The following is a 51333-nucleotide window of genomic DNA, read 5'->3' as shown; positions in this document are numbered from 1 at the left end:
GCGGGGGCTCACGTCTCGTCGGGGCCCTGGAACACCATCGCCGGCTCGACCGAGAGCACGACCTCGAACTCCAGCAGGCTGGCGCCGGGGGCCACCGGCTGCGCCCGCGCGCCGGCGGGGGGGGGGCGGGGGGCGGCGGGGGTCCCCCCCCCCCGCCCCCCCCCCCCCCCCCCCCCCCCGCCCCCCCCCCCCCCCCCCCCCCCCCCCCCCCCCCCCCCCCCCCCCCCCCCCTCGCCCCTGCGGCAGCCACCGCGGCGTGGGCCGCCGAGCCGCTCCTGTTCCCCGTCGCCAACACGTTCGCCGTGCCCCTGTGCGCGCTCGGGCTGGCTCCGCTGGCGGCCACCCGCTGGGCGCGGAGCACCGCCCGCGCGGCGGTGGCCGTGGCCGTCGTCCTGGTGCTGGTGGCGCTGCAGGGCCTCGTCCACGACGCCTACGGGATCGGGGACGGCGTCGCCAACACCGTCTTCGCCGGGGCGGTGGCCGTGCTGGGCCTCGTCTGGCGCCGGCACGCCACCGAGCGGCGGCGGGCCGAGGCCCTGGCCGCCGACCGGGCCGCCGCGGCGCGCGAGGCCCGCGAGCAGGCCCGTGAGCAGGGCCGCCGGGCCGTGGACGCCGAGCGCGCCCGGATCGCCCGCGAGCTGCACGACGTCGTCGGCCACGGCTTGAGCGTCGTCGTCCTGCAGGCCCGGGGCGCCCGCGCGGTCCTGGCCGCAGACCCCGCCCGGGCGCGCGAGGCCCTCGACGAGGTCGAGCGGGCCGCCTCCGGCGCCCTGCGGGAGATGCGGCTGCTCACCGGGCTGCTGCGCACGACCGACGACGCGGCCGGCCCGCCGCCGGGCCCGCCGGACCTGCCCGCGCTCGTCGGCGACGTCCGCCGCGCCGGTGTGCCGGTGACGCTGGACGCGGACGCGCTCGACGACCTGCCGCCGGGGTTCGCCGTCACCAGCTACCGCGTCGTGCAGGAGGCGCTGACCAACGCGGCCCGGCACGCACCGGGCGCCGACGTCGCCGTCGTCGTGCGGCGCAGGGAGCAGGAGGTGGTGGTGGACGTGCGCAACACCGCACCGCCGGGAGCGTCCCCGCCGGACGCCGCCCCGCCGGACGACGCCCCGCCGGAGTCCGCAGTGCCCGGCGTCGACCTCCCGTCCACGGGCGGGCGGGGGCTCGCGGGCGTGCGCGAGCGGGCCACCGTCCTCGGCGGGCACGTCGCGGCCGGTCCGCAGGAGGACGGCGGGTTCCGCGTCCTCGTGCGCCTGCCCGTGCCCCCGCCGGCAGCGGCCGAGGTCTCCGAGCCCGCGCGGGCGGCCGCGGAGGAGGCCCCGGCGTGAGCCTGCGGGTGCTCGTGGTGGACGACGAGCGGCTGGTGCGCGCCGGGTTCCGGATGGTGCTCAGCGCCTTCCCCGACGTCGAGGTCGTCGGGGAGGCGGCGGACGGCGCCGAGGCGGTGTCCGCCGCCCGGGCCCTGGACCCGGACGTCGTCCTCATGGACGTGCGGATGCCGCGCGTGGACGGCATCGAGGCCACCCGCCGCCTGGCCCGCGCCGGGCCGCGGCCGGCGGTGCTGGTGGTCACGACCTTCGACGAGGACGAGCACGTGTACGCGGCGCTGCGGGCGGGCGCCGGGGGCTTCCTGCTCAAGGACGCGCCCGAGGCGCAGCTCGTCGCCGCCCTGCGGACCGTCGCGGAGGGCGTCTCGCTGCTGGCGCCGTCGGTGACCCGCCGGCTGGTCGCCGCCTTCGCCCCGGCGGTCACCGGGCGGCCGGCGGTGCCGCTGGACGTCCTCACCGCCCGCGAGCGGGAGGTGCTGCTGCTGGTGGCGCGCGGGCTGGCCAACGCCGAGATCGCCGGGCGCCTCGGCGTGGGGGAGGCCACGGTCAAGAGCCACGTCTCGCACGTCCTGGCCAAGCTGGGGCTCGTCAGCCGCAGCCAGGCCGTCGTGGCCGCCTACGAGGCGGGGCTGGTCAGGCCGGGCGCCTGAACGACCTCGCCCGGCGCGGACCGGCCCGGTGCCCGGCTCGGCGCTCGGGCCGGCGGTCGCTACCGTGCGCGGGTGCCCAGCGCCGAGCCGTCCGACACCGCCGTGACCACCCCTGGTGCCAGCGCCGCCGAGGTGGTGGTCAGCCTGCCGCGCGCCTCGTGGGCCGAGGCCCTCGGCGAGCTGCCCGGGGTGCGCGCGGTCGTCTGGGACTGCGCGGGCCCGGTGCCCGACCCCGCCCCGCAGGTCGTCGTCCCGCCGTACATGGGCGCCCCGCCGCTGCGGGAGTCCCTGGACCGGCTGCCGGGGCTGCGCACGGTCCAGCTGCTCACCAACGGCTTCGACGGCGTCGTGGAGCAGCTGCCCGACCACGTGACCCTCTGCAACGCCGCCGGGGTGCACGACGCCTCGACGGCCGAGCTGGCCGTCGGGCTGGCCATCGCCGCGCTGCGCGGCGTCGACGACGCCGCCCGGTCGATGGCCTCGGGCGCCTGGAGCGCCGCGCGGCGGACCTCGCTGGCCGACCGCCGCGCCCTCGTCCTCGGCTGGGGCGGGGTCGGGCGCGCCGTCGCCGACCGCCTGGAGCCCTTCGAGGTGCAGGTCACCGCGGTGGCCAGCGCCCCGCGCGTGGAGGAGGGCCCCGCCGGGCGGGTGCGCGTGCACGGCCCGGTCGAGCTGCCGGACCTGCTGCCCGAGCACGACCTGGTCGTCGTCGCCTGCCCGCTGACCGACGCCACCCGCGGCCTCGTGGACGCCGCCTTCCTCGCGGCCCTGCCCGACGGGGCCCTGCTCGTCAACGTGGGCCGCGGGCCCGTCGTGGACACGGACGCCCTCCTCGCGGAGGTCCGCACGGGCCGCCTGCGCGCGGCGCTCGACGTGACCGACCCCGAGCCGCTGCCGCCCGGTCACCCGCTGTGGACGACCCCCGGCGTGCTCGTGACCCCGCACGTGGGCGGCAACACGACCGCCTTCCGTCCCCGCGCCCTCGCCCTGCTGCGCGAGCAGCTGCAGCGCACCGTCTCCGGTGCGCCGCTGCTCAACGTGGTGCGAGCGGGGCGGGACGCGCCGCGGGGCTGAGCGCGGCGTCGTAGCGGCGCAGCACCAGCTCCACCAGCTCCGGGTGCGGGCCCATCGGCTCGGCGACCGCGTCCGCGCCCGCCGCGGCCAGCCGCGCCGAGAACACCCCCGGCGCGAGCAGGTAGCTGGCCACCGCCACCCGGCCGGCGCCCCCCGCGCGGGCGGTCGCCACCGCGTCGGCCACGGCCGGCTCCTGCGCGGACAGGAACCCCGAGCGCACCGGCCGCCCCGTCGCCGTCGCCAGCAGCGACACCGCCCGCTCGACGTCGGCGCGGGCCCGCTCGTCCGAGGACCCGGCCGCGGCCAGCACCAGCGCCAGCGACGGGTCGTCCAGGCCGTCCGGGCCCAGCGCCTCGCGCAGGCGCTCCACGAGCACGCCCGTGACCTCCGCACCGGGCCCCAGCGCCTCCGCGGCCACCGCCGTGCCGCCCGAGGCGGCCACGGCCCGGGCGATGTCGACCCGCACGTGGTAGCCGGTGGACAGCAGCAGCGGCACGACGACGCTCGCCCGGCCCGCCGCGGCCAGGTCGCCGACCACCGCGTCCAGCTCCGGCTCCTGCACGTCCACGTGCGCGGCCAGCACCTCCACGCCGGACCGGCGCTCGCGGACGGCGGCCCGCAGCCGCTCGACGGTCTCGTGCCCGGCGCGCGAGCGCGTGCCGTGGCTGCAGGCGACCAGGACGGGGAGGTCGGGTGCGCCGCTCACGCGCCCACCTCCCGCGCACCGGGCACCGGGGCGTCGGTGGGGGCCGGCACGTCGTCCGGCACGTCGTCGGGCAGCACGTCCAGGCGGTAGCCCCGCTTGACGAGCGTGCGCACGAGGTCCGGGCGGGGCAGCGCCCCGCGCAGGCGCGCGACCGTCACCTCGACGGCGTGCGTGTCCGCGGCCGAGGGCAGCTCCGCCAGCAGCTCCTCGCGGGTGACGACCGCGCCGCCGGCCAGCGCCAGGCGCCGCAGCACCGCCAGCGGGCCGGGCGCCAGCTCCAGCAGCTCCTCGCCGAGCACGGCCGCCTGGGCGCGCAGCTCCAGGACCCCGTGCGGGGTCCGCACCCGCGCCAGGGGGTGCTCGGCCAGGTGGGCGGTCACCGTGCGCAGCAGCGCCCCCAGGCGCCAGCGGTCCGGCACGAGGGGGTCCACACCGGCCGCGCGCAGCGGCTCGGCGGTGACGTCGCCCACCGCGCACGCCACGACGCCCTCCCGGAACCCGGCCAGCAGCTCGCGCTCGCGCCCGGCCTCCGCCGCGGCGTGCAGCAGGGCGGCGGCGCCGGGGGCGCTGGTGAACGTCACCGCGTCCAGGCGCCGGCAGGCGACGGCCTCGACGAGGCGCTGCACGGCCTGCGGGTCCTCCGGCGGCAGCCAGCGGTACACGGCGACGCCCCGCACGCGGGCGCCGGCGTCCACGAGCGGCTGCAGCTGGTGCTCGTCCGCCGCGCCGTGCAGCTGCACGACGACCGAGCGGCCCGCGACGCCCTGCGCGACGAGGTGCTCGACGGCCTCGGCGGTCTGCTCGGAGGACGCCGACCACTCCTCCCGCAGCCCGTTGGCGCGGATGACGCCCGTCGCCTTGGGGCCGCGGGCGAACACCCGCGAGCGGCCGAGGACCTCCAGCAGCGGACCGGCCAGGCCCGCCGCGTCCGCGGCCTCCACCCACCCGCGCAGACCGATCCCCGTGGTGACGAGGACGAGGTCCGGCGGGTCCGCGATGACGTCGCGGGTGTCGGCCAGCAGCTGCGCGTCCTCGCTGAGCGGGACGATGCGCATGGTCGGGGCGTGCAGCACCCGGGCTCCCTTGCGCTCGAAGGTGGCGATCATGTCGTCGGAACGGCGGTCGCTCGTCACGCCGATGGTGACGCCGAGCAGCTGCCGCACGTCGGCGGCGGTCCCGGCGCGGGGCGGTGCGGAGGTGTCGCTCACGACCCGTGACCGTAGGCGACGGGGAGGACTCCCGTCAGGTGGTGCCCCGGGCCGGGCAGCAGCTCGTCGGCCAGGTCCACGACCGGACCCACGACGATGACGGCGGGGGAGCGGACCCCGCGCGCGGCCGCGACGGCGGCGATCTCGGACAGGGGCGCGGTCGTCGTGCGCTGCTGCGGCGTCCAGCCGCGCTCGACGACGGCGACCGGGGTCGCCGGGTCCTTGCCGTGGGCGACGAGGTCCGCGGCGAGCCGCGGCAGGGCCGCGACGCCCATCATCAGCACGAGCGTGCCGTCGAGCCGGGCCAGCCCGGCCACGTCGACCCCGCGGTCGACACCGCGGTCGACCCCGCCGTCGCTCGCGGTCGCCGCGTCGCAGGTGTGGGCGGACACGACGGTGACGGACCGGGCGACGCGGCGGTGGGTGACGGGCACGCCGGCGGCGGCCGGGACGGCGAAGGCGCTCGTCACGCCGGGCACGACCTCGACCTCGACGCCGGCCTCGCGGCAGGCCAGGACCTCCTCGCCGCCACGGCCGAACACGTACGGGTCGCCGCCCTTGAGGCGCACCACGTGCCGGCCGGTGCGCGCGGCCTCCACCAGCAGGCGGTTGATCTCCTCCTGCGGGACGGGGTGGTGGTCGGGGGTCTTGCCGACGTCGACGACCTCCACCTCGGGGTCCAGCTCCGCCAGCACGGCCGTGGGCGCGAGGCGGTCGACGACGACGAGGTCGGCCTCGGCCAGCGCCCGCCGTCCGCGCAGGGTCAGCAGGTCCGGCTCGCCGGGCCCACCGCCGACGAGGGTGACGCGCCCGGCGCCCGGACGCTGCCGGCGCAGGGGGAGCGCCCCGGTGTCCAGCAGCCGGCCCAGCGCCTCGCGCAGCCGGCGCGCCCGGCGGGGGTCGCGCCCGGCGGTGACGGAGACGACCACCTCGCCGCCGACCTCGCTGCCGATCCCGCCGCCGGTGAGCGGACGGCGGACGACCGCGGGGGTCCAGGCGGAGGACGCGGCCGCGTCGTCGGCACGCACGCACCAGGTGCGCCGCGCCTCGGCGGCCGCGGCCAGCGCGGAGTCCGTGGCGGGATCGCCGGTGGCGGTGTGCACCAGCCACGCGCCCTCGACGTCGGCGGGCACGGCCTCGCGCGCCTCCCAGCGCGCGCCGGCGTCCGCGCGCACCAGGTCGGCGAGGTCCTCGCAGACGGCCGGGGCGACCACGACGACGTCGGCGCCGGCGGCCACCAGGTCCGCGGCGCGGCGGGCGGCCACCGGCCCGCCGCCGGCCACCAGGACCCGGCGGCCGGTGACGTCCAGGTGCAGCGGGTACACCTACACCTCCACGCTGACGCGGCCGGCGGTGTCCACCCGGCAGGGGTGCACGCGCAGCGGCGCGCAGTCCCCCGAGGACTCCCCGCTCGCCAGGTCGAAGGCGTTCAGGTGCAGCGGGCACACGACGACGCGCTCGTCGATCTGCCCGTCGGCCAGCGGCCCGCCGGCGTGCGGGCAGGCGGCCTGCACGGCGCTGACGCGGCCGCTGCGGTGGCGGAAGACCGCGACCTGCTGCCCGGCGACGGCGAAGGCGCGGCCCTCGCCGGGCGGGATCTCCTCCAGGGAGCAGACGTCGTGCGCGCTCGTGGTGCTGGTCACCGGGGACCTCCCGTGCTGGTGGTGGGCTCGGCGGAGGAGTTGGAGTGCACGTCGGGGACGAGCCCGCCCGGGGCGCCGGCCGGGCGCCGCGGCACCAGCGGCAGGTCCACGAGCGGCAGCGCGGTGCGGAACTGCCCGGGCGTGACGGGCTGCTCGCCCTCCTGCCACGGGTCGCGGTAGGCGTCGACGGTGGCCTGCAGGCGCTCGTCGAGACCGGCGACCATCCCGTCGGAGTCGTCGACGAGGACCGCCCGCACCCGTTCGAGCCCCATGCGGGGCACGAACTCGTACGTGCGCTCCAGCCAGTTCCCCCACTCGCGGTAGAACTGGATGAACCGGCCGGTGAGGGCGATGACCTCCTCGGGGGAGTCCACCGTGGCGAGCAGGTCCGCCTTGCGCACCGAGGCGCCCGCGGCACCGCCGACGTAGACCTCCCACCGGCCGCCGCCGACGGCCACCACTCCGACGTCCTTGACGTACGCCTCGGCGCAGTTGCGCGGGCAGCCGACGACGCCGAGCTTGAGCTTGGCGGGCGTCTCGATGCCCTGGAACCGCGTCTCGAGGTCGATGCCGAGCTGGGTGGAGTTCCCGAGGCCGAACCGGCAGAAGTCGGTGCCCACGCAGGTCTTCACCGTGCGGAAGCTCTTGCCGTAGGCGTACCCGGACGGCATGCCGAGGTCCTTCCAGACCTTCGGCAGGTCCTCCTTCTTGACGCCCAGCAGGTCGATGCGCTGACCACCCGTCACCTTGATCATCCCGACGTCGTACTTGTCGGCGACGTCGGCGATCTTCCGCAGCTGGTCGGCGGTGGTCACACCGCCCTTCATCTGCGGCACCACGGAGAACGTGCCGTCGCGCTGGATGTTCGCGTGCACGCGGTCGTTGATGTAGCGACCGTCGCGCTCGTCCTCGACGCTGTCCGGCCACATCATCCGCAGCAGCGAGGTGAGACCCATCTTCGACTTCGCGTCCTCCTCCCCGCCCGGGGCCAGCGCGCGGAACACCGCCGACACCGACCGCAGCCGCTGGGCGCGGACCGCCTCCACGAGCTCGGGCTTGGCCATCGGGATCCCCGGCACGTACCACTTCGCGGACTCGTCGACGGTCAGCGCGCCGCCGGCCGCCCACGCGGTGATCTGCTCGACGACCGTCGTGCAGGACCCGCAGCCCTTGCCCGCCCTCGTCCTCGCCATGACGGCCGTGATCGACGTGCAGCCGTCCTCGACGGCGTCGACGATGGTGCCCTTGGTGACCCCGTTGCAGTTGCAGACCTGGGCGGAGTCGGCCAGCTCGGCGACCCCGACGTCCTCCGACGGCGTCCCGAGGTCGAACAGCAGCGCGGTGCGCTCCTCGGGCAGCGGCAGCGCCTGGTCGAACGCCTGCTGCAGGAACGACGTCTTGCGCACGTCGCCCAGCATCGTGGCGCCGACGAGGCGGCCGTCGCGGATCACCACGTTCTGGTAGACGCCGCGGTGCGGTTCGGAGAACACCACGAACTCGTCGTCCTCGGTCTCCGGTCCGGGCAGGCCCATCTGCACGACGTCGACCCCGGCGACCTTGAGCTTCGTGGCGGTGCGCGAGCCGTGGTACTCCGCGTGCGGGTCGGCGCCGGTGAGGTGGTCGGCGAGGACACCGGCCTGCTCCCACAGCGGCGCGACCAGCCCGTAGGTCTGCCCCCGGTGCTGCACGCACTCGCCGATGGCGTAGACGCCGTCGGCGCAGCTCATCCGGTCGTCCACGACGACACCGCGCTCGACGGTGAGCCCCGAGCGCAGCGCCACCTCGGTGGAGGGGCGGATGCCGGCGGCGACGACCACGAGGTCGGCGTCCAGGACGGTGCCGTCGGGCAGATCCACGCCCTCCACCCGCTCCGTGCCCATCAGGCCGCGGGTCCGCACCCCGGTGTGCACGCGGATGCCGAGGGCCTCGACGCTGCGGCGCAGCACCTTCCCGGCCTCGGCGCCCAGCTGCTGGTTCATCAGGTGCGGCGGCGAGTGCACCAGGTCGACCTGGACGCCGTGGGTGGCGAGGCCGTGCGCGGCCTCCAGGCCGAGGAGGCCGCCGCCGATGACGACGGCGCGGCGGTGCGTGCGCGCGGCCGTCAGCAGGGCGCGGGTGTCGTCCAGGGTGCGGAAGGAGAACACGCCCTCCAGCAGGGAGCCGTCGAGGCGGTGGGTGCCCTCCATGCGGGGGATGAACGGGGTCGACCCGGTGGCCAGCACGCAGACGTCGTACGGCGTCTCCGTCCCGCGCGCGTCGACGACGACCCGCGCGTGGGTGTCGATCCGCTCGACGGCCACCCCGGCGCGCAGGTCGATGCCGTTCTCGGTGTACCAGGCCAGGGAGTTGAGGTAGATGCCCTCCTCGTCCTGCTCACCGGCCAGCACGTGCGACAGCATGATCCGGTTGTAGTTGCCGTAGGGCTCGGCGCCGAACATCGTGACGTCGAACTGCTCGGCGCCACCGCGCTCCAGGACCTCCTCGACGGCGCGGGCGCCGGCCATGCCGTTGCCGACGACGACGAGGCGCCGCTTGCGCGTGCGCTGCGCGGGGACCCCGGCGGTGCGGGTGCCGGTGGTGCTGCTGGTGACGCTCACGCTTCAGACCTCCACGAGACCCAGGTCGACGACGAGCGTGCCGCTGACGCCCTCGGGGGCGGCGACGCGCACCTCGACCGTCGAGGGGGCCTCGATGTCCTCGACGATCCTCAAGCTCACGTGGACGGCGCCGAGCGCGCCGATGGGGAACCAGCGCATCGGCACCCCGTCCCGGAACAGGACGGCCGACACCAGCTCCGCGGTGGAGTTCCCGCCGCGGAAGTAGACCGCCTGGGCGCGGGCGCCGTCGGGCACGGTGTAGACGGGCAGTCCCTCCAGCGGGACCGGCTTCTCCAGCCCGGCCCCGGTGAAGGGGTGGGCGCCTTGCAGGAAGCGGGGGGTCGACGTCACGGGGTGCTCCTCCGGGTCGGGGCTGGCGCCCGGTGCGCCGGAGCGCACCGGGCGGTCGGGCCGGTCAGATGGCGGTGCCGGCGAAGCGGCTGCTGCGCCCGCGGACGTAGACCGCCCACGTGATCGCGGCGCACAGGACGTAGAAGCCGATGAACACCACCAGGGCGGGGGCCAGGGACCCGAACTCCGTGATCGAGGTGGCGAAGACGCGCGGGATGATGAAGCCGCCGTAGGCGCCGATGCCCGCCGCGATGCCGATGCAGGCGGCCGCCTGCCGCTTGGCCAGGGTCATCGCCGCGCGGTCCTCCTGGTCCACACCGGCGCGGAAGATCGCGGGGATCATCCGGTAGATGGAGCCGTTGCCGACCCCGCTGGCCACGAACAGCAGCAGGAAGCAGGCGAAGAACGCGGCGAAGCTGCCGAGCGACAGGGACGCGATGACGCCCACCGCACCGACCGCCATGACGAGGTAGGAGGCGATGCTGATGCCGCCACCGGACACCCTGTCGGACAGGCGACCGCCGTAGGGGCGGGCGAGGGAGCCGACGAGCGCGCCGAGGAAGGCCAGCGTCAGCGGCACCTGCGGCAGGCCGACGAACCCCCAGTCGAAGGTCACCTGCGGGAACTGCTGCTGGATGAGGGTGGGGAAGACGCCCGCGTAGCCGATGAACGAGCCGAACGTCCCGATGTACAGGAAGGAGATGACCCAGGTGTGCTTGTTGCGCACCGCCGCCGCGTAGCCGCCGAAGTCCGACTTCGCCGACGACAGGTTGTCCATGAACCGCCAGGCCAGCACGGCGGAGAGGACGGCGAGCGGGATGACCATGAGACCGGCGCGGTCGAGGGCCAGGCCGCCGCCGACGACGACGGCGACCGGGACGACGAGCTGCACGACGGCCACGCCGAGGTTGCCGCCCGCGGCGTTGAGGCCGAGCGCGGCGCCCTTCTCGCGCTCGGGGAAGAAGAACGAGATGTTCGCCATGCTGCTGGCGAAGTTCCCGCCCCCGACACCGGCGGTGGCGGCGACGAGGACCATGACCCAGAAGGGGGTCTGGGGGTTCTGCACGACGATCGCCAGGCCCGCGCAGGGCACGACGAGCAGCAGCGCGGAGATGATCGTCCAGTTGCGGCCGCCGAAGCGCGGCACGGCGAAGGTGTAGGGGAAGCGCAGCGTCGCGCCGACCAGGTTCGGGACGGCGATGAGCCAGAACACCTGGTTCGTCGTCAGGTTGAAGCCGGCGTCGCCGAGGCGGGGTGTGACGATCGTCCACAGCTGCCACACGGAGAAGCCGAGGAACTCCGCGAAGATCGACAGCCAGAGGTTGCGGCGCGCGGCGGGGCGTCCGGTGGAGCGCCACTGCTGGGCGTCCTCGGGGTCGTAGTGGTCGACCCAGCGCCCGGGACGGGGGTTGGTGATCGTTCCGAGCGCGTCGCGCTCCTCGGTGACGGCCATCGCGGTGACTCCCTGGGTCGGTCCGGGGCGGGCGGTGGTGGGGTGGTGCTGCCTGCGGTCGACGCTAGGCGCGTCGTGTTACCGGCCGTGTCCACCGGTGTTTCGCGGGTGGCACGGTGTCCTCACGGGCGGGTCACCGGCGTGTGAGGGCGGGCGCGTCAGTAGACGTCGCGCAGGTAGCGCTTGTCGGCGGCGAGCTGCTTGAGCCGGTCGGCCGCCTCCTGCTCCCCGAGGCCGCCGTGGCGCTCGGCCACCGTGCGCAGCGCGGCGTCCACGTCCGCGGCCATCCGGCGGGCGTCCCCGCACACGTAGAGGTGGGCGCCGTCCTCGACCCACCGCCACAGCTGCTCGCCGTGCTGCAGCACGCGGTGCTGGACGTAGGTCTTCTCCTCGGCGTCGCGGGAGAAGGCCAGCGAGAGCCGGGTGAGGACGCCGTCCTGGCGCAGGCCCTCCAGCTCCTCGCGGTAGAGGAAGTCGGTGGCCGAGCGGCGGTCGCCGAAGAACAGCCAGTTGCGGCCGGGGTGCGCGAGCGCGCGGCGCTCGTGCAGGAAGGCGCGGAAGGGAGCGACGCCGGTGCCGGGGCCGATCATGACGACGGGGGCCGACGGGTCGTCGGGCAGGCGGAAGTGCCCGGCGCGCTGCACGAACACCCCGACGTCCGGTGCGCCGGGCCTCGAGCAGCGGTCGGCCAGGAAGGTGGAGCAGACGCCTCCGCTGGGCCGCCCGCCGCGCTGCCAGCGGGTGACGCCGACGGTGAGCTCGACCCGGCGCGGGTCGACGGCGGGGGAGGAGGAGATGGAGTACTGCCGCGGCTGCAGCCGCTTCAGGGCCCGCTGCAGCGCCTCGGGGTCGACCCCCCGCTGCCGGACGCGGTGGGCCCGCAGCACGTCCGCGACCACCGGGCCGTGCCCGGAGCGGTCCGCGCCGGGGCTGGCGCCGAGCAGGTGCAGCAGGTCGTCGCCGACGCGGCGCAGGTCGAGGTGGCCCGTGGCGGCGTCCCACCAGCTCGTCTCCCCGGCCCCGTCGAGCAGCACGGTGGCGTCGTGCGGCAGGCCGGCGGCGGCGAGGAACTCCGCCACGTCCTCCTCGCTGTTGCGGGGCCACACGCCGAGGGAGTCGCCGGCGCGGTACTCGACGTCCTCGGGCAGCTCGAAGCCGAAGCGGTGCACCTCCTTCGTGGACCCGGGCCCGCTGAGCAGCTCGTCGAGCACGAGCGGTGCGCCCACGGGGGCGGCCCGCGTCCCGCGCCCGGCGCGTCGCCGGCCCGTGTCGAGGCCGTCGGCCGGGCGCTGGGCCGGCACGCGCGGCGCGGTGCGCGCGCCGCCCGCCCCGCCCGCCCCGTCGCTCGCGCCGTCGAACGCGGCCGACAGGCGGTCCACGACGGTGCGGAACCAGCCGTCCGCCTTGGCGTCCTCGCCCGGCTCGCAGTCCACGCGGTCGGCGAGGCGGGCGGCGCCGAGCTCCGCGAGGCGCGCGTCGAGGCGGCGGCCGTGCCCGCAGAAGTCGGCGTAGCTGGAGTCGCCGAGAGCGAGGACGGCGTAGCGGGTGCCGTCCAGGCGGGGGGCGTCGGGCGCGGCGAGCGCGGACCACAGCGACTCGCCGTTGTCGGGGGCGCCGCCGTCGCCGAAGGTGCTGGTGACGACCAGCACGGTGCCCGCCTCGCGCAGCGAGGCCGGGTCCACCGCGTCCATCTCGTGCAGCTCGACGTCGAAGGCGTCCCGTTCGCGCAGCTCCTGCGCGACCGCGTCCGCCCGCTCCTGCGCGGTGCCGGTCTGCGAGGCCCACAGCACGCTGACGCGCGGGCGCGCCGCGCTGCCCGCGCCGCCCGCGTCGTCGCCGGCGCGGGAGAACATCCCGGCCAGCAGACCGTCGACCCAGGCCCGGACGGTGCCCTCGAACGGCGCGGACGACGGCAGCACCGGCACGCCCACCACCCCCTCGCGGCGGCGTCCGGCGACCAGCCCGTCCAGGTAGGCGCGCTGCACCTCGTCCAGGTCCGGTTCGCCGGTGCGGGTCTGGCGCGGGACCGCGACCGCCTGCGCGGCAGGGGTGGCCGGTGGCCGCGGGCGGGGTCCGACGCGGGTCAGGCGCACCGCGGCGACCTTGAACTCCGGCTGGAAGGAGACGGGGTCGACGGCGTCGTTGGTGACGGCGTTGACCGCCAGGTCCTCGCCGAAGGTGTCGTTCCAGTGGAACGGGGCGAAGCAGGACCCGGGCCGCACCCGGTCGCTGGGGCGGGCGGGCAGCACGGCGCGCCCGCGCCGGGAGGCGACCTCGACGAGGTCGCCGGCCTGCACGTCGAGCGCCCGCGCGTCGTCGGGGTGCAGCTCGAGGAACGGCTCCGGGTCCAGCTTGGTGAGCTTGTCGACCTTGCCCGTCTTGGTCATGGTGTGCCACTGGTGCTGCAGGCGGCCCGTGCTCAGGACGAACGGGTGCTCGTCGTCCGGCAGCTCGGCGGGGTCGGCGTGCGGGCGGGGCAGGAACTGCGCCCGGCCGTTCGGGGTCGCGAAGCGGAAGCCGTCGTCCTCGCGGTAGCGGACGGGGTTGCGCCGGCCCGCCCCGGGCGGGCACGGCCACTGGACCGGCCCCTCGCGCAGCGCCTCGTAGGTGACGCCGCGCAGGTCGTAGCCCGTCTGCGGGTTCGCGAAGCGGCGGATCTCGTCGAACACCTCCTCCGAGGACGAGTAGTCGAACGCGTCGCCGTACCCGAGGGCCGTGGCGACGCGGGCGATGAGCAGCCAGTCCGGCAGGGCGTCGCCGGGGGGGTCGGCGGCCTGGGGGAGCAGGGTGAGCGTGCGCTCGGAGTTCACCGTGACGTAGGTGGACTCCGCCCACAGGGCGGCGGGCAGCAGCACGTCGGCGTGCGCGGTGGTCTCGGTGTCGGCGAACGCGTCCTGGCAGACGACCAGCTCCGCCGCGGCCAGCCCGTCGAGCACGGTGCGGCGGTTGGCGACCGACGCGACGGGGTTGGTGCACACGATCCAGCAGGCCTTGACGTCCCCGTCGGCCATGCGCCGGAACATGTCGACGGTGCCCGAGCACACGTCGGTGCGCAGGGTCCCGGGGGCGAGCCCCCAGACGTCCTCGACGAAGGCGCGGTCGGCGTCGACGAGCACGGAGCGCTGCCCCGGCAGCCCGGGCCCCATGTACCCCATCTCCCGCCCGCCCATGGCGTTCGGCTGCCCGGTGAGGGAGAAAGGGCCGCTGCCCCGGCGCCCGACGGCGCCCGTGGCCAGGTGCAGGTTGCACAGCGCGTTGGTGTTCCAGGTGCCGTGGGTGCTCTGGTTCAGCCCCATCGTCCAGCACGACATCCAGTTCCCGGACTCGCCGATCCAGCGGGCGGCGGTGCGCAGGTCCTCCTGCGCCACGCCGGTGATCGCGCTGACGACGTCCGGCGGGTACTCGGCGACCAGCTCCTCGACCGCCTCCCAGCCGTCGGTCCAGCGCTCGACGAACTCCCGGTCCACGTGCCCGGCCTCGACGACGAGGTGCAGCAGGCCGTTGAGCAGCGCGAGGTCGGTGCCGGGGCGGACCTGCAGGAACAGGTCGGCCGCGTCGGCGGTCGCGGTGCGGCGGGGGTCGACGACGATCAGCTTCGCGCCGGCCCTGACGCGGTCCACCATCCGCAGGAAGAGGATCGGGTGGCAGTCGGCCATGTTGGCGCCGGTGACGAGGAACGTGTCGGCGTGGTCGAAGTCGTCGTAGGACCCGGGCGGACCGTCCGCGCCCAGCGACGTCTTGTAGCCGGTCCCGGCGCTGGCCATGCACAGCCGCGAGTTCGACTCCACGTACCGGGTCCGCAGGTAGCCCTTGGCCAGCTTCGTCGCCAGGTACTGCGCCTCCAGCGACATCTGCCCCGACAGGTAGACGGCGACGGCGTCGGGGCCGTGCTCGTCCACGACGGCGCGCAGGCGGTCCGCGACCTGCTGCACCGCGTCGTCGAGAGCCACGGGCACGGCCGGCCCACCGCGCTCGGCGCGCACGTGCGCGCGTTCCAGGCGGCCACCGGCGCGCATCATCTCCGCGTGCGTGGCGCCCTTGGTGCACAGGCGCCCGGCGTTGGCGGGGTGCTGCTTGTCGCCGGACACCTTCGTGACCCGCCGCCGCCCCGTGGCCGGGTCCACCTCGACGTCGACGAGCACCCCGCAGCCCACGCCGCAGTAGGAGCACGACGAGCGCACCGCGGTGCCCGGGCGGCCCAGCACGGGCAGCGCCGTCCGGCCCGCCGGCTCCGCCGCCGCTGACACCGGTCCCGCTGCGCTCACGCCGCCAGTGCAGCGCACCGCTGTTTCGCCGCGGTGTCCCGTCCGTGTCGGCGGTGTCCCGTCCGTCTCACAGGCCCCCGCGTCGTGCGTGAGGCCCCCGGCGCGAGGTCCCGCGGGGGCGCTCAGCGCTCCCGCCGGGACGCCGTCCCCCCCTGCGCGCCGGGGGTCCGGCCGGTGCTGACCAGCTCGCGGGCCACGTCGTGCAGCCGCGTGTTGGTGTCCTGCGACACCCGCGACAGCAGCCGGAAGGCCTGCTGGCCGTCCAGGCCGTAGCGCTCCATGAGGATGCCCTGCGCCTGCCCGATGACGGTGCGGGTGCCCATGCCCTCGCGCAGCTGCTCCTCGCGCTGGGCCGAGGACAGCGCCACGGCCACCTGCGCGGCCAGGACGTGGGCGCGGTGCACGGCGTCGGCGTCGAAGGCGCCCGTGCTCGTGCCGTAGAGGTTGAGGGCGCCCAGCTGGTCGTCGTCGGTGAACAGCTGGAAGGCCAGGGCGCTGCGCGCGGGGGTGGCGGCGACCACGCGGGCGGCCCAGTCGGGGTGCTCGCGGTCGCTCGCCAGGTCGGGCACGTGCACCAGCTCGCGCTCGCGCAGGGCGCGCAGGCACGGGCCCTGCCCGGTCTCGTACTGCAGGGCGTCGGCCCGCTCCACCCAGGACGTGGTGCTGACGGGCGTGCGGGTGCGCCCGCGGCGGTCGTGCAGGGTCACGCTCACGCCCGCCGCGGCCGGCACGTGCTCGGCGACCAGCCCCACGGCGCGCTCCAGGGTCGGCTGCACGCCCTCCTCGGCGAGCAGCGCCCGCGCCGCCCGCGGCACCCAGCGCAGGACCCCGCCCGCGCCGTCCACCGCGCCGTCCACCGCGCCGTCCGCGCCGTCCGCCACGTCGCTCGCCACGTCGCCCCCCTCCGCCGGCCGCCCTGCTGCAGCCCCCGGTCACCCTGCCACAGCGCTCGGGCGCGGGCGGGGCGCTCGCGGCGCCCGGCGCGCTCAGGGCCGCGGCACCGCCGCCAGCTCCGCCCAGACGGTCTTGCCGTCGCCCTCGGCGCTGACGCCCCACGCGTCGGCCACCGCCTCGACGATGCCCAGCCCCCGCCCGCCGAGGGCGTCCTCGTCGGCGTGCCGCTCGCGCGGGTGGCGGGTGGAGCGGTCGCGCACCGACAGCGTCAGCCGGCCCGCGTCGCGGTCCAGGCGCAGGCCGACCACGGCCTCGCCCTCGGTGTGCACCAGGGCGTTCGTCACCACCTCGCTGAGGACCAGCTCCGCCTCGTCCAGGACGTGGCCGACCTCCCAGGCGCTCAGCGCGGTGCGCAGGAAGGCCCGGGCCTGCGCCACCGCGCGCACGTCCCCCGGCAGCGGCAGCGAGGCCTCCTGGACGTCCGCGGTGGCGCCGCGGTACTCCAGCACGAGCATCGCCGCGTCGTCGTCCAGGCGGTGCGGGATGCCCGCCATGATCTTGTCGGCGAGCGCCTCGGACCCCTCCTCGGCGGCACCGGCCAGGCTGGCGCGCAGGGCGTCCACCCCGGCGCCGAGCTGGTCGGCGCGCGACTCCACCACGCCGTCGGTGTAGAGGACCACCGTGCTGCGCCCGCGCAGCCGGTGCACGGCGGTGGCGTAGGTGGCCTCCGGGTCCACCCCCAGCGGGGGGCCGGGGTCGACGGCGGCCTCGCGCAGGCCGTCCTCGTCGGCCACGAGCGGGACGGGGTGCCCGGCCGAGGCCACCGTCAGCGTCCCCGCCTCCAGGTCCAGGCGCGCCAGGCAGCAGGTGGCGAACAGCTCGTCGGCCTGCTCCAGCAGCAGCCGGTTGGTGCGCTCCAGCGCCGCCGCGGGGCCGTGGCCCTCGGACACGTACGCGCGCACCGCCGTCCGCAGCTGGCCCATGAGGCCCGCTGCCGTCGTGCTGTGCCCCTGCACGTCGCCGATGACGAAGACGGCGTCCCCGTCCAGCGCGACGGCGTCGTACCAGTCGCCGCCCACCTCGGCGCCCACGACGGCCGGCTGGTAGCGCACCGCCACGTCGACGCGGTCCAGGACGGGCAGCCGCTGGGGGAGCAGCCCGCGCTGCAGGGCCCGCGCCAGCTCGGTGAGGGCGTCCACCGAGCGGGCGAGGTTCTCGCGCGCCGCGCGCTCGGCGTCCAGCAGCTGCGCCCGCTCCAGCGCGAGCGCCACCTGCGCGGCGACGCTGCGGAACAGCTCGACGTCCTCGCCGCCGGGGTCGGGCCCGGTCGCGCCGGACCCCTCGTCCCAGCCGACCTCCAGCGCGCCCAGGACCCGCCCGCCCCGGTCCACGAGCGGGACGGCGAGCGCCCCGGCGGACCCGCGCCCCGGGTCGGGACCCACGACGACGGGCGCCGCCCCGGCCGCGGCGCGGGCCGCGGCCGTGGGGGCGTCCAGCGGCACGGCCGCCCCGGCGCCCTCGCGCGCCGGAGGGTGCGCGCGGGCCAGCAGCAGGCCGCGACCGGCGTCCAGCAGGTGCAGCGCCGCCCACGCGCACCCGGCGGCCTCGGCGACGGCGCGGGGCACGCGCGCGCCGATGTCGGAGGTGGTCGCGCTGCGCGAGAGCAGCGCGGTGATCGACTGCAGCAGGGCCGTGCGGCGGGCGGCGGCCGCGGCGGCGGCCTCGCGGTCCTCGGCCAGGCGCCGGGCGTTCTGCTGCTCGCCCAGCAGCAGCGCGCCGTCCACCGCGATGCCGGCTCCGCGCGCCGCCGTGACGGCCGCGGCCTCGGCGTCGGCGTCGAAGCGGCCCGGCTCGCGGTGCCCGAACAGCAGCGCGCCGATGACGCGCCCGCCGGAGGACGTGACGGGGACGGCGAGGTAGCTGCGCACACCGAGGTGGTGCGCGGGCAGCCCGCCGGTGGAGCCGTGGCCGAAGCGGGGGTCGGCGGTGACGTCGTCCACCCGCACGGGGTCGGCGCCCGTGAAGGTGGGGGCGAACAGCGGGGTGTGGCGCACGGGCTCGGCCGTGGGGAACTGCGCGGGGTCCGCGCCCGCCAGCGTGAACAGGTCCAGCCGCTCCCCGCGGTCGTCGCGGTCGTGGTAGAAGAACGCGCCGAAGTCGGCGCCGGTCAGCTCCGTGGCCGCCACCGTGGCGGCGTGCAGGAGCGCACGCAGGTCCCGGCCGTGGCGCAGGGACAGCGTCGTCATGTCGAGGAGCGTCTGGTGCTCCGCACGGCGGTCGACCACGCCTAGAGACTACGACGAGTTGCTAGATGAGACTGTGCGTGAGCACCACGCGGTCAGGTCGACTCGCCCACCACCAGCCGGTGCGCCACGGTCCGGCGCAGCGCCCCCGGTGCCCCCGGCTCCGGCGGGGACGCGTGCAGCGCCAGCACGAGGTCCAGCGCCTCCCGGGCGGCCGCGTCCACGTCCAGGGCGATGGTGGTCAGGCGCGGTGCGACGTAGGCGCCGATGCCCAGCCCGTCCACCCCCACCACCCGCACCTCGCCGGGGACGTCGGCGCCGGCCCGGCGCAGCGCGCGCAGCGCCCCCAGCGCCGTCACGTCGTTGAAGGCCACGACGGCGTCCGGGCGCCGGGAGCCCTCCAGCGCCGCCCGGCAGCCCTCCTCCCCGCCGGCCAGGTCCGCGGCCGCCACGCCCTGCCGCGCCAGCGGGACGCCGCGCGCGGCGAACGCGTCCAGGAACAGGCGCCCGCGCCGGCTGGGAGAGCGCCCCAGGTCCAGCAGGACCGGGCGCGCGGCCCCGCGCTCCAGCAGGTGCTCCACGGCGTCGGCGACCGCCGCCCGCATGTCCAGCTCCACCCGCCCGCGCCCGCCGCGCACCTCCTGCGGGTCGATCTCCACCAGCGGCAGCGGCGCGGCGCCGGTGACGTCCTCGGGGAAGGAGGAGCCGGTGAAGGCGATCGCCGCGTCCACGCGCGCGGCGAACGCCTCCAGCGCCCCCGGCGGGCCGCCGCCGTGCTCGGCGAGCACGACGTGCCAGCCGGCCCGCGCGGCCCGCTTGAGCACCGCCGAGGCCAGCTCCGGGTAGTACGGGTTGGCCAGGTCGCCCACCAGCAGGCCCAGCGTGCGGCTGGAGCGGCGCACCAGGTCGCGCCCGTAGCGCGAGGGCCGGTACCCCAGCCGCCGCGCCTGCTCCAGCACCCGCTCGCGGGTCCCGGCGCTGATGCCCGGCATCCGGTTCACCGCGCGGGTGACCGTCTGCCGGCTGACCCCGGCGGCGCGCGCGACGTCGTGGATCGTCACCGGGCGCGCCGCCGGGGACCCCGGCCCGGGCTCCGGGAGCCCCGGGTGGCCCGGGGTTCCCGGAGGCTCGGGGAGCACCCTCAGTCCCGCAGGTCCAGCCACGCCACCTGCTCGGCGGTCAGCTCCACCCGCAGCGCGGACAGCGACCAGCGCAGCTCGGTGACGCTGCGCGGGCCCACCAGCGGGAACGTGGGGAACGGCTGGTGCAGGACGAACGCCAGCGCCACGGCTGTCGCCGGCACCCCCAGCTCGCGCCCCAGCTGCTCCGCGCGCCGCTTCCGCTCGAAGTTGGCGTCGCTGTAGTAGCAGCGCACCAGCTCCGGGTCGGAGCGGTCGGCCTCGTCGGCGCGGGCGAAGAACCCCCGCGCCTGCGAGGACCACGGCAGCAGGGCGAGCTGCCGCTCGGTCAGCCAGCGCTTGGACGCCTCGTCGGTGACGTGCTCGCAGCCGGCCCACGGCACGTCCAGCGCCTCGGCCAGCCCGAAGTGGTTGCTGAGCACGGTGAAACCCCGCTTGCCGTGCGCGGCGGCCCACGCGTTGGCCTCGTCCACGCGCGCCGGGCTCCAGTTGGAACCGCCGAACACGCTGATCCGCCCGGCGTCGGCGTGCTCGTTGAGGACGTCGACGAACTCCCCGACGGGCACGTCCGGGTTGTCGCGGTGCAGCATGTAGACGTCGGCGCGGTCGTGCTGCTGGTTCTCCAGCGACTCCAGCAGCTGCCGGGTCATCCCCTCGGGCGTGCACTCGGGGGTGTGCGCGCCCTTCATCACCGCGACCACCTCGTCGCGGACGCCGCGGTTGGCCATCCACTGCCCGAAGAGCTTCTCGTACCAGCCGTGGCCGTACCACCACGACGTGTCGAAGGTGTTCCCACCGGCCTCGAAGAACGCGTCGAACAGCGCCGAGGCGTGCGCCAGGTCGGGCTGGTTGTCCACGCCCATCACCAGGCGCGACAACGGCTTCCCGACACCCGCGACCTCGCCGTAGCGCATCGCGGAGCGGTCCACCTCCAGCGGCAGGCCCGACACCGTGGGGATCGGCGCGTCGTCGCGCTCGAAGGGGTAGCGCAGGCCCACGGCGGCGCGCCAGCGGTCCAGGACGCGCGCGGTGGCCAGGGAGTCCTCGGGGGTGAACTCGACCCGCTCGCCGGCGGCGGCGCGGGCCAGGGCGTCGGCCTCGCGCGCGTAGGGGCGGGCCGCGGGGTCGTCGCCGGGGAACTCCCACGCGCGGGGCTCCTCGCCGGCCACCCGCAGCTCGACGCGGCCGCCGCCGCGGAACGTCCACGGGTCGGTGACCGTCAGCACGCCGCGCGCGCCGGTGACCACCACGGACTCGGGGTCGGCCAGCCGCACGCCGGTGCGCACCGTCGCGGTGAGCCCGCCCGGGAACTCCAGGCGGGCGGCGGCGAACTCGTCCACGCCCGTCGGCCCGAGGGTCCCGACCGCGCGCAGCCCGGTGGGCTCGGCGCCGGCGATCGCGCACGCGTAGGTGACGGGGTACCCGCCGACGTCGAGGATCCCGCCGCCGGCCACGTCGACGTCGAACAGGCGCCCCTCGCGCCCGCCCGTGTCGAAGGAGAAGCTGGCGTCCACGTGCAGCAGCTCGCCGAGCGCGCCGGAGCGCACCAGGTCCAGGACGGTCCGGGTCTGCTCGTGGAAGCGGTACATGTACGCCTCGACGAGCGCGACCCCGGCCCGGCGGGCGGCGTCCACGACGGCCATCGTGCTGCCGTGGTTGGGCGTCAGCGGCTTCTCCACGAGCAGGTGCTTGCCGGCGCGCGCGGCCGCGACCGCCAGGCGCGCGTGCGCGGTGTGCACCGTGGCGACGTAGACGGCGTCCACGCCCGGGTCGGCCAGGACCTCCTCGTAGCCGCCCGCGCGCACCTCGCCGCCGGTCCCGGGCGCGAACTCCTCGGCGAAGGCGCGGGCGCGGGCCGGGTCCGAGCTGCCGACCGCGACGAGGCGGCCGCTGCGGCTGGCCGGCAGCTGGGAGGCGAACCGGCGCGCGATGGCGCCGGGGCCGAGCACGGCCCAGCGCAGGGCGGGCGGCTCGGGGGAGACGTCGGGGGAGACGTCGGCGGAGGACACGGGGGAGGACACGGCGGCTCCTGTGGCGGGTGACGGCCGTGAACGTTCACGGCCACCGGCGAGGGTAGGGACCGCGCGCACGGGAGCACAAGGGTGCGGGGCGCGTCGGCACGAGGGCGCGGGGAGCGTCGGGACCGCCGCCTACACTCGACCGGCGTGAGCCTCGAGACCCCCTCCCAGCACGCCCAGCACCCGGCCGCCGCTCCCGGGGTGGACATCAAGCCGCGCAGCCGGCAGGTCACCGACGGCCTGGAGGCGACGGCCTCGCGCGGCATGCTGCGCGCCGTCGGCATGGGCGACGAGGACTTCGCCAAGCCGCAGATCGGCGTCGCCTCCAGCTGGAACGAGATCACCCCCTGCAACCTGCCCCTGGACCGGCTCGCGAAGGCCGTCAAGGACGGCGTGCACGCCGCCCACGGCTTCCCGCTGGAGTTCGGCACGATCTCCGTCTCCGACGGCATCTCCATGGGCCACGAGGGCATGCACTTCTCCCTCGTCAGCCGCGAGGTCATCGCCGACTCCGTCGAGACCGTGATGAGCGCCGAGCGCCTGGACGGCTCGGTCCTGCTGGCCGGCTGCGACAAGTCGCTGCCCGGCATGCTGATGGCCGCCGCCCGCCTGGACCTGGCGAGCGTCTTCCTCTACGCCGGGACGATCCTGCCCGGGCGCGCCAAGCTGTCCGACGGCAGCGAGCGCGAGGTCACCCTCATCGACGCCTTCGAGGCCGTCGGCGCCTGCGCGCGCGGGCTGATGAGCCGCGAGGACGTCGACGTCATCGAGCGCGCGATCTGCCCGGGCGAGGGCGCCTGCGGCGGCATGTACACCGCCAACACGATGGCCGCGGCCGCCGAGGCGCTGGGCATGTCGCTGCCCGGCAGCGCCGCGCCGCCGGCCACCGACCGCCGCCGCGACGGCTTCGCCCGCCGCTCGGGCGAGGCCGTCGTCAACCTGCTGGCCAAGGGCATCACGGCCCGGCAGATCCTCACCAAGGAGGCGTTCGAGAACGCCATCGCCGTCGTCATGGCGCTGGGCGGCTCCACCAACGCCGTGCTGCACCTGCTGGCCATCGCCTACGAGGCCGAGGTGGACCTGACGCTGGACGACTTCGACCGGGTCGCGAGCCGCGTGCCGCACCTGGGCGACCTCAAGCCCTTCGGCCGCCACGTCATGGTGGACGTGGACCGCATCGGCGGCATCCCCGTCGTCATGCGCGCCCTGCTGGACGCCGGGCTGCTGCACGGCGACTGCCTGACGGTGACCGGGCGCACACTGGCGGAGAACCTCGCCGAGATCGCCCCGCCGGACGTCGACGGCGTCGTGCTGCGCGCGCTGGACGACCCGATCCACGCCACCGGCGGCATCACGGTCCTGCGCGGCAACCTCGCCCCGGGCGGGGCCGTCGTCAAGAGCGCCGGCTTCGACACCGACGTCTTCGAGGGCACCGCGCGCGTGTTCGAGCGCGAGCGCGCCGCGCTGGACGCGCTGGAGGACGGCACCATCGGCGCCGGCGACGTGGTGGTCATCCGCTACGAGGGCCCCAAGGGCGGGCCGGGCATGCGCGAGATGCTCGCCATCACCGGCGCCATCAAGGGCGCGGGGCTGGGCAAGGACGTGCTGCTGATGACCGACGGCCGCTTCTCGGGCGGCACCACGGGCCTGTGCGTGGGGCACGTGGCGCCCGAGGCCGTCGACGGCGGCCCCATCGCCTTCGTGCGCGACGGCGACCGCATCCGCCTGGACGTGGCCGGCAAGACGCTGGAGGTCCTCGTGGACGAGGAGGAGCTGGCCGCCCGCCGCGAGGGCTGGGCGCCGCTGCCGCCGGTGTACACGCGCGGCGTCCTGGCCAAGTACGCCAAGCAGGTCCAGTCCGCCTCGGTGGGCGCGGTGTGCGTCTGAGCGCGGTGCCCGTCTGACGGGGTGAGACGCGCGTCTCAGCATGTGGGACGCGACGCCCGCCCGGCTGACAGCCGGGCGGGCGGGGGTCTACGGTCGGTCCATGCGGTTCCTCGTAGCCATCGGACAGCGCGCCGGCTGACAGCCCGGCCGAGCGCGCGACCCCTCGTCATGCCTGCGGGCGGAGGGGTCTTTTCGCGTCCGGCGCAGGGACGACCGGACGCCGGGGTCCGCACGGGCCCCCGCAGGTCGACGAAGCACGAACCGCCCGAGGAGGAACGGACCATGCCGGACGTCACGCCGGTCAGCACCACCGACACCGCGCTGCCGCTCGACCCGACGCTGCCCGTCGCGTCGCTGACGGGGGCCCAGAGCCTCGTGCGCTCGCTCGAGGCCGTGGGTGCGGAGGTCGTCTTCGGGATCCCCGGGGGCACCATCCTGCCCACCTACGACCCGCTGATGGACTCCCCGCACGTGCGCCACGTCCTCGTGCGCCACGAGCAGGGCGCCGGGCACGCCGCCGAGGGCTACGCCGTGGCCACCGGGAAGGTCGGGGTGTGCATGGCGACCTCCGGCCCGGGCGCGACGAACCTCGTCACGCCGCTGGCCGACGCGCACATGGACTCCGTGCCCGTCGTGGCCATCACCGGCCAGGTCGGCACCGCGGCCATCGGCACGGACGCCTTCCAGGAAGCCGACATCACCGGCATCACCCTGCCGATCACCAAGCACAGCTACCTGGTGACCGACCCCGCCGACATCCCGCGCGTGGTCAAGGAGGCCTTCCACCTGGCCTCCACCGGCCGCCCCGGCCCCGTCCTCGTCGACGTGCCCAAGTCGGTGCAGCAGTCGGTGACCTCCTTCGAGTGGCCGACCGAGGTCGACCTGCCCGGCTACCGGCCCGTGACGCGCCCGCACGGCAAGCAGGTCAAGGAGGCCGCGCGGATGATCGCCGCGGCCCACCGCCCGGTCTTCTACATCGGCGGCGGCCTGGTCAAGGCGGACGCCGCCGCGGAGATGACCGCGCTGGCCGACCTCACCGGCATCCCCGGCACGACCACGCTCATGGCGCGCGGCGTCCTGCCCGACTCGCACCCCACCAACCTCGGCATGCCCGGCATGCACGGGACGGTGGCCGCGGTGACGGCCCTGCAGAAGGCCGACCTGCTCATCGCCCTCGGCGCCCGCTTCGACGACCGCGTCACCGGGCAGCTGTCCACCTTCGCCCCGCACGCCAAGGTGATCCACGCCGACATCGACCCGGCCGAGATCGGCAAGAACCGCGCCGTGGACGTGCCGATCGTCGGCGACGGCAAGCTGGTCGTGGCCGAGCTGGCGGCGGCCCTGCGCGCGGAGTTCGAGGCCAACGGGCGCACCGACATCACCCCCTGGCAGGAGCTGACCGAGAGCTGGCGGCGCGAGTACCCCCTGGGGTACACCGACAGCGAGGACGGCACCCTGGCGCCGCAGCACGTCATCTCCCGCATCGGCGCCATCGCCGGTCCGGAGGCGCTGTACGTGGCCGGTGTCGGGCAGCACCAGATGTGGTCCGCGCAGTTCGTCCGCTACGAGCACCCCCGCACCTGGCTGAACTCCGGCGGGCTGGGGACGATGGGCTACGCCGTGCCCGCCGCCATGGGCGCCAAGGTCGGCCGGCCCGACGCGGTCGTGTGGGCCATCGACGGCGACGGCTGCTTCCAGATGACCAACCAGGAGCTCGCGACCTGCACCCTCAACGGGATCCCCGTCAAGGTCGCCATCATCAACAACTCCAGCCTCGGCATGGTCCGGCAGTGGCAGACGCTCTTCTACTCCGAGCGCTACTCCAACACCGACCTGAACTCCGGCGCCCACCACGGCGCGCACTCCGCGCCCGTGCCCGACTTCGTCAAGCTCGCGGAGGCCTACGGCTGCGTCGGCCTGCGCTGCGAGCGCCCCGAGGACGTGGACGCCACCATCGAGAAGGCCATGGCGATCAACGACGTGCCCGTGGTCGTCGACTTCCGCGTCCACCGCGACGCGATGGTCTGGCCGATGGTCGAGGCGGGCGTCAGCAACGACGCCATCCAGTACGCCCGCGGCGTCTCGCCGCGGTGGGACCGGGAAGAGGGGGCCGACACGGCCTCCGGCCCGGAGAAGGTGGTCTCCTGATGAGCCGGCACACCCTGTCCGTCCTGGTGGAGAACCGCCCCGGCGTCCTGACCCGCGTGACGTCGCTGTTCGCGCGCCGGAACTTCAACATCCACTCCCTGACGGTCGGGCCGACCGAGCGCAGCGAGATCTCCCGCATGACGATCGTCGTCGACGTCGAGAAGCAGCCGCTGGAGCAGGTGACCAAGCAGCTGAACAAGCTCGTCAACGTGCTGAAGATCGTCGAGCTGGAGGACGACGCGTCGGTGCAGCGCGAGCTGCTGCTGGTCAAGGTCCGCGCCGACGCCACCGTGCGCGGTGAGGTCCTCAGCACCGTGCAGCTGTTCCGCGCCCACGTCGTCGACGTCGCCCCGGACGCGGTCACCGTGGAGGCCACCGGGAGCCCCGACAAGCTGGCCGCGCTGCTGCGCGTCCTGGAGCCGTTCGGGGTCCGCGAGCTCGTCCAGTCCGGGTCCGTCGCCCTCGCGCGCGGCGGGCGGGCGATCTCCGACCGCGCGCTGCGCTCGGCCTGACCCACCCCCCGACCCCCTGAAACGACCAACCGAGGAGAGCCTGACGTGGCCGAGATGTTCTACGACGACGACGCCGACCTGTCGAAGATCACCGGGAGGAAGGTGGCGGTCCTGGGCTTCGGCAGCCAGGGCCACGCGCACGCGCTGTCGCTGCGCGACTCCGGTGTCGACGTCGTCGTGGGCCTGAAGGAGGGCTCGAAGAGCCGCGCCAAGGCCGAGGAGCAGGGCCTGGCGGTCCTGACCCCCGCCGAGGCCGCGAAGGCCGCCGACGTGATCATGGTCCTGGTGCCGGACCACCTGCAGCGCGGCCTGTACGCCGAGGCGATCGAGCCCAACCTCACCGCCGGCAAGGCGCTGTTCTTCAGCCACGGCTTCAACATCCGCTTCGGCTACATCAAGCCCCCGGCCGACGTCGACGTCGTCATGGTCGCCCCCAAGGGCCCGGGCCACCTCGTGCGCCGCGAGTACGTCGACGGCCGCGGCGTGCCCGTCATCGTGGCCGTCGAGCAGGACGCCACCGGCGGCGCGTGGGACCTGGCCCTGGCCTACGCCAAGGCCATCGGCGGGCTGCGCGCCGGCGGCATCAAGACGACCTTCACCGAGGAGACCGAGACCGACCTGTTCGGCGAGCAGGCCGTCCTGTGCGGCGGCGCGTCGGCCCTGGTGCAGACCGGGTTCGAGGTCCTCACCGAGGCCGGCTACCAGCCCGAGGTCGCCTACTTCGAGTGCCTGCACGAGCTCAAGCTCATCGTCGACCTCATGTACGAGGGCGGCATCGCCAAGCAGCGCTGGTCGATCTCCGACACCGCCGAGTACGGCGACTACGTCTCCGGCCCGCGCGTCATCGACGCCTCCGTCAAGGAGCGCATGCAGGACGTCCTCAAGGACATCCAGGACGGCACCTTCGCGCGCCGCTTCATCGAGGACCAGGACGCCGGCGCCCCGGAGTTCAAGAAGCTGCGCGAGCAGGGCGAGCAGCACCCCATCGAGAAGACCGGCCGCGAGCTGCGCAAGCTCATGGCGTGGGTGAAGTCCGACGACTCCGACTACGTCGAGGGCACCGCCGCCCGCTGACGCCCGCACGCGCGGACACCCGCGCGGACCCGCACCACCCGTGCCCCCTCGCGCCCCCCGGCGCGAGGGGGCACGCTCGTGCGGTGCCCCGCCGCTCCGCCGACGCGCCCTCCCGCGCCTCCGTCCGCCCGCCCGAGAAGGACTGCGCGGTCTGCGGGCGCACGATCACGTGGCGCAGGAAGTGGGAGCGCGACTGGGACGCGGTGCGCTACTGCTCCGACGCCTGCCGGCGCCGTGCCCGCGGGGCCGGTGCCCGCGTGGACGCCGAGCTGGAACGGGTGCTGGAGGAGGCGCTCGACGCGGGCGGGCGGGGCGGCGTCACGCCCGAGGAGGTCGCGCGCGCCGTGGGCGGGCAGGAGTGGCGCCCGCTGCTGGAACCGGCGCGGGCCGCGGCCCGGCGCCTCGTCGCGGCCGGCCGGGCACAGCTGGTGCAGGACGGGCGGGTCGTGGACCCCTCCACGGCGAGGGGGCCGGTGCGGGTGCGCCGCCCGCGCTGAGCGCGGGCGGCGCGACGGCTCACGGGCGGGGGCTCACGTCTCGTCGGGGCCCTGGAACACCATCGCCGGCTCGACCGAGAGCACGACCTCGAACTCCAGCAGGCTGGCGCCGGTGGCCACCGGCTGCGCCCGCTCGCCGGCGTGCGCGGCCCGCGCCCCGCCGGATGACCACGCCTCGAAGGCGTCCTCGGTCTCCCAGCGGGTGTAGACGAAGTAGCGCGTCTCCCCGGCCACGGGGCGCAGCAGCTCGAAGCCGAGGAATCCCGGCGTGCCCTCCACGGCCCCCATCCGGTGGGCGAAGCGGCGCTCCAGCTCCGCGCCGCCGCCCTCGGGGACCTCGATCGCGTTGATCTTCACGACTGCCATGGCCGAGAGCCTGGCACGGGGGCGCGCCGGGTTCCTCCCGGAGCGCCCCCGGCCGGGGGATCAGGAGTTCAGGCGCCCGGCGATCGTGACCACGCGCTGGGCCAGGTGGTCCAGCGCGGCCAGCTCGGCCTCGCCCAGCGGCTGGTCGTTGTTGGCGCCCGTGACGTGCGAGACGCCGTAGGGGTTGCCGTCGACGAACTTCAGGCCGTCGGTGTAGCCGGGCGGGACGATGATCCCGCCGAAGTGGTAGATCGTGTTGTAGAGCGCGATGAGGGTCGTCTCCTGGCCGCCGTGGGCGGTCTGGCTGGCGGTGAAGCCGGCGTAGACCTTGTCGGCCAGCTGGCCCTGCGCCCACTGCGGGCCGAGGGAGTCGAGGAACGTCTTCAGCTGCCCGGCGATGTTGCCGTAGCGGGTGGGGGAGCCGAAGAGGACCGCGTCGGCCCACACGACGTCCTCGGCGGTCGCGGCCGGCTCGGTCGCCTCCGCGCTGTGCGCGGCCTGCGCCTCGCTGGCCTGGCGCTCGCCCTCGGTGGTCTGGCGCGCGACCTGGCGCAGCCGCACCTCGGCGCCGGCGGCCTCGCCGGCGGCGGCGGCGCGCTGGGCCATGGCCCGCACGGTGCCGGTGGCGGAGTAGTAGACGATGGCGAGCTTCACGCTCACGGTGCCTCCTGCGTCGGGGTGTTGTTGAACGTGCAACCGCAGGGTAGCCGGGTCAGCCTCCCAGGGCGAAGCGGTGCGCGCCCGGTACCCGTGCCGTCCCGGCCGGCACCCCGGGCCGGGTGCCGGCCCAGCCGACCGTCACCGAGCGGGCCGCGGCGGCCAGCACGTGCACCGGGCGGGCGCCGCAACCCAGCTGGGCCGGGGCGGGGAAGGGGAACGACACCTGCAGGCGCGCGCTGTCGGCGTCCAGGCGCGTCAGCGGAGTCACGTCCGCCGAGCGCACCAGCGAGCTCGGCCCCGTGGTCACCGGCACCGAGCGCAGCCGCGGCAGCCAGGAACCCTCGCAGCGCACGAGCACGTCGACGCGCGTGCCCGCCGCCTCGACCAGGGAGGCGACCGGCTCCTCGCAGCCCTCGGTCCACGGCGAGCAGTCGGGCACGCCGCCCGAAGCGCCGAACCCGCCGAGGACGACGTCGACCACGCCGTAGCCGCACAGCGCGCCGCTGCGCCCGCGCCAGCAGTCCTCGTCCAGCGGCCGGGTGCTGGCCGGGGCGGTCGTGGTCACCGCGGCGCTGCGCAGCACCAGGCCCCCGCCCGCCGCCGGTGCGGCGCTCGCGGGGGCCGCCGAGGCGCCCAGGGCGCCGAGGGGCAGCACGGACAGCAGCGCGGCGGCGAGGGCACGGCGCATCGGGGGACCTCCAGGAGTGTCGGGACGTCACTCACTGTGGCACCGCAGGCACTCCCGGTGGTCCGGATCGGTGACGGGTTGCGGCGAACGGGTGATGCGGCGCTCAGCGGCCGGGCACGGGCGCCCCCACCACCGGCACCGCCGGCGAAGCCCCCGGCGCGGCCCCCGACTCCGCCTCGCGCACGTCGAGCACGACCGGCGCCAGCGGCGGCAGGACGGGCCGGCGCACGCCCTGCATCACCTCGGCCACCCGGACCACCTGCTCGGAGTAGCCGCGCTCGTTGTCGTACCAGACGTAGACCACCAGGTGCCGGCCGTCGGCGATGGTCGCGCGGCCGTCGACCACGCCCGTGGTGCGCGTGCCGACGAAGTCGGAGGAGACCACCTCGGGGGAGTCGACGTAGTCGACCTGGTCCTGCAGCGGCGAGGACAGCGACACCCCGCGCAGGAAGGCGTTGACCTCCTCGCCGGTCACCTCCCGCGACAGCTGCAGGTGCAGGATCGCCAGCGACACGTCCGGCGTGGGCACGCGGATCGCGTTGCCCGTCAGCTTGCCCGCCAGCTGCGGCACGGCCTTCCCCACCGCCCTGGCGGCCCCCGTCTCGGTGATCACCATGTTGAGGACGGCGGAGCGGCCGCGCCGGTCCCCGCTGTGGAGGTTGTCGATGAGGTTCTGGTCGTTGGTGAAGCTGTGCACGGTCTCCACGTGGCCGTGCACCACGCCGAAGCGGTCGTCGAGCACCTTCAGCACCGGGCTGACGGCGTTGGTCGTGCAGCTGGCGGCCGAGGCGATCCGGTCGCGCTCGTCCAGCACGTCCTCGTTGAGGCCGTGCACGACGTTCTTGACCGTCCCCTTCCCGGGGGCCGTCAGCAGGACCCGTCCCGCCCCGGGGCTGCGCAGGTGCCGGGCCAGCCCGGCCGCGTCGCGCCACTTCCCCGTGCTGTCGATCACGAGGGCGTCGCGGATCCCGTGCGCGGCGTAGTCGACCGCGCCCGGGTCGTCCGAGCGCAGCACCTGCACCACCACCCCGTTGGCGGTGATGGTCTCGCGCTCCTCGTCGACGGTGATGGTGCCGGGGAACTTGCCGTGCACCGAGTCGCGGCGCAGCAGGCTCGCGCGCTTGACGAGGTCGTCGGCACCGCCGCGGCGGACCACCACCGCGCGCAGCCGGAGCCCGTGCGGGTGGTCGCCGTGCTCCAGCAGGATCCGCGCCACGAGCCGCCCGATGCGCCCGAAGCCGTACAGGACGACGTCGCGCTGGCCGCACGGCCGCTGCCCCCGCAGCCCCAGCACCGGCGCGAGATCGGCGCGCACGCGCTCCTCCAGCGTCGCCCCCGCGCCGCGCGCGCCCAGGCGGGCGACGTCCACCACGGCCGGGCGCAGGTCCAGGCCGCACAGCAGGTGCAGCAGCGACAGGGTCCGCTCCAGCGGCAGCTCGGCGTCGTCGACCCGCCGGGCGAAGCGGTGGGCCTTGACGATGCCGACGACCGACTTGCCGACGAGGCTGCGGCCGTGGACGGTCGCGGTGACGCCGCGGTCGCGGTGCAGGCGCCCCACCAGGGGGACGATCGCCTCCGCCAGCGCCAGCTTCAGCGACCAGGACTCCGGCTCGGACGGTCCGGCGGGGTCCTCGGGGACAGGGGTGGGCGTGGCGGGCACGGCGCGGCGCTCCTGGGGTGGACGACGGTGTCCGGTTCACCGTCCCCCGACAGCACCCGCCGCGTCGACCCCCTCCGGCCGTGAAGATCTCGCGATCTTCACGGCCGGTGGGGCGCGGGGCCGTCAGCCCAGGTCGCGCAGGGCGGGCAGGACCTCCCGCTCGAACAGCTCGATCCCGCTGGTGTCGGTGGCGGCCTCGGGGAAGTAGAAGATCGGGTAGGTCATGCCGGCCTCGACGACGGGGCGCAGCTTCTCGACGATCTGCTCGGGCGTGCCCACCGCCGGCAGGTCCGGTGCCAGGGACTGCATCTCGCGCTCCACGGCCGCGGCGGACACGTGCGGCTCCAGCTGGGCGCGGCGGGCCGCCACGCGCTCGGCGACCTCCGCCTCGTCGCGGCCGACCGCCACGTTGTAGTTGGCCGAGCGGACGATCTCGGCCGGGTCGCGCCCGACGTCCGCGCAGTGGGCGAAGAGCACCTCGGACTTGTGCCGGAACACCTCCAGCGTCCCGTCGAAGTTCGTGTACTGCGCGTACTTCGCGGCCGTGCGCAGCGTCTTGCGCTCCCCGCCGCCGGCGATCCACAGCGGGATGCCGCCCTCCTGCGCGGGCAGCGGCCGCACGATCGCGCCGTCGGTGCGGTAGTGCTCGCCCGAGAACGTCGACACGCCGTCGCGCCACGCCTGCGCCATCACCTGCACGCCCTCGTCGAGGGCGGCCAGCCGTTCACCGGCCGGGGGGAACCCGTAGCCGTAGGCGCGCCACTCGTGCTCGTACCAGCCGGCCCCGATGCCCATCTCGACGCGACCGCCGGTCAGGACGTCGATGGTGGCGGCGACCTTCGCCAGGTAGGCGGGGTTGCGGTAGGCCATGCACGTGCACATCTGCCCCAGCCGCACGCGGCGGGTGGCGGCGCCCAGCATGGCCATGAGGGTCCACGCCTCGTGGGTGGCCTGGTCGGTCGGCTCGGGGACGGTGTGGAAGTGGTCGTACACCCAGACCGACTCCCACAGGCCGCCCTCGTCGGCGCGGCGGGCGAGCCCGCTCATCGCCGCCCAGTGCTCGGCGGGGTCCAGTCCCACGAGGTCGTGCCGCCAGCCCTGGGGCACGAACAGGCCGAAGCGCGTCGTCGCGTCCTGCGTCATGCCGCGAACCTAGCGCCGGGCCCGGTGCCGCGGACAGCGGGGACCTAGCGCGGGGAGCGCGCGGCGGCCGCCGCCAGGCACGCCGCGCCGATGATGCCGGCGTCGTTGCGCAGCTGCGCCGGCACGATCGGGGTGCGCAGGTCCAGCAGCGGCAGGAACTTCTCGTGCTTCTTGGACACCCCGCCGCCCACGACGATGAGGTCCGGCCACAGCAGGTCCTCGACGTGGGAGTAGTAGCGCTGCAGGCGCTTGGCCCACTGCGACCAGGACAGGTCGTCGCGCTCGCGGGCGGAGTCGGCGGCCTTCTTCTCCGCGTCGTGCCCGCCGATCTCCAGGTGCCCCAGCTCGGTGTTGGGCACCAGGGTGCCGTCGACGACGAGGGCGCTGCCGATGCCCGTGCCCAGGGTGGTGACCAGGACGACGCCGTGCACGCCCTTGGCGGCGCCGAACGCCGTCTCGGCGTACCCGGCCGCGTCGGCGTCGTTGACGACGACGACGGGCCGCCCGGCGGCCTCGGAGAACAGCGACTCGGCGTCGGTGCCGATCCACGAACGGTCCACGTTCGCCGCGCTGCGCGCGATGCCGTGCTGGATGACGGCGGGGAAGGTCACGCCGACGGGCGCGTCGGCGTGCTCCGGGAAGCGGGCCAGCAGGTCGGCCACGACCGCGGCGACGGCGGCCGGGGTGGACGGCTGCGGGGTCTCCACGCGCACCCGCTCGGCGGCGAAGGCGCCCGCCGCCAGGTCCACCGGGGCGGCCTTGATGCCCGAGCCGCCCACGTCCACCCCGAGCGCGAAGCCGCCGCCGGTGGCGGCGGCGGGCGCCAGGACGGGCTCGTCGGTGGGGGTGCTGGCGGGGGTGGCGTCGTCGCGGGTCACGGTCGCCGACTCTAGGGGCGCGGCCCGCCTCCTGCCGAGCGCGCCCCGCGTCCTCAGCCGGGGTCCTTCGGCATGATCGCCCACAGGACCAGGTAGACGACCACCTGCGTGCCGGGCAGCAGCAGCGAGGCGATGAACAGCGCCCGCACGACGGTCGGCGACCAGCCGAACCGGCGTGCCAGCCCGGCGCACACGCCGGCGACCACCTTGCCCTGCTGCGGACGGGACAGGCTCGTTCCAGCGGCCACGGGGGTCCTCCCTCGGTCGGTGGCGGGGACCCGGCCGGTCCCCGCCGCTGGCCGCGACGCTGCCACCGGCGCCGGTCCACCGCCAGGGCTCCCGGGGTCCGACCGGGGTCAGACCGGGGTCAGACCGGGGTCAGACCGGGGTCCCCCCGGGGTCCGGCCGGGGTGCCCCGGAGGAGCCTCAGGGGACGGTCAGCACCTCGGCGCCGGTCCCGGTGACGACGAGGGTGTGCTCGAACTGCGCGGTGCGCGAGCGGTCCCGGGTGACGGCCGTCCAGCCGTCCTCCCACAGGTCCCACTCGTGCGTGCCCAGGGTGAGCATCGGCTCCACGGTGAAGACCATGCCCGGCTCCATCAGCGTGCCGTGCTCGGGCGCCGCGTCGTAGTGCGGGACCACGAGGCCGGTGTGGAACGCCGGCCCGACGCCGTGGCCGGTGAAGTCGCGCACCACCCCGTAGCCGAACCGCCGGGCGTACGCCTCGATGACGCGGCCCACGACGTTGATCGCGCGTCCGGGCGCGACGGCCGCGATGCCCCGGCGGGTGGCCTCGCGGGTGCGCTCGACGAGCAGGCGGGACTCCTCGTCCACCTCGCCGACGCAGAAGGTGGCGTTGGTGTCGCCGTGCATCCCGTCCAGGTACGCCGTGACGTCGACGTTCACGACGTCGCCCTCGCGCAGCACCGTGGAGTCGGGGATCCCGTGGCAGACGACCTCGTTGACGCTGGTGCACAGCGACTTCGGGAAGCCGCGGTAGCCCAGCGTGGACGGGTAGGCGCCGTGGTCGAGGAGGTACTCGTGGCCCACGCGGTCCAGCTCGTCGGTCGTGACGCCCGGGGCCACGTGCCGGCCCACCTCGGCCAGCGCGCGGGCCGCGAGCCGGCTGCTGCGCCGGATCCGCTCGACGCCCTCGGCGTCCACGACGTCGGGCCCGGTCCACGGCGCGGGCGCGGGGCGGTCCACGTACTCCGGGCGCGGGATCGAGGCGGGCACGGACCGGCGGGGGCCGACGGTGCCGGGGACGAGCGCGGCCGGGGGAGCACCGGGGGTCATGCCCGGATCCTAGGTCGTCGCCCGCGCCCGGCCCCCGGACCGCGGGGCGCGCGCGGGGCGTGCGCCCGGTGGCCCGGCGGCGCAGGATGCCCGCATGAGCCAGGGACCGTTCTACTTCAACGTCGACACCGGCCAGGTGGAGGAGGAGCGCGGCAAGAGCCAGCAGCAGCACCTCATGGGCCCCTACGCCACCCGCGAGGAGGCCGCGCGGGCGCTGGAGACGGCCCGCGCGCGCACCGAGGCGTGGGACCGCGAGGACGCCGAGGAGGACGACCGCTGAGCCGCCGGGACCCCTGAGGGCACTCGGGGGCGGTCCCCCGCGTTCGACGGACGACGGGCGTCCGCGCTCCGCCGCCCGGGGCAGGCCCGGGTACGACGTGCGGTGGATGACCGCCGGGGCCCGGCCGGGCGATGATCGACCGGGCGCCGGCCGTCGCCCGGCCCCGTGACGGGGTCGCGACCTACGATGGCCGGGCAGCCCGGGGCGACCCGGGGCAGCAGGGCGCCGGCCGCCGCAGCACCGCGGCGGGCGGGGCAGTCGAGAGGACCGGGGGAGACACATGTCGGAGTCGCTGGACCTGAGCAAGCCGCTGAGCCCGCCGTCGGCTCCCGCGGCCCCGCCCGCGACCGACCTGCAGCTGACGCCGCCCGCTCCCGTGCCCGTCGTCGCCGACGACCAGGCCGAGAGCATGATCCCGCTGGACGAGGCCACGCGCACCGAGCTGGCCCGCAAGGCGCAGGCGTTCGTGGAGGACCTCGCCGCCCAGGACCCGCGCTCGCCGGCGTTCGCCAAGAAGGTCGACGACATCGTGCGGATGGGCGAGCAGGAGGTGCGCGCCTCGGCGCAGGTGTCCAACCGGATGCTCGAGCGCCCCGCGTCCTCGCTGGCCGGCGCCAAGGGCCAGAAGGCCTCCGGCCCGGGCGCCGACGCGCAGGTCAAGGTCGCCAACACGCTGCTGGACCTGCGCCGCACGGTCACCGAGCTGGACCCGGGCCGCGCCGACCTGAAGGGCCCGCGCCGGCTGCTGGGCGTCATCCCCTTCGGCAACAAGGTGCAGCGCTACTTCGAGCGCTACGCCGACGCCCAGTCCCAGCTCGACGCCATCATCAAGGCCCTGGCCTCCGGGCAGGACGAGCTGCGCAAGGACAACGCCTCCATCGAGGCGGAGAAGCAGAACCTGTGGGCCACGATGGGCAAGCTCACCGAGTACGCGACCCTGGCCAAGTCCCTGGACGCCGCCACCGTCGCCAAGGTCGAGCAGCTGCGCGGCAGCGACCCGCAGGCCGCCGAGGCCCTCACCTCCGACGCGCTGTTCCCGATCCGCCAGCGCCACCAGGACCTGCTGACCCAGCTGGCGGTCAGCGTGCAGGGGTACCTGGCGCTGGACCTGGTGCGCAAGAACAACATCGAGCTCATCAAGGGCGTCGACCGCGCGCGCACGACGACGGTCTCGGCGCTGCGCACGGCGGTGGTCGTCGCCCAGGCGCTGGCCAACCAGAAGCTGGTCCTGGACCAGATCAACGCGCTGAACACGACGACGAACCAGATGATCCTGTCGACCTCGGAGATGCTGCGGCAGCAGACCGGGCAGATCCACGAGCAGGCCGCCAGCGCCACCGTGTCGGTGGAGACGCTGCAGAAGGCGTTCGACAACGTGTTCGCGACGATGGACGCCATCGACACCTTCAAGCAGCAGGCCGTCGTGAGCATGGCCACGACCGTCGACGCGCTGGAGGGCCAGGTGCACCGCTCCCGCTCCTACCTGGAGCGCGCCCGCAACGGCGAGCAGGCGGGTCCGGCCCTCGAGGGGGGTCGGTGAGCAGGCCGTGAGCGAGCGGACGCCGGGCCCGGCGCCCCGGGGGTTGCGCGGCCAGCGGCGCGAGGTCGCGCCCACCGGCGCGCGCCCCGTGCGGCGGACCTCCCGCGGCGCGGCGCAGGCCCCGCCCGAGGTCGTCTCGCGCCGGCTGCGCAGCCGCGCCTGGCGCGCGGCGAACTCCTGGTGGCTGGCGCTGCCGGCGGTCGGGCTGCCCTGGCTGGCGTTCCTCTACATGGGCCTGCGCGCCCGGCGGCCGCAGTGGGTGGCCGCCTCCGCGGGCTACTTCGTCGGCGCGGGCGGGGCGCTGTCGCTCCTGCTCACCGACCCGTTGCTGCTGAACCTGCTCGGCGCCCTCGGGCTGCTGGGCCTGTGGGGTCTGGGGCTGGTGCACTCGGTCATGGCGAACTCCCGGTGGTTGCGCATCAAGGCGGCCTTCACGGACCAGCCGGTCCTCCAGGGGCCGCCGGAGCCAGCCGCGCCGCTCGCCCCGAGCGACCCGGTCGCGGTCGTCGGCGAGCAGCTGCGCGCGCTGGTGCGCCGCGTCAACGCCGCGGGCGGTCGCCTGCCGGACGGGGCGGTGCCCAAGGTCCGCGAGATCGAGGACGTGCTGCGCCCCGTCGTCGCCCACGTCGCCAAGCGCGGTGTGGAGGCCGAGGAGCTGCACCACCTGGAGACGATCGTCGGGGAGTACCTGCCCGCGGCGGTCGACCGCTACCTGGACCTGCCCGACGACTACGCGCGCACCCACCGCGGCGCGACCGGCGCGACGCCGGCTCAGGAGCTCCTGACCCAGCTCGGGCTGCTGCACGAGGGAGCGCTGCAGCTGCGCAGCGCGGTCTACGACCACGACGCGCAGCAGCTGGCCGTGCAGGGCCGCTTCCTGGACGCCAAGTTCCGCCGTTCCGACCTCGACCTGTAGTCGAGACCCGCCACCGATCCGAGGGGGTGCACCGTGGCCGTCGACCTCATCAAGCCGGGAGCGGGGGAGGACCCGCAGGAGCCCGTCGCGGGCGCCGCGCCCACCGCTGAGCCCACCGCCGTGCCCACCGCCGTGCCCGTGGACCTGCCGCCCCCGGCCGCCCCCGCCGCCCCCCACGACGTCGTCGCCCGGCCGCTGCGCAACCAGCTGCAGGAGGAGCTGCCCGGCCGCCGCGGCCGCCTGCACGACCGCGTCCACGCGCAGGTCCAGTCGCAGGTCCACGACGCTTTCAGCCTGCAGGAGCGGGTGCAGGCGCAGGTGCAGGAGGCGCTCAACGCCCGCCTGGTCCTGCGGGGCCAGCGGCCGCCCGCGCACCGCCCGCACCCCGCCGCCCTCGAGCTGCCGCCGCCCCCGCCGCCCGCCCCGCAGGTGCGCCGGCCGGGACCGATGGCCTCCTGGGGCGAGGACTGGGTGGTCCTGGACGAGCGGACCCTCAAGCCGGCCGGGGTGAACCTGCCCCGCCTCGGCTTCGTGCCGGCCCCCGTCCTCGGCGCCGTGCGCGGCACCTGGCTGGCCGTGTGGATCGTGCTCTTCGCGATCGGCGCCCCCGCCGCCGCCCTGCCGCTGATGATCCTGTGGATCGTGGCGACGGCCTCCTTCGACGAGCACGCCCGCGCCCTGCGCAAGCGCCGCAAGCGGGAGCTGAACCGGCTGCGCGCCCAGGGCCGCACCGGCCCGCCCCCGCACCCGGGCGGCGGCGCCCCCCCGGGCCCGCCGCCGGGCGGGCCGCGCGTCCAGCCGCCCCCGCCCGCCCGGCCGGTCGCCGGGCCCCCGCCGCCGCCTCCCACGTCGGAGGCCGAGCGCTCCCTGGAGCGCGTCGTCCAGCGCGTCCAGGCCGCCCGCGAGCGCTTCGAGGAGCCCGAGCTCGACCTGTTCCGCCGCGTGGAGGGCGTCCTCACGCCCCTGCTGGTGGCCCTGCGCACCCGCGGAGCCCCCGTCGAGGTGCGCCACGACCTGGAGGCCATCGCCCGCGAGCACCTGCCCCGCACGGTGGAGGACTTCCTCGTCCTGCCGGCCGACTACGCCCGCGAGCACCGCACGGCGGCCGGGACCACCCCGGCCGACGAGCTGCGCAAGCAGCTGGAGCTGCTGCACACCGGCGCCCTGCAGCTGCGCGACGCCGTCCACGACCGCGACGTGGACCGCCAGGTGCAGCAGAGCCGCTTCCTCGAGGCGAAGTTCCGCCGCAGCGACCTGGACCTCTGAGCCGCCCGCCGGCGCCCGGCCGGCACCACCTCGTCCCCGCCCGTCCCGCACCGCCCGCCCCGCGGGCCACCTCCCGGAGGACACCCCGTGACCCTCGACGTCCAGCTCGTCGGCACGACCACCCAGATGGCCGTCGTCTCGCTGCGCCCCGGCCAGGTCGTCTACTGCGAGGCGGGCAAGTTCCTCTTCTCCTCCGGCGACGTGCGGATGGAGACCAAGCTGTCCGCGCCCGCCGACCCCCACGCCGGGACCGCCGCCGGGCCCGGCGGCGGCCTGGGCGGGCTGCTGCGCGACGCCGTGGGCGCCGGCAAGCGGATGCTCGCCGGGGAGTCGTTCGCCTTCCAGCACTTCTCCACCCCCGGCGGCGACGGGCTGCTGGGCCTGGCCGGCGTGCTGCCCGGCGAGATGCGCCACCTGGAGCTCGACGGCGCCACCACGTGGTTCGCGGAGAAGGACGCCTTCGTCGCGGCCGAGGCGGGCGTGCACTTCGACGTCGCCTTCAGCGGGCTCGGGCAGGGCCTCATGGGCGGGGAGGGCTTCGTCCTGGAGAAGTTCACCGGCCGCGGCTCCCTGCTGCTGGCCGGCGCGGGCGACTTCATCGACATCAACCCCGCCGACTACGGCGGCACGCTGCGCGTCGACACCGGCTGCGTCGTCGCCTGGGACGACCGCATCACCTACGGCGTGGAGACCGTCGGCCGGCTCAACCGCCAGGGCGTGATGAGCGCCGTCTTCGGCGGCGAGGGCCTGACCCTGGCCACGCTGCGCGGGAACGGGCGCGTCATCCTGCAGTCGGTGACCATCGAGGCCTTCGCCAAGGCGCTCGCCAAGAACAGCCGGAAGCCCGACCAGCAGGGCACCGGCGCGCTGGGGGGCCTGTTCTCCGGCTCGCGGGACTGACCCGCGGGGCGCAGCCTCCCGGCAACGCGCAGCCGCCGGGCGGCACTCACCGCCCGCGGCGCGCGTTCGACAGCACGGACGTCGGCTCCCGGGCCGGCGCAGGACGGACACGACGGTGGGCGACCACCAGGACGGAGCGACACCATGGGCGTCAGCCTCAGCAAGGGCGGCAACGTCTCCCTCACCAAGGAGGCGCCGGGCATGACCCGCGCCGTCGTCGGGCTCGGCTGGGACGCGAACAGCTTCACCGGCGCCGAGTTCGACCTCGACGCGCAGGCCATCATGGTCGGACCCGACGGCAAGGTCCCCAACGACGGCTACTTCGTCTTCTTCAACCAGCTCAAGAGCCCCGAGGGCTCGGTCGAGCACACCGGCGACAACCGCACCGGTGAGGGCGACGGCGACGACGAGAAGATCAACGTGGACCTGTCCGGGATCCCCGCCGAGATCGACAAGGTCGTCTTCACGGTCGCCATCTACGACGCCGACACCCGCAAGCAGTCCTTCGGCCAGGTCCGCAACGCCTTCATCCGCGTGGTGAACGCCGACGGCGGCACGGAGGTCGCCCGCTACGACCTGTCCGAGGACGCCTCCACCGAGACCGCCATGGTCTTCGGCGAGCTGTACCGCAACGGCGCGGACTGGAAGTTCCGCGCCGTCGGCCAGGGCTACGCCTCGGGCCTGCGCGGCATCGCCACGGACTTCGGCGTCAGCGTCTGAGCACCCGCGGCGCGTGAGGCGCGCGCGGCACCGGCGACGGTGCCGCGCGCGTCCCGCTCGCACCACCCGCTCCGCTCGCCCCGCGCCCCACCCCGCACGGGTGGACGCCGGCTGGCCGTGCTTCCGACCGGCTGCCAAGCTGCCTCGTCGCCCGCGTCCGCGGGCACCGGTACACCTGGGAAGAGCAGGCGCGTGATCCTCAAGACCTACGGCTGGTCCTTCGGCGTCACCGCGGTGGGCCTCGTGCTCGCCGCCTGGTACGGCAGCGGCTCGGGCACCGGGGCCCTGCAGGCCCTGGCGCTGGTGGCGATCCTCGGCGTCCTGGAGGTCAGCCTCTCCTTCGACAACGCCGTCGTGAACGCCACGGTGCTGCAGCGCATGAGCGAGTTCTGGCAGCGGATCTTCCTGACGGTCGGCATCGTCATCGCCGTCTTCGGCATGCGGCTGGTCTTCCCGATCCTGCTGGTCAGCGTCACCGCGGGCCTCGGCCCGGTCGAGACCGTGCGCCTGGCCCTCGCGGGCGGGTCCCCGGAGGAACCCGGCACCTACGGCTACCAGCTCAACGAGGCGCACCCGACGATCGCCGCGTTCGGCGGGATGTTCCTGCTCATGCTCTTCCTGGGCTTCGTGTTCGGCGAGAAGGAGCACCACTGGCTGGCGCCGCTGGAGCGCCTGCTGGAGCGCGCGGGGCGCCTGCAGGCCGTCAACGTGGTCGTCGCCTCCGCCGTCCTGCTCGTGGTGGCCGAGACCTTCGCGACCGAGCACGGCCGCACCGTCCTGGCCGCGGGCCTGGCCGGCATGCTGACGTACCTGCTGGTCAACGGCCTGGGCGAGCTGTTCAACGTGGAGGAGCACGCCGGGCACGACGAGGACGCCCCGGCGGGTGAGCGCGCGGAGGGCGAGCGGGCGGCGACGCCGCTGGACGGCGGCGGGGCGCCCGTGCCTGCGCGCGGCGGCACGAGCCGGCCGACCGCGGCGGCGAAGGCCACCGGCAAGGCGGCGTTCTTCCTCTTCCTCTACCTGGAGGTCCTGGACGCGTCGTTCTCCTTCGACGGCGTCGTCGGCGCGTTCGCCATCACCTCCGACCCCATCGTCATCGCCCTCGGCCTGGGCATCGGCGCGATGTACATCCGCTCGATGACCGTGCACCTGGTGCGCGAGGGGACGCTGGCGCAGTACCCGTACCTGGAGAACGGCGCCCTGTGGGCCATCGGCGCCCTCGCCGTCATCCTGCTGCTCAGCATCGAGGTGGAGGTCCCGGAGGTCGTCACGGGCCTGGTCGGGCTGGCGTTCATCGTCTCCGCGCTGGTGTCCTCGATCGTGCACAACCGCCGCCACCCCGAGGACGCGCACGTCGGGACGGAGGGCGGGGAGCCCGCGCAGCACGAGCAGGCGGCCACCGGCCGCTGACCGGCGGGCGGGGCGGCGCGAGGCCGTCCAGGAGCGGCACGACGAGGGGAGCGCGGGTGGCGGGCGGCGGGCGGCCGGACGAGGCGGTGCACACCTTCCTGGGACGCCCGGGCCCGCGGCGCAGCGCCCGCACCCTGGCCGACCACCTGCACCCGCCGCGCCCGGCACCGCGGGCGGCGCCCCGGCCTCCGCAGCCGTCGCCGCAGCCGTCGCCGCAGCCGCAGCCGCAGCCGTCGCCGCAGCCGCAGCCGCAGCCGTCGCCGCAGCCGCAGCCGTCGCCCCAGCCGGTGGCCCGCCCGGCGCCCCCGGCGGCCCGGCCGGCCCCGCGACCGGCACCGTCCCCGACGACCCGGCCCACGTCCCGGCCGGCGCCCGCCCCGGCGCCGGCGCCCGCCCCGGCGCCGGCGCCCGAGGTGGGGCGGGCGCGCGCGGCGGAGGCCCGCACCGTCCTGGACGGCGACTCCCCGGTGACCACCGTGCCGGCCGCCGCCCGCACCGGCGGGACGCTGCGCATCACGCTGCGCTGGACGCCGCAGGTCAGCGCCGGCGGGCTGCGCCGCAGCACCGACGTGCACCTGGGCTGCCTGTGGGAGACCCGCGACGGGCACAGCGGCTCGGTGCAGGCCCTCGGCGGGCTGCTCGCCGCCCCCGGGTACGGCACGCGCCAGGTGCTGCGGCTGGGGCCGCGCACCGAGGAGGAGGGCGAGGAGCTGCTCGTCGACACCCGCCACCTGGACGTGCTGCGGCGCGTGGTCCTGTTCCTGCACGGCACCCGCGGCGCCCCGGACTGGGCGGCGCTGGACCCGCACCTGACGCTGCGCCGGCGCGACGGCAGCCGCCTGCAGGCGTGGGCGGGCGAGCCGGCCCCGGGCGCGCGCACGTGCGCCCTGCTGTCGGTGCACGACGTGGCCGGCGACCTGGTGGTGCGCCGCGAGGCGGAGTGGTTCACCGGGCCGGCCGCCGAGGTCGCCGCGGCCTACGGCTTCGACCTCGACTGGGACCCCACGGGCACCGTCCCCCGCGCGTCGTGAGGGCCGCGCCCGCGGGGGTGGCAAGCTGACCCGGGGCCGTGACCTGGACGAGACCAGGACGCGGCCCCCACCACCCGCACGGGCACCACCACGACGACCACGACGACCCGCAGGAGGAGCGATGGCGGTCAGCCTCAGCAAGGGCCAGACGCTGAGCCTGGAGAAGTCCGGCGGTGGCCGGCTGACCCGCGTCTTCATGGGGCTGGGCTGGGACGCGGTGGCCCGCGGGTTCCTGGGCCGGCGCAAGTCCGTCGACGTCGACCTGGACGCCTCGGCGCTGCTGTTCGACGCGCGCGGGGAGCTGGTGGACCAGGTGTGGTTCCAGCAGCTGCGCAGCCGCGACGGGTCGGTGCAGCACACGGGCGACAACCTGACCGGCGCCGGCGAGGGCGACGACGAGCGGATCGTCGTGGACCTGTCCGCCGTCCCGGCCGCCGTCGCGTCGGTGGTCTTCACCGTCAACAGCTTCACCGGGCAGGACTTCTCCTCGATCCAGAACGCGTTCTGCCGCCTGGTGGACGCGGCCGGCCCGCAGGAGGTCGAGCTGGCCCGCTACGAGCTGTCCGGCGCCGGCCGGCACACCGCGCAGGTCATGGCCAAGCTCACCCGCCAGGGCAGGGGCTGGGCGATGACGGCGATCGGGCAGACCGCCTCGGGGCGCACGTTCAGCGAGCTGCTGCCCGCCGTGCGGCCGCACCTGTGAGCACCGCCCCCACCGCCCCGCCCGGTCCCGGCGCCCACCGGCGCTGAGGGTGCGGCACTTCTCCGCCCTCGACGCCGGCACCGTCGAGCGGCTCTTCCACGCCCCGCCGGAGCCGGTGGACCTGGCCGGCGACCGCGACGAGCTGGCCGTCGCGCTGGGCGCGACCCTCTACTGCCCGGCGACCCGCCAGCGGCTGGCCGGGGACCTGCTGGGGCTGTCCGCCCGCGGGGTGCTCAGCGCGGTGGCCTGCCTGGAGGACTCGGTGCCCGACGGCCGCGTCGCCGAGGCCGAGGACACCCTCGTGCGCGAGCTGGCCGGGCTGGCGCGCGCCCCGCAGTGGCGCGAGCGGCCGCCGATGATGCTCTTCGTGCGCGCCCGCACCCCGCAGCAGCTGCTGCGGGTGGTCGAGCGCAGCGGGGAGGGCCTGGACTGCCTGCTGGGGTTCGTGCTGCCGAAGTTCGGCGGCTCCCGGCAGCCGGAGCCGGAGCGGTGGCTGGCCGCGGTGCGCCGCGCGGGCGAGCTGGCCGGACGGCGCCTGTGGGCGATGCCCGTGCTCGAGAGCCGCGACATCGCCCACCTGGACACCCGGCAGGCCGCCCTGCTGGCGGTGCGCGACGTGCTGGACGGGAACCGCGACCTCGTCCTGGCCGTGCGCACCGGTGCCACCGACCTGTCGGCCGCCTACGGGCTGCGCCGGCCCCGCGGGCGCACGGTGTGGGACGTGCGGGTCGTGGCCGACGTCCTGGGCGACGTCGTCAACGTCCTGGGCCGCGCGGACGGGTCCGGGTACCCGATCACCGCGCCCGTGTGGGAGCACTTCACCTCGGGCGAGCGCGTGGTGCGCTCCGCGCTGGACGCCGGGCCCTTCGAGGAGTCCGGCGCCGAGCAGCTGCGCCGGCGGCTGGAGGAGGCCGGGCTGGACGGCCTGGTGCGCGAGCTGGAGCTGGACCGCGTCAACGGCCTGCAGGGCAAGACGGTCATCCACCCCTCGCACGTGGCGGTGGTGCACGCCCTGTCGGTGGTCACGCACGAGGACTTCTGCGACGCGGTCGACATCGTGCGGGCGCCCGGTGGCGGGGCGATGGCCTCCAGCTACCGCAACAAGATGAACGAGGCGGGTCCGCACCGGCCGTGGGCCGAGCGCGTCCTGGCCCGCGCCCGGGCGTTCGGCGTGGCCCGCGAGGACGTCACCTACGTGCACGTGCTGCAGGCCCAGGACGAGGCGCACCGCGCCGGGCGGGCGGCCGGGTGAGCGCGGCCGAGCCCACCGGGGCGCCGCTCTGGAGCGGGACCTGGGTGGCGCAGCGGCTCGGGGTCCGGCTGGAGGACGCGGGCGGCGCCGACGGGCTCGGCGCGCACAACCTGGTCGGCCTGGCGCTGCGCCGCAACCCCCGCCGCGCGCACCTGCTGGTCTCCACCGTCCTCGGCAAGCACGTGCCCACCGATCCGCGGCTGGTGCGCGCGGCCGCGCTGCGGCTGGGGCACCTGGTGGGCGACGTCCTCGCCCCGGGCACCCCGGCGCCCGGTCCCGCGCCGGCGGTGTGGCGGGCGGCCCTGGCCGGGGACGGCGCCGCCGCGGCGAGCGCCCTGGCGACGGTCCTGGACCCGCCGCCGCGCGTGCCGCACGCCCTCGTCCTGGCCTACGCCGAGACGGCGACGGGACTGGGGCACGGGGTGGCGCAGGCGCTCGGCTGCGCGTGCCTGCACTCCACCCGCCGGTCCGTGCCCGGGGCGGTGGACGCGGCCGCGTTCGAGGAGGAGCACTCGCACGCCACCGGGCACCAGGTGCTCGCCGCCGACCCGGAGGTGCTGGCCGCCCTCGACGACGCGCACGTGCCGCTGGTCCTCGTCGACGACGAGCTGTCCACCGGCCGCACCGTGGCGAACACCCTGCGGGTCCTGCACGCGCGCACCGCCCGCCGCCGCTACGTCGTGGCGGGGCTGCTGGACGTGCGCTCGGACGCGGACCGCGCCGCGCTGGACGCCCTGGCCGCCGAGCTGGGCGCCCGCGTGGACGTCGTGGCGCTGGCCCGCGGGCGCGTGCACCTGCCGGCGGACGTCCTGGCCCGCGGCGCGGCCCTCGCCGCCGCGGCGGCCCCGCCGCCGGTGTCCACCCCCGAGGACCCCGGCGGCCCGGGCGACGTCGCCGTCCTGGGCGGCGGCTGGCCGGACGGCCTGCCGGTGACCGGCCGGGCCGGGACGTCCGCGGCCGACGCCCACCGCGTGGCGGCCGCGTGCGAGGAGGTGGCCGGGCGGCTGGCGGTGGAGCTGGCGCAGCGGCTGGCCGGGGGCGCCGCGGCACCCGGCGCGCCGCAGGTCCTCGTGCTCGCGACCGAGGAGCTCCTGGACGCCCCCCAGCGCGTCGCCGCCGCCCTCGCCGGCCGGCTGCCCGCCCTCGTCCCCGGCACCCGCGTGCTGGTCTCCTCCACGACGCGCTCACCCGTGCCGGCCGTCGACGAGGCCGGGTACGCCGTGCGCACGTCGCTGGCGCTGCCCAGCACCGACCGTCCCGTCGACGGCCCCGGGCCCCGCTTCGCCCACAACGTCCCCGGCGCGCGGCGCTGGGGCGCGTGCGTCCTCGTCGCCGACACCGCCTCCTCGCGCGCGGCGCTGCTGGCCCCGGGCGGGCCGCTGGCCGCCCTGCGCCCGCTCGCCGACCACCTGCTGCTCGTCCACCTGCCCGCCGACGCCCGGGAGCTCGCACCGTGACCAGCACCACCACGTCCGCCGCCCCCGGCGCGCCGCGGCGCCCGCCGCAGCCGCTGCGGGGGCCGGGCTTCGGCTCCTACGCCCCCGACGAGGTCGGCTGGCTGCTGACCGACCTGTCGGGCGTGGCCCTGGAGGCGCCGGTGGAGGAGCGGGAGGAGGCCGTGCAGTCCGGCGGCGCGCACTACGCCGAGTCGCTGCCCGTGGAGCACCGCCCCGGCCCCGCCTACCGCGCCCTGTACGAGGAGGCGCTGCGCCGCTCGGCCCGCCGCGTGGCCCTCGGGGTGGGCGTGGTGGCGGAGCTGCTGCGCGCCGAGCGCGGCGAGCGGGTCGTGGTGGCCTCGCTGGCCCGCGCGGGGACGCCCGTCGGCGTCCTGCTGCGCCGGTGGGCCGCGCAGCGGCTGCACCTGGACTGGCCGCACTTCGCGGTCTCCATCGTCCGCGGGCGCGGCGTCGACGTCGCCGCGCTGCGCTGGCTGGCCGAGCACCACGACCCGGCGCGGGTCGTGTTCGTCGACGGCTGGACCGGCAAGGGCGCGATCGCGCGGGAGCTGTCCGCGGCGCTCGCGGCCGCGCCGGTCGCGGGGTTCTCCGACGACCTGGCGGTGCTGGCCGACCCCGGTGCGTGCGTGCGCACGTTCGGCGGGCGCGGCGACTGGCTGGTGCCCTCGGCGTGCCTGAACTCCACGGTCTCTGGGCTGGTCAGCCGCACCGTCCTCAACGACCGGCTGCTGGCGCCGTGGCAGTTCCACGGCGCCAAGCACTACCGCGACCTCGCCGCCGACGACGTGTCCGGCGACTTCCTCGACGCGGTGACCGCCCGCTTCGGCGAGGTCGCCGGGGAGGTGCCGGCCGCGGCGGAGACGGTGCGCGCCGGGGACCGCACCGCCACCTTCGCCGGGTGGCGGGCCGTGGAGGAGCTGTCGGCGGCGTACGGGATCGGCGACGTGAACCTCGTCAAGCCCGGTGTGGGGGAGACGACCCGGGTGCTGCTGCGGCGGGTCCCGTGGCGGGTGCTGGTGCGCCCGGACGCCGAGCTGGAGCACCCCGGGGACCTGGCGCACGTGCGGCTGCTGGCCGCCGAGCGCGGGGTGCCGGTGGAGGAGGTGCCGGGCCTGGCCTACAGCGCCGTCGGCCTCGTCCACCCGCGGTACACGCGCGGGGCGACGGGCGCCGACGGGCGGGCGGTGCGCGCGTGAGCGGCCTGCTGGCCGCCAGCGACCTGGACCAGACGCTGGTCTTCTCCCGCCGCTCGGCGCGCGCCGACGTGGCCGGCCTGGTCCCGGTCGAGGAGTACCGGGGGGAGACGATCTCCTGGGTGACGCCGCGCGCCTGGGAGCTGCTGGGCCGGCTGGTCGCCACGGGCGCCTTCGTCCCGGTCACGACCCGCACGAGCGAGCAGTACGCGCGGCTCCGCTGGCCCGGCCCCGCGCCCCGGTGGGCGGTGACCGCCAACGGCGGGGTGCTGCTGGCCGACGGCGAGCCGGACGCCGCCTGGGCGCGGCGGGTCGAGGCGGCGCTCGCCGGCTGCGCGCCGGTCGAGCTCGCGCACGCGGCGCTGGCCCGGCTGGCCGCCGACCTGCACGCCGCCGTCCCCGGCTCGGAGGCGCCGGCGGTCCGGGCCGTGAGCCGGCTGTTCTGCTACGCCGTGCTGCGCGAGGGGCAGCGCCAGGAGCTCGAGGGCCCGCGGCTGGGCGAGCTGACGGCGCTGCTGGACGGCTGGGGGCACACCGTCTCCCTGCAGGGCCGCAAGCTGTACGCCGTGCCGCGGCCGCTGACGAAGTCCGCCGCGGTCGCCGAGGTCGCCGCCCGCCTGGGCGCGGACGGCTTCGTCGCCGCGGGTGACTCGCTGCTCGACGTGGACCTGCTGCGCGCGGCCCGCACCGCCCGCCGCCCCCGCCACGGGGAGCTGTTCGCGGCCGGCTGGGACGGGCCGGCGCAGCTGACCGCGGCCGTCGGCGCCGCGGCGGGGGAGGAGATCGCGGCGTGGCTGCTCGCCGCCGCGACCCCCGCCCCCGCGCAGGTCACCTGATGGCGCCCCGCATCACTTGATGGCGCCGCGGGTCACGCCGGACATCACCCAGCGCTGGGCGAAGACGTAGACGAGGATCGTCGGCGCCATCGCCATGAGGTACGAGGCGAACGCCACGTTGTAGTCCGTGGAGAACGCCAGCTGGAAGATCTTCTGCACGACGGGGATCGTCTGCAGCGTCTGGTCGGCCGTGATCAGCGAGGGCATCATGAAGTCGTTCCAGCTGGCCAGGAACGCGAAGATGCCGACGGTGGCGTTCATGGGCGCCAGCAGCGGGAAGATCAGCTTCCAGAACACCTGCCAGGTGCTGGCCCCGTCCATCCGGGCGCTCTCCTCCAGCTCGGCCGGGATGGAGCGCAGGAACGCCGAGTACAGCAGCACGCTGAAGGACAGCTGGAACAGCACGTGCAGCAGCGCCACGCCGCCGGGGTTGTCCAGCGCCAGCCAGCTCGTCAGCTTCACCTGCGGCAGCGCCACGACGGGGAACGGGATGAACATCGCCGCCAGCAGGTAGAAGTACGACCAGCGGAACAGGCGGCGGTCCCAGTTGCGGGCGATGGCGAAGGACGCCCAGGAGGCCAGCAGCAGCGTGCCCGCGACCGTCGCCGCGCTGATCGCCGCGGACACCGCGAACGCGCGGGCGAACCCGGTCAGCGTCCACGCGTCGACGAAGCTGCCCCAGTTCAGCGGCCACGGCGGGGCGAAGCCCGTGCCGGCGACGGCCTGCTCGGGCGTCTTGAACGCCATGACGACGGCGAAGTACAGCGGGACGAGGACCGTCAGGGAGGCCAGCGCGAGCAGCGCGGTCAGCCCCCAGCCGCGGAAGCGGCGGCGGTCGCCGACGACCTCGACGGACCGGCGCGGCTTCGCGCCCCTGGCCGCGGCGGAGACGGTGGCGGGGTCGGTGGTGAACCCGGTGGTGGCCATCAGAGCGACACCCCTCGACGTCGGATGATCTGCAGCTGCAGGACGGAGATGACGACGGTGACGACGAAGAACATGACCGCGTTGGCCATCTGGTAGGCGTAGTCGCCGCTGGTGAAACCGGTGAAGATGGTCATGGCGACGCTGCGCGTCGCGGTGCCGGGACCGCCGTCGGTCAGGCCCACGATGATGTCGTAGGCGTTGAGGAAGTTCTTGAAGCCGAGCACGGTGTTGATGACGACGTAGCCGGCGACGAGCGGCAGCGTGATGGAGGCGAACTGCCGCCAGGCGCTCGCGCCGTCCAGGGCGGCGGCCTCGTACACCTCCTCGGGCACGGCCAGCAGGCCCGCCAGGTAGATGATCAGCGCGCTGGGGACCGCCTGCCAGGCGGTGACGAGGACGACGCCGAGCCAGGCGAGGTCCGGGTTGGCCAGGATGCTCTCCTCCAGCCCCGTGATGCCCAGCGAGGAGGCGATCGCGGGCACGGAGGAGGACAGCAGGTAGTTGAAGACGAACGCGATGACGATGCCGGAGACGACCATCGGGATGAAGAACACCCCGCGCAGCGCCGTCTTGAACTTGATCCGCGCGTTGAGGCCGAGGGCCAGGGCCAGCGCGACGACGTTGACGAGCACGACGGTCACCACGGCGAAGCCCAGGGTGAAGGCGTACGCGGAACGGATGTTCGGGTCGGTGAACAGCACCGCGTAGTTGGCCAGCCCGATGAACTCCCAGTCGCCGTAGCCGACGTAGTTCGTGAGGCTGACCGCCGCGCCCGCCAGGGCGGGCAGGGTGATGAAGGCCGTGAACAGGGCGACCGCGGGCAGCAGGAAGAGGTGGAAGGTCAGGTCGACCGGCTTGCGGCGCTGGCGGACGACGGCGACGCCGTCGCCCGCGGCGCCGTCCGGGCCGGTGCCGGACGCCCGGCGGGCGGGCGCCTGCCGGCTGGAGGTGGTGGCCACGAGGGGGCTCCTTCGGTCCGTGGTGGACGGGGGTGGGGGAGGCCTCGGGCCTCAGGCGGCCGAGCGCGTCGCCAGCCGCGCCCAGTCCTCGTCGACGCGGCGCAGGAACGTGGCGGCGTCGCCGGAGCGCACCGCGTCCTGCAGGTAGTTGCCCAGCGGGATGGTCAGCGGCACGTAGGTGTTGGCGCCCTGGTAGATGCGGCCCTCCTCGAGCGCGGGCTGCAGGCCGACCAGGCGCGGGTCCTCCAGCGGCTGCGCGTCCAGCAGCGGGGAGGTGGCGAGGTTGTCGGCGTTGTAGCGGGCGATCACCTCGTCCTGCATGAGCCACTGCAGCATCTCGCGCGCCGCGCCCTGGTACGGCGAGGCCGTGGGGATCCACAGGGCCAGGTCGAGGTTGACGCGGGCGCGCGCCTCGGCAGGGTCCTCGGTCATCGGCAGCGGGAAGGTGCCGAAGCGCAGGTCGGGGTCGACCTTCTCCAGCTCGCCCAGCGCCCACGGGCCCTGGAAGTACATGGCGGCCTCGCCGCGGCCGAAGGCCAGGTTGCCGTCGGCGTAGTCGCGGCTGGCGGCGTCGCGGTTGGAGAACGCCGCCAGCTGCAGCATCTTCTCCACCGGCTCGCGGAACTGCTCCGAGAAGGACACCTCGGCGTCGGGGCCGGCGTCGGGCCCGAGCTCGCGCAGGTCGGCGAAGAAGCCGGCCACGTCCAGGGCGCTGCCGGTGCAGTAGTCGAACAGCCCCTGCTGGATCGTCCACACCTCCGCGTACGTGCTGTACAGGGGGGTGACGTCGGCCGCGGCGAACGTCTCGCACGCGGCCAGCAGCTCGCTCCACGTCGTCGGCACGGCGACGTCGAAGCGCTCGAAGATCTCCTCGTTGTAGATGACGCCCGCGGAGGCCACGGAGTAGGGCAGGACGTTCGTCTGCCCCTCGTTGGTCGCGAACTGGTCGACGAGGTCCTGGTACTGCGGGTCGACGCGCTGCGCCTCGGGCAGGTCCGACAGGTCCGTCAGGACGCCGGTGGAGACGTAGTTGCCGACCTCGAGGGTGTAGTTCCAAGCCGCCAGGTCCGGCGGCTGGTTGCGCACGAACTGCGGCACCAGGGCGGTCTGCGAGGAGTCGTGCACGGCGCGCACGCGGTCCTGGGAGGCGTTGAACTCGGCGACGAGGTCACCGAAGTACCCGATGACCTCGGGCTTGTTCTGGAAGAAGCGGACCGGGTCGGGTCCGGAGCCGCCGGACCCGGCGCCGCAGCCGGCAGCCGTCAGCGCGAGCCCGCCGGCGCCCGCGGCCAGCAGCGAGCGGCGGCTGAGGTGTCCTGGGGGTAGCACGTCGTCGTCCCTCCCGTCTCGGGGACCCCGCCGGCGCCGTCGCCGGCGGGGGTGGTGCTGGGGTGGTGCTGGGGTGGTGCTCGGGTGGCGGGGGGCGGCCCGGGGGGGCCGCGCCCCCCCCCCCCCCACCCCCCCCCCACCTCGCGCGGGTGTGCGTGCGGCGCCGGGGCGCCGCACGTGCTGCAGCCCTGCGGGCTGCCTCCCGGCCGGCCACCACCCCGGCTAGGCTGCGGGGA

Annotated in this window: 42 protein-coding genes and 1 pseudogene; 20 read left to right on the top strand and 23 right to left on the bottom strand. The window is 76.0% G+C overall.

The window, feature by feature from the left end:
* Positions 1-302 precede the first annotated feature (302 nt).
* The 3 genes from ACRYMY_RS14335 to ACRYMY_RS14325 all read left to right on the top strand — a co-directional run bounded on the left by ACRYMY_RS14335 (position 303) and on the right by ACRYMY_RS14325 (position 3052).
* The gene (locus tag ACRYMY_RS14335; RefSeq protein WP_432547928.1) at positions 303-1328 is read left to right on the top strand and encodes a sensor histidine kinase; all 1026 of its coding nucleotides are present in this window, start codon (positions 303-305) and stop codon (positions 1326-1328) included.
* The gene (locus ACRYMY_RS14330) at positions 1325-1978 is read left to right on the top strand and encodes a response regulator (protein ID WP_432547927.1); all 654 of its coding nucleotides are present in this window, start codon (positions 1325-1327) and stop codon (positions 1976-1978) included. Before ACRYMY_RS14335 ends, ACRYMY_RS14330 begins: the two co-directional genes overlap by 4 nt.
* A gap of 72 nt (positions 1979-2050) precedes the next feature.
* Complete coding sequence (locus tag ACRYMY_RS14325; protein ID WP_432547926.1) at positions 2051-3052, top strand: 2-hydroxyacid dehydrogenase; 1002 nt, start codon at positions 2051-2053, stop codon at positions 3050-3052.
* Here ACRYMY_RS14325 and ACRYMY_RS14320 read toward each other — a convergent pair.
* The 12 genes from ACRYMY_RS14320 to ACRYMY_RS14265 form a co-directional block, all read right to left on the bottom strand.
* Complete coding sequence (locus ACRYMY_RS14320) at positions 3012-3758, bottom strand: sirohydrochlorin chelatase (protein ID WP_432547925.1); 747 nt, start codon at positions 3756-3758, stop codon at positions 3012-3014. The genes ACRYMY_RS14325 and ACRYMY_RS14320 overlap by 41 nt on opposite strands.
* Positions 3755-4966, bottom strand: coding sequence for a uroporphyrinogen-III synthase (locus ACRYMY_RS14315; RefSeq protein WP_432547924.1), 1212 nt, complete (start codon positions 4964-4966; stop codon positions 3755-3757). The genes ACRYMY_RS14320 and ACRYMY_RS14315 overlap by 4 nt, the downstream gene beginning before the upstream one ends.
* Complete coding sequence (cobA, locus tag ACRYMY_RS14310; protein ID WP_432547923.1) at positions 4963-6291, bottom strand: uroporphyrinogen-III C-methyltransferase; 1329 nt, start codon at positions 6289-6291, stop codon at positions 4963-4965. The genes ACRYMY_RS14315 and cobA overlap by 4 nt, the downstream gene beginning before the upstream one ends.
* The gene (locus tag ACRYMY_RS14305) at positions 6292-6609 is read right to left on the bottom strand and encodes a Rieske (2Fe-2S) protein (protein WP_432547922.1); all 318 of its coding nucleotides are present in this window, start codon (positions 6607-6609) and stop codon (positions 6292-6294) included.
* Positions 6606-9206 carry a nitrite reductase large subunit NirB gene (gene nirB / locus ACRYMY_RS14300; RefSeq protein WP_432547921.1) on the bottom strand — a complete coding sequence of 867 codons (2601 nt, stop codon included), beginning with the start codon at positions 9204-9206 and terminating at the stop codon, positions 6606-6608. Before nirB ends, ACRYMY_RS14305 begins: the two co-directional genes overlap by 4 nt.
* Positions 9207-9209: 3 nt before the next feature.
* The gene (locus tag ACRYMY_RS14295; RefSeq protein WP_432547920.1) at positions 9210-9557 is read right to left on the bottom strand and encodes a molybdopterin oxidoreductase; all 348 of its coding nucleotides are present in this window, start codon (positions 9555-9557) and stop codon (positions 9210-9212) included.
* A gap of 64 nt (positions 9558-9621) precedes the next feature.
* Complete coding sequence (locus ACRYMY_RS14290; RefSeq protein ID WP_432547919.1) at positions 9622-11010, bottom strand: MFS transporter; 1389 nt, start codon at positions 11008-11010, stop codon at positions 9622-9624.
* A gap of 158 nt (positions 11011-11168) precedes the next feature.
* Positions 11169-15215, bottom strand: a complete 4047-nt coding sequence (locus ACRYMY_RS14285; RefSeq protein ID WP_432547933.1) for a molybdopterin-dependent oxidoreductase — start codon at positions 15213-15215, stop codon at positions 11169-11171.
* 182 nt (positions 15216-15397) lie between these two features.
* Positions 15398-16168, bottom strand: coding sequence for a GAF and ANTAR domain-containing protein (locus tag ACRYMY_RS14280; protein ID WP_432547918.1), 771 nt, complete (start codon positions 16166-16168; stop codon positions 15398-15400).
* Between the two features lie 93 nt (positions 16169-16261).
* Positions 16262-18454, bottom strand: coding sequence for a SpoIIE family protein phosphatase (locus ACRYMY_RS14275; protein ID WP_432547917.1), 2193 nt, complete (start codon positions 18452-18454; stop codon positions 16262-16264).
* 53 nt (positions 18455-18507) lie between these two features.
* Positions 18508-19473: a LacI family DNA-binding transcriptional regulator gene (locus ACRYMY_RS14270; RefSeq protein WP_432547916.1), complete on the bottom strand. Its 966-nt coding sequence runs from the start codon at positions 19471-19473 to the stop codon at positions 18508-18510.
* Positions 19474-19553: 80 nt separating this feature from the next.
* Positions 19554-21560: an aldo/keto reductase gene (locus ACRYMY_RS14265; RefSeq protein ID WP_432547932.1), complete on the bottom strand. Its 2007-nt coding sequence runs from the start codon at positions 21558-21560 to the stop codon at positions 19554-19556.
* 156 nt (positions 21561-21716) lie between these two features.
* On the opposite strand from ACRYMY_RS14265, the gene ilvD reads away from it, so the two are divergent.
* The 5 genes from ilvD (at position 21717) to ACRYMY_RS14240 (ending at position 27687) form a co-directional block, all read left to right on the top strand.
* A complete protein-coding gene (gene ilvD, locus ACRYMY_RS14260) occupies positions 21717-23456 on the top strand; it encodes a dihydroxy-acid dehydratase (RefSeq protein ID WP_432547915.1) in 1740 nt (579 codons plus the stop codon).
* Between the two features lie 282 nt (positions 23457-23738).
* Entirely contained in the window at positions 23739-25604 is a 1866-nt protein-coding gene (locus tag ACRYMY_RS14255; RefSeq protein WP_432547914.1) for an acetolactate synthase large subunit, read from the top strand.
* Positions 25604-26116: an acetolactate synthase small subunit gene (gene ilvN / locus ACRYMY_RS14250; RefSeq protein ID WP_369056065.1), complete on the top strand. Its 513-nt coding sequence runs from the start codon at positions 25604-25606 to the stop codon at positions 26114-26116. Before ACRYMY_RS14255 ends, ilvN begins: the two co-directional genes overlap by 1 nt.
* A 45-nt stretch (positions 26117-26161) precedes the next feature.
* Positions 26162-27190, top strand: coding sequence for a ketol-acid reductoisomerase (ilvC, locus tag ACRYMY_RS14245; RefSeq protein ID WP_432547913.1), 1029 nt, complete (start codon positions 26162-26164; stop codon positions 27188-27190).
* An 83-nt stretch (positions 27191-27273) separates the two neighbouring features.
* A complete protein-coding gene (locus ACRYMY_RS14240; RefSeq protein ID WP_432547912.1) occupies positions 27274-27687 on the top strand; it encodes a DUF3253 domain-containing protein in 414 nt (137 codons plus the stop codon).
* 33 nt (positions 27688-27720) lie between these two features.
* Here ACRYMY_RS14240 and ACRYMY_RS14235 read toward each other — a convergent pair whose 3' ends face one another.
* From ACRYMY_RS14235 to map, 8 genes are all read right to left on the bottom strand, one after another.
* Positions 27721-28053, bottom strand: coding sequence for an antibiotic biosynthesis monooxygenase family protein (locus ACRYMY_RS14235; RefSeq protein WP_432547911.1), 333 nt, complete (start codon positions 28051-28053; stop codon positions 27721-27723).
* Positions 28054-28113: 60 nt separating this feature from the next.
* The gene (locus ACRYMY_RS14230; RefSeq protein ID WP_432547931.1) at positions 28114-28659 is read right to left on the bottom strand and encodes an NAD(P)H-dependent oxidoreductase; all 546 of its coding nucleotides are present in this window, start codon (positions 28657-28659) and stop codon (positions 28114-28116) included.
* Between the two features lie 106 nt (positions 28660-28765).
* Positions 28766-29401 (bottom strand): hypothetical protein, encoded by a 636-nt coding sequence (locus ACRYMY_RS14225; protein WP_432547910.1) that lies wholly within the window; start codon positions 29399-29401, stop codon positions 28766-28768.
* Positions 29402-29504: 103 nt separating this feature from the next.
* Positions 29505-30995, bottom strand: a complete 1491-nt coding sequence (locus tag ACRYMY_RS14220) for a glyceraldehyde-3-phosphate dehydrogenase (protein WP_432547930.1) — start codon at positions 30993-30995, stop codon at positions 29505-29507.
* A gap of 189 nt (positions 30996-31184) precedes the next feature.
* Positions 31185-32204 carry an LLM class F420-dependent oxidoreductase gene (locus ACRYMY_RS14215; protein WP_432547909.1) on the bottom strand — a complete coding sequence of 340 codons (1020 nt, stop codon included), beginning with the start codon at positions 32202-32204 and terminating at the stop codon, positions 31185-31187.
* 44 nt (positions 32205-32248) lie between these two features.
* A complete protein-coding gene (gene ppgK / locus ACRYMY_RS14210) occupies positions 32249-33031 on the bottom strand; it encodes a polyphosphate--glucose phosphotransferase (RefSeq protein ID WP_432547929.1) in 783 nt (260 codons plus the stop codon).
* A 104-nt stretch (positions 33032-33135) separates the two neighbouring features.
* The gene (locus tag ACRYMY_RS14205; RefSeq protein WP_432547908.1) at positions 33136-33330 is read right to left on the bottom strand and encodes a PspC domain-containing protein; all 195 of its coding nucleotides are present in this window, start codon (positions 33328-33330) and stop codon (positions 33136-33138) included.
* A 178-nt stretch (positions 33331-33508) separates the two neighbouring features.
* Positions 33509-34378 carry a type I methionyl aminopeptidase gene (gene map, locus ACRYMY_RS14200; protein ID WP_432547907.1) on the bottom strand — a complete coding sequence of 290 codons (870 nt, stop codon included), beginning with the start codon at positions 34376-34378 and terminating at the stop codon, positions 33509-33511.
* Between the two features lie 94 nt (positions 34379-34472).
* Here map and ACRYMY_RS14195 point away from each other — a divergent pair, with 94 nt between their 5' ends.
* The 12 genes and pseudogenes from ACRYMY_RS14195 (at position 34473) to ACRYMY_RS14140 (ending at position 47882) form a co-directional block, all read left to right on the top strand.
* Positions 34473-34658, top strand: a complete 186-nt coding sequence (locus ACRYMY_RS14195; RefSeq protein ID WP_369054719.1) for a hypothetical protein — start codon at positions 34473-34475, stop codon at positions 34656-34658.
* A gap of 280 nt (positions 34659-34938) precedes the next feature.
* A complete protein-coding gene (locus ACRYMY_RS14190; RefSeq protein WP_369070125.1) occupies positions 34939-36198 on the top strand; it encodes a toxic anion resistance protein in 1260 nt (419 codons plus the stop codon).
* 7 nt (positions 36199-36205) lie between these two features.
* A complete protein-coding gene (locus ACRYMY_RS14185) occupies positions 36206-37114 on the top strand; it encodes a hypothetical protein (protein ID WP_432547906.1) in 909 nt (302 codons plus the stop codon).
* A 33-nt stretch (positions 37115-37147) separates the two neighbouring features.
* On the top strand, positions 37148-38380 hold the full coding sequence (locus ACRYMY_RS14180) for a hypothetical protein (protein WP_432547905.1): 1233 nt from the start codon (positions 37148-37150) through the stop codon (positions 38378-38380).
* Between the two features lie 87 nt (positions 38381-38467).
* Positions 38468-39280: an AIM24 family protein gene (locus ACRYMY_RS14175; RefSeq protein ID WP_369054724.1), complete on the top strand. Its 813-nt coding sequence runs from the start codon at positions 38468-38470 to the stop codon at positions 39278-39280.
* A gap of 144 nt (positions 39281-39424) precedes the next feature.
* On the top strand, positions 39425-40000 hold the full coding sequence (locus ACRYMY_RS14170; RefSeq protein ID WP_432547904.1) for a TerD family protein: 576 nt from the start codon (positions 39425-39427) through the stop codon (positions 39998-40000).
* A gap of 192 nt (positions 40001-40192) precedes the next feature.
* Positions 40193-41410 carry a DUF475 domain-containing protein gene (locus ACRYMY_RS14165; protein ID WP_432547903.1) on the top strand — a complete coding sequence of 406 codons (1218 nt, stop codon included), beginning with the start codon at positions 40193-40195 and terminating at the stop codon, positions 41408-41410.
* Positions 41411-41877: 467 nt separating this feature from the next.
* Positions 41878-42441: a hypothetical protein gene (locus ACRYMY_RS14160; RefSeq protein ID WP_432547902.1), complete on the top strand. Its 564-nt coding sequence runs from the start codon at positions 41878-41880 to the stop codon at positions 42439-42441.
* A 121-nt stretch (positions 42442-42562) separates the two neighbouring features.
* Positions 42563-43144 carry a TerD family protein gene (locus ACRYMY_RS14155; protein WP_432547901.1) on the top strand — a complete coding sequence of 194 codons (582 nt, stop codon included), beginning with the start codon at positions 42563-42565 and terminating at the stop codon, positions 43142-43144.
* Positions 43145-43193: 49 nt separating this feature from the next.
* Positions 43194-44396, top strand: coding sequence for an HpcH/HpaI aldolase/citrate lyase family protein (locus ACRYMY_RS14150; RefSeq protein WP_432547900.1), 1203 nt, complete (start codon positions 43194-43196; stop codon positions 44394-44396).
* Positions 44393-47049, top strand: a pseudogene (locus ACRYMY_RS14145) (phosphoribosyltransferase domain-containing protein). Before ACRYMY_RS14150 ends, ACRYMY_RS14145 begins: the two are co-directional and overlap by 4 nt.
* A complete protein-coding gene (locus ACRYMY_RS14140) occupies positions 47046-47882 on the top strand; it encodes an HAD family hydrolase (protein WP_432547899.1) in 837 nt (278 codons plus the stop codon). The pseudogene ACRYMY_RS14145 and the gene ACRYMY_RS14140 overlap by 4 nt, the downstream one beginning before the upstream one ends.
* Positions 47883-47894: 12 nt before the next feature.
* On the opposite strand, the gene ACRYMY_RS14135 is transcribed toward ACRYMY_RS14140, so the two are convergent.
* From ACRYMY_RS14135 to ACRYMY_RS14125, 3 genes are read right to left on the bottom strand one after another with little or no spacing between them, the layout of a single operon-like run.
* Positions 47895-48809, bottom strand: a complete 915-nt coding sequence (locus tag ACRYMY_RS14135; protein ID WP_432547898.1) for a carbohydrate ABC transporter permease — start codon at positions 48807-48809, stop codon at positions 47895-47897.
* Positions 48809-49768, bottom strand: a complete 960-nt coding sequence (locus ACRYMY_RS14130; protein ID WP_432547897.1) for a carbohydrate ABC transporter permease — start codon at positions 49766-49768, stop codon at positions 48809-48811. Before ACRYMY_RS14130 ends, ACRYMY_RS14135 begins: the two co-directional genes overlap by 1 nt.
* 51 nt (positions 49769-49819) lie before the next feature.
* Positions 49820-51097, bottom strand: coding sequence for an ABC transporter substrate-binding protein (locus ACRYMY_RS14125; RefSeq protein WP_432547896.1), 1278 nt, complete (start codon positions 51095-51097; stop codon positions 49820-49822).
* Between the last annotated feature and the right edge of the window lie 236 nt (positions 51098-51333).

The sequence above is a fragment of the Kineococcus haloalkalitolerans genome (genome assembly GCF_050871905.1).
Lineage (GTDB): Bacteria > Actinomycetota > Actinomycetes > Actinomycetales > Kineococcaceae > Kineococcus.
The sequence above is the reverse complement of the archived record's forward strand: the minus strand, read 5'-3'. Positions and strand labels throughout refer to the sequence as shown.

Excerpts from the sequence above, each read along its gene's own strand:
- ACRYMY_RS14290 (WP_432547919.1), bottom strand. The coding sequence starts at position 11,010 with ATGGCCGTCACCGAGGAGCGCGACGCGCTCGGAACGATCACCAACCCC.
- ACRYMY_RS14255 (WP_432547914.1), top strand. The coding sequence starts at position 23,739 with ATGCCGGACGTCACGCCGGTCAGCACCACCGACACCGCGCTGCCGCTC.
- ilvN (WP_369056065.1), top strand. The coding sequence starts at position 25,604 with ATGAGCCGGCACACCCTGTCCGTCCTGGTGGAGAACCGCCCCGGCGTC.
- ACRYMY_RS14235 (WP_432547911.1), bottom strand. The coding sequence starts at position 28,053 with ATGGCAGTCGTGAAGATCAACGCGATCGAGGTCCCCGAGGGCGGCGGC.
- ACRYMY_RS14230 (WP_432547931.1), bottom strand. The coding sequence starts at position 28,659 with ATGGCCCAGCGCGCCGCCGCCGCCGGCGAGGCCGCCGGCGCCGAGGTG.
- ACRYMY_RS14225 (WP_432547910.1), bottom strand. The coding sequence starts at position 29,401 with ATGCGCCGTGCCCTCGCCGCCGCGCTGCTGTCCGTGCTGCCCCTCGGC.
- ACRYMY_RS14215 (WP_432547909.1), bottom strand. The coding sequence starts at position 32,204 with ATGACGCAGGACGCGACGACGCGCTTCGGCCTGTTCGTGCCCCAGGGC.
- map (WP_432547907.1), bottom strand. The coding sequence starts at position 34,378 with ATGACCCCCGGTGCTCCCCCGGCCGCGCTCGTCCCCGGCACCGTCGGC.
- ACRYMY_RS14195 (WP_369054719.1), top strand. The coding sequence starts at position 34,473 with ATGAGCCAGGGACCGTTCTACTTCAACGTCGACACCGGCCAGGTGGAG.
- ACRYMY_RS14190 (WP_369070125.1), top strand. The coding sequence starts at position 34,939 with ATGTCGGAGTCGCTGGACCTGAGCAAGCCGCTGAGCCCGCCGTCGGCT.
- ACRYMY_RS14170 (WP_432547904.1), top strand. The coding sequence starts at position 39,425 with ATGGGCGTCAGCCTCAGCAAGGGCGGCAACGTCTCCCTCACCAAGGAG.
- ACRYMY_RS14155 (WP_432547901.1), top strand. The coding sequence starts at position 42,563 with ATGGCGGTCAGCCTCAGCAAGGGCCAGACGCTGAGCCTGGAGAAGTCC.
- ACRYMY_RS14135 (WP_432547898.1), bottom strand. The coding sequence starts at position 48,809 with ATGGCCACCACCGGGTTCACCACCGACCCCGCCACCGTCTCCGCCGCG.